Origin of the sequence: Streptomyces sp. CC208A (assembly GCF_030010625.1) — a bacterium.
In the GTDB taxonomy this organism is placed as follows: Bacteria; Actinomycetota; Actinomycetes; order Streptomycetales; family Streptomycetaceae; genus Streptomyces.
Genome location: NZ_JASCXN010000037.1, coordinates 1 through 56,660 on the forward strand (window position 1 = coordinate 1; position 56,660 = coordinate 56,660).

Below are 56,660 nucleotides of genomic sequence, written 5' to 3' on the forward strand. Positions count from 1 at the left end.
CGCATGCCCCGGACATCGGCACGTGGGAGGCCGCCGACCGCGTCGACCGTTCAGCCGGCCGTCACGGCCGCTCCCGGCAGGGCCGCGGTCGCCGGGTGGGTGGGACGGGAGAACAGGCGGTCGGTAGGACCCTGTTCGACGGCGTGGCCTTCCGAGAGGACGAGGAGCGTGTCTGTCCGGTCGGCGACCAGGCGCAGGTCGTGGCTGATGAGGACGAGCGCGGGGTTTCGCCCGGTGCGGAGGTCGTCCAGCAGGTTCATGACGGCTTCGGCGGTGTCCGCGTCGAGGGCGGAGGTCACCTCCTCGCACACCAGAACGTCCGGTTCGGCTGCGAGGGCGCGGGCGACGGAGGCGCGCCGGCGTCGGCCGCCGGGGAGTTCATGGGGGAGCGGGTCGCGAAGTCGGCGGGGAGGCCGACCCGGTCGAGCGGTTCGAGGACGCGCTCGTCCCTCCGGGCACGGGGTGTGCGGTCGTGGAGGGCGAGGGGGACGGCAGATGGTCGCGCCGACGGTGCGGCTGGAGTTGAGGGTGCCCAGGGGATTCTGGGGGACGAGCTGGACGAGACGGCGCTGTTCGCGGGTGCGGCGGGCGGCGATGGCGTGCAGTGCGGTGCCGTCGAGGGTGACGGTGCCGCCGTCGCGCGGTGCAGGCCGACGACCGTGCGCATCAGGGGCGTCTTGCCGGATCCCGAAGCGCCGGCCACGCCGAGGCCACCGCCGGCGGACAGGTCGAAGTCGACGCCGTGCAACGCGGGGATCCGGCGGCCGCGGTGAGTGAAGGCGGCCGCGAGGCCGGTGACAGCAAGTACCGCGGGCCTGCCGGTGGTCTCGGGTGGTGCGGAGCGGCGCGCTGGGACGGACAGCGAGCCTGTGGTGAGACGGGGGCGCGGTTCCACGACGTCGTCGGCGAGCCGACGCACGAGGTCGGCGTCGTGGCAGCACAGGGCGATCACGACGCGGTGTCGTTCGGCCAGGTGGCGAAGGAGTTCGCCGATCTCGTCGCGGACGTTCGCGTCGAGTCCGGCCGGCGGTTCGCCGAAGAGGAGGACGGTGGGGCGGCGGGCCGGCGCGCGGGCGAGGGAGACCCGCCGCCGTCGGCCGCCGGAGAGACCACCGGGGCGGCGGTCGGCGAGGTCTCCGTCGGTGGGGAGCCGTGCCTCGTCGAGGAGCGCGGTGAGCGCCTCCGGGCTGCGGTCCACGGCGACTTCGGCGGGTGGACGGCGGACCTGCATACGGGGGTTGTGAGGCCGGGGCCGGGGTCCTGACCGACGTACGCGAGGCGGTGGCGGCGCGGTGCGCGCAGTTCCGGGTCGGGCAGGGCGAGCGGGTCGCCGCCGAGGACGTCGATCGTGCCCGCCGTGAGCCGTGAGCCGTGAGCCGTGAGCCGTGAGCCGTGAGCCGTGAGCCGTGAGCCGTGAGCCGTGAGCCGCGCGCCCGGCGGCAGGACACCGGCGACGGCCCGCAGCAGCGTCGTCCTTCCGCAGCGCGACGGGCCGGTGAGGGCCGTGACCCGGCCGGTGCGGAGTTCGAGGCCGCCGTTCTCCAGGAGCAGGCGTGACGGTGAGTCAGTCGACGCGTACGACGGTCTCGCCCTCGGGCATCCGCTGGTCCGCGTACCAGCGGGGCATGTGGTTCACAGCGCGGTCACCGCCTTGCGGCCGCCGGGCGGGACGAGCGCCGAGGCGGCCAGGACGGTCCAGGGGTTGAGGAGGATGCCGCCGGCGTTCTCACGGATCATCAGCGCCCAGTCGGTGGCGGGCGGCTGGGGCCCGACCTGAAGGAAGCCGGCCGTGGCGACGACGTACACGGCGGCGACGAACCGCAGTCCGAACAGGGCGAGGAGCGTGGCGCGCAGGTTGGGAAGGACCTCTCTGACCACGAGGTGCCCGACGCGCCCGCCTCCGGCCGCCGCCGCCTCGACGTAGCCGGACGCCACGACGGGCGCGGCCACCAGGCGCACCGCGTACGGCACGTCGAGGACGTACGCGGCGGCGATCAGGGCGAGGCGGCCGCCGGTCGGCCAGGACCGGAGCGCCACCACGGCCGCCGGCATCCGCAAGGCGCACCTCGCGCACGAGGGCGTGGAACTGCTGTCCCGCCCCGAGCTCCCGATCCTGCCCGATGACACCTGTGCCGAGGCCCAGGCCTTCGACGGCCTGCCGCCGAAGGTGCCCGCCCTCTGGGAGTCCGGGAACGGCCTCACCCTGCGCTTCGACCCCGCCTACACGCCGCTCGGCGACGCCACTCCCGAACACCGCGCCGCCTACGGTCGCCTTGAGGACGAACTCGCCCGCGTCTCCGTGGCCGTCAGCCTGGAGCCGGGTGACGTCCTGGTCGTGGACAACGACCTCGTCGTCCACGGCCGGGTGCCTTGCCAAGCGCGCTACGACGGTACCGACCGCCGGCTGAAGCGGGCCTCGGCACGGGCGCCGGGCCGCCGCACCCGGTCCGCCGCCGAGGCGGACGGGGACGGCTACGGCCAGGCCGCGACCCAGGCGTACGCGTGATCCGTCGGCGTCGGACTGCTGCGCGGCCTGGACGACACCAAGGGCGGCTTCCACGTCACCCTCGTCGGCTACTGGCTCATCGGCCTCCCCGCCACCTGGATCCTCGGCCACTTCACCGGCCTCGACAGCACCGGCGTCTGGCTCGGCCTCCTCACCGGCCTCGTCGTCACCGCCCTCCTCCTGCGCCGCTACCACCGCGGCCTCGCAGCCCGCTCCGCCGCCCCGGCCGAGGCGGAGACGGCTGCGGCCTGACGAGGTGTGCGCCGGGCAGCCCGCCCGCGCACCTTCCGGCATGACACGTCTGTGACGTCCCGACCCCCAGGCCTAGATGAACATGAATGTCATCGGCTAATGTGTGCCCGCTCGCGCCGGGCGACCTCCGGGCGGGCATGGTGCGTTCGCCGGACCACGGTGGACCAGGAGCGAGGGGGCGCGGCGTGGTCGAGAGCTCGGCAGGTACGGCGGCGGCATCACCACCACGTCCCGACCTCCCGCACGGGGTGGTCGACTCGGAGCCGCGGCCCAGGGCGAGGACCGGCGTGATCGGGTCGATCCTGGTCGGGGTCGCGTTGGTCATGGTGCCGGTCGGGCCGTGGCTGGAGCGGTTGTTCGGACTCGCGGCGTTCGGAGCGTGGCGGACGCTGCTGGTCGCCATCGTGGTGCAGGGCGTACCGTTTCTGCTGCTCGGCACCGTCGTCTCGGCGGCCATCGGCGCCTTCGTCCCCGCCCGGGTCTTCTCCAAGGTCCTGCCCCGCAACCCCGTCCTCGCCGTGCCGGTCGCGGGTGCCGCCGGGGTGGTGCTCCCCGGCTGTGAATGCGCCTCGGTGCCGGTCGCGGGCAGCCTGATGCGGCGGGGCGTGGCGCCCGCGGCGGCCTTGACGTTCCTGCTTGCCGCGCCCGCCGTCAACCCGGTGGTGCTCGTCTCGACGGCCATCGCGTTCCCCGGCAGCCCGGAGATGGTGGCCGCGCGGTTCGGCGCCTCGCTCGTCACCGCGGTCGTCATGGGCTGGCTGTGGATCAAGCTGGGCCGCGAGGAGTGGCTGCGGCTGCCGGCCGGGCACCCGGAGCACGCGCCCGGATCGAGCCGGCTGGCCGCCTTCCGGCGCGGCCTTCAGCACGACTTCCTGCACGCGGGGGGCTTCCTGGTGGTCGGCGCCATGGCCGCGGCGACCTTCAACATCCTCGTACCGCCGTCCGTCCTCGAGGTGTTCTCCGATTCGCCGTGGCTCGGCGTCCTCGTGGCGGCGCTGCTCGCGGTGCTGCTCTCGGTCTGCTCGGAGGCGGACGCGTTCGTCGCGGCCTCGTTCACGGGCTTCTCGCCCACCGCCCGCCTCGCGTTCATGGTGGTCGGACCGATGGTCGACATGAAGCTCATCGCCCTGCAGTCGGGGGCCTTCGGGCGGGCGTTCGCGGTGCGGTTCTGCGCCGCCACGTTCGTCGTGGCCGTCCTGTGCTGCGTACTCGTCGGAGGCGTACTGCTGTGACCGGACAACCCCCCACCCCCGCGGGAGACCCCCGCTCGCTGAGCGAACTCGGCCTGCCTCTGCTGCTGGTGCTGACCGGCACGGGCCTGCTGCGCGCCACCGTGGGCAGCGACATGTACCTCCGGTACGTGAAGGAAGGGCTGTGGCCCTACCTCGTCGCGTCCGGAGTCCTGCTGGTCCTCCTGGGGCTGGCGGGGATCGGGGCCGAGGTGGCGCGCCGCCTGCGGCAACCGGTGCTGCGGAGGGACGCGTCCGGCCGCAGGTACTGGCACCATCCGGCCGACGGCCACGCGGAAGGACACGACGACCACGGACACGGGCACGGCGGTGCCACCCGCGTCGCCTGGCTCCTGGCCGTACCGGCCCTCACCCTCCTCTTCGTCGCGCCGCCGGCGCTCGGCTCGTACACCGCCTCGCGTGACGGCGCGACGGCCCGCGTCGAGCGGACCGGCTACGAGGAACTGGCGGACGCGCCGACCACACCCATGGCGCTGGAGGAGTTCATCGGCCGGTCGATGTACGACTCGATGAGCCTGCGCGGCCGCAAGATCCGCGTCCTCGGATTCGTCACCGCCGGCAGGACTCCGGACACCTGGTACCTCAACCGCCTGAAGGTCGGCTGCTGTGCGGGCGACGCGCGGACCCTGCGCGTGGAGATGCACGGCTTCAAGGCACCCGCCGACGACACCTGGGTCGAGGTCACCGGCGTGTGGCAGCCCGGCGAGGTCACTCCGGACAAGCCCGTTCCGACCATGGAGGTCGGCGCCCTGAAGTCCGTGGCGCAGCCCCGCAATCCCTACCAGGACGCGCCGCCGACGGACGGCTGAGTCCCGGGCCGGGGCGGCCTCGCTCCACGCCGGCCTCCTCTCCCCGCACGGCCGTCAGGACCACGCTGTGGCCGCACTGCCAGACCGTTCCCACCGCCGGGAAACCGGCCTTGCACAGCAGTTCGGCGTACTCGCGGGCGCCGAGCCCGTTGTCGCCGTCCGGGCCGGTGCCGCGGCGGGCCCGCTCCGCGAGGAGTTCCGCGAACCCCTCGTGGACGGCGGCCACCGCCCACCAGTCGGCCCAGTCCTCCGCGGGCTGTTCGGCCTGCCTGGCCCTGTGCCCGCGCCCGACGGCGGCGGCCAGTCCACGGACGGGCGCGTCGTTCTGGAAGAGGTGGTCTGCGTCGACCGGCACTCCGCCGGGTCGGAGGAGGTCGTGGACCTGTTGGTACACGGTCGCGAGGTCGGCGGGCGGCAGGTCATGCAGGGCGGCCGTGGAGACCACCGCGTCCAGCCGACCGTCCGCGGAGAGCGCCGGGGTCCACGACCCCGGCCCGATACGCGCGTCCACGAAGGTGACGGCGGCCCCGTGCACCGCCTGCCCGAGCGCCAGAAGGAACGGATCGTGATCGACGCCCAGGACGCGGGCGTGCGGCAGTCGGTCGGCCCGTCCGGCGGCCGGCGAGCCGGGGCCGCGGCCGAGGTCCGCGATCACGGGCCGTCGGCTGTCGCGGCAGGCGTGCGCGACCGCGTCGGCGACGACGTCGAGGCGTTCGGTGCGGGCGGTGGCGTAGTGCCGCTGCTGGGGCTCCCGGCGCTCCACCCACGGGGCCGCCTCGGCGGCCGTCAGGGCTTGTGCCATGGTGCCTGTTTCCCTTCGTGGTGCGGGTTTTCCGGGATCGCTGTCGCGCGCCGGAGGCGGCGGCACTGGGGCAACGGGATCTCGAAGTGCACGGTGCCGACGCCGGGACCGTGCTCTCCCGTCGCGCGGGCGTCGAAGACCTCCTTGGCCAGGCCGCGCCAGAACGCCTCCGCGCCCTCGACGTCGACGTTGGTGTGCAGGTAGATGCTGTCGTAGCCGGGGGTCTCGGCGACGAAGGCGCAGGCACGGTCCACGAGGGTGCGGGCCAGGCCGTGCCGTCGGTGCTCCGGGCGTACGTAGACCCGGACGAGCTGCGCGGTGGTGCCCGACGGGTAGCGCTCGGCGAGCCGGCGCGGATGCGGCGGATGGGCCGGTCCTTCCGAGCGGACTCCGGTGGTGGCCACCACCTGGTCGCCGTGCAGGGCGACCAGCAGCAGGTGGCGGGGGTCGTTCAGGTAGGTCTTCTCGATCTCGATGACGTCGCGGTGCCACGCGGGCACGAAGCCGTAGCCGAAGTCCCGGTAGAAGGTGTCGAGCATGACCTGGCGGGCGCCCTCCACGTCGGCCGGGCCGGCGGGGCGGACGGTGTAGGGCGGGTGCGGGTGACGGCTCATCGGGATCTCCTGAAGACGCGCGAGGGGCTCCTCGCGCGGTGTGAGGGCGTACGACGGCAGGCGTGCGTCTCGCATGCGGAGAAGTGCGCCCTGATAGATGACAATGAAAACGATTATCGATAAGGTCCTTCTCGGTCAAGCGAGCGCGCCCGGGCGGCGCGCCGAAGCGACCGGATCACACCTCAACCGTGCTGTGAGAAGGGGAAGTCGTGGCTCATCTGCTGATGGTCGAGAGCTGGGTCGGGTCCATGAGCAGGCTGCTGCCCAGGGCCATTCGCGAGGCAGGTCACGAGTTCACCTTCCTGACCCGTGACCTGCACCACTACCTGCGGTCGGCTCCGGAGGGCACCGCGCACCCCCTCCTCGCGGCCCGCCACGTGCTTACGGCGGACACCAACGACACCGACGCGCTGCTGCCCTTCGTCGAGCGGGCCCACGAACTCCTGCGCTTCGACGGGGTCGTCACCTCCTGCGACTACTACCTCGGGACGGCCGCGCGCGTCGCCGGGCGTCTCGGGCTGCCCGGCCCCACGCCCGAGGCGGTCGAGAACGCGTGCCGCAAGGACGCCACCCGCCGGGTCCTGGCCGAAGCCGGGCTCCCGGGACCGCGGTTCGCCGTGTGCGCGGACTGGGCCGAGGCCGCCACCGCAGCACACGACCTCGGCTATCCGCTGGTGCTCAAGCCCGTGGACCTGTGCGCCGGGATGTTCGTCCGCCGCGTCGACGACGAGGCCGCTCTGGCGGACGCCTTCCGCGCGCTCGCCGCCTTCCCCGTCAACGCCCGCGGACAGCGACGCGACCCCGTCGTGCTGCTCGAAGAGCTCCTCGACGGCCCGGAGGTGAGCGTCGAGACCGTGTCCCACGACGGGGCCGTGCACGTCGTCGGGGTCACCGACAAGAGCGTGGGCGGGGCCCCCGCGTTCATCGAGACCGGTCACATGTTCCCCGCCGCCCTGGATCCGGCGGACACCGAGGCCGCCGCGGAGACCGCACGCCAGGCGCTCAAGGCACTGGGGCTCGACGGGGTCGTCGCCCACACGGAGATCAAGCTGACGGCCGACGGACCGCGCCTGGTCGAGGTCAACCCCCGGCCCGCCGGCAACCGCATCACCGAACTCGTACGTCACGTGACCGGCGTCGACCTCGCCGCCGCCTGCGTGGACGTGGCCCTCGGCCGTGAACCGGACCTGCGCCGCCGCGCCACCGGACTGACCAGCGCCGCGATCGGCTTCCTGGTGCCGGACGAGGACGGAGTGCTGGAAGCCGTCGACGGCGCTGACGTGGTCGGGGCGGCGGACGCCCTGCTGGAACTGCAGCTCGCCGAACCCGGCAGGGCCGTCAAGGCCGCCGGCAGCAACAACGAGTACCTCGGCCACGTCATGGCGGGTGACACGCAGGGCCTGGCCGCCCGGGCCCGCGTCGAATCCCTGCTCGCGCAGCTGAGTCCCCGGGTGGTGACCCGATGAACGCACTCACCGACACGCGCCTCGCGGCCCCCTCGTACGACGACCTCGTCGAGCGCGTGCTGGCCGGCGGCTTCGGCCCCGACCCGCGCGCCCAACGGATCTCGGTGGCCTTCACCACCCGGCAGGCGGTACGCCACGAAGGGCGCGGCTCCGGCTACCGCAACGAAGTCCTCAGCCTGCGTCTCGCCGAGGCCGTGGGCTCCTGCGCGGTCGAGCCGGGCGAACTGCCCGACGGCGCCGTGGAGGACTGCGTCGGCGCGGACGTCGCCTGTCTCCTGGAACACGAGCTGACGCCGGTCCGGGTCGCGGCCCTTGACGCGTACCTCATGTACGCCCTGCCGCACGGTCCGGAGAACGGCGCTCGACCCTGCCCGCTTCCCTCCGGCACGTCACTGGAGAAGTCCCGGGCCAGGGCCAAGGCCGTGGTGGAGCTGGTCGACGTCGCGCCCGGAGCGACCGTGCTCGTCGTCGGCGTGGTCAATTCCCTGCTGGAGGCCCTGCGGGCGCGCGGACTCGCGTACATCCCCTGCGACCTCAAGGGCGGCACGACCGAATGGGGCGAGCCGGTGCGCACCGACGCCCTGGCGGAGCTGGAGCGCTGCGACGCCGTCCTCGCCTCCGGCATGACCCTCGGCAACGGCAGCTTCGAGCCGATGCGCCGGCACGCCCAGCGCCACGGCATCCCCCTGGTGATGTTCGCGCAGACCGGCAGCGCGGTCCTGCCGCGCCTCATCGGCTCCGGCGTCACCGCGGTGTGCGCGGAGCCGTACCCCTTCTTCTGGCTGGACGGCGGCCCGGGGAGCATCCACCGCTACGGAGCCGCCCAGTGACCACCGCCGTCCTCGGCTCCCCGCGCACCACGGGCCGACGGGAGCTCCTCGGCCTGCTCGGCCGTACGCCGCTCGCCCGCGTGACAGCCGACCTGCCCTGCCCCCAGCCCGGCTTCTGGGCCAAGCTCGAAGGGCTCGGCGTCGGCGGCATGAAGGCGCGCGCCGCCGTCTCCATGCTGCTCGGCGCCGAGGAACGCGGCGAACTGCGGCCGGGCGCACCCGTGGTGGAGTCCACCTCGGGGACGCTCGGCATCGGACTGGCCTTCGCCGGACAGGCCCTCGGCCATCCGGTCGTGCTGGTCGGCGACATCGAGCTGGAGCCCTCGATGCGGCAGCTGCTGCACGCCCACGGCGTCCGCCTGGAGCTGGTCGACCGTCCGGCGGCCGAGGGCGGCTGGCAGGCCGCGCGGCTCGCCCGGCTGCGCGAACTGCTCGCGCTGCTTCCGGACGCGTACTGGCCCGACCAGTACAACAACCCGGACAACACGGCGGGTTACGCCTCCCTGGCGGCCGAGCTGGCCGGCCAGCTCGACCATCTCGACGTGCTGGTGTGCAGCGTCGGCACCGGCGGCCACAGCGCCGGGATCATCGGGCCCCTGCGCCGCAACTGGCCCGGCCTGCGGCTGATCGGGGTGGACGCCACCGGTTCCACCATCTTCGGCCAGCCCGCCCGACCGCGCCTCATGCGTGGCCTCGGCAGCAGCATTCACCCGCGCAACGTCGCCTACGACGCCTTCGACGAGGTCCACTGGGTGGGCCCCGCCGAGGCCGCCGACGCGTGCCGCCGGCTGGCCCGCTCCGCCTTCGTCAGCGGAGGCTGGAGCACCGGTGCCGTGGCCCTCGTCGCCGCCTGGGCCGCCCGCGTCCACTCCGGTGCCGTGGTCGCCACCGTGTTCCCCGACGGGCCGCACCGCTATCTCGGCAGCGTCTTCGACGACGACTTCACCTCGGCCCACGGCATCGACCCGTCCACCGCCGCCACCCGCCCCGTCGAGATCCCGCACCCCCGGGCCGTCGAGGCCACTGGCTGGGCCCGCTGCCGCACCGTCACCGACCCGCTCGCGAACCGATCGACCGACACGACCCCGGAAGAGAACACGTGAAGGCCGCCCTGCGTACCGTACGCCTCGAACTCACCGAGCCGCTGCGCATATCCCGTTCGACGATGGCGGCCCGAGAGGCCGTGTGGCTGACCGTCGAGCACGACGGGCAGCGCGGCCACGGAGAGGCCGTCACCAGCGTGTACTACGGACTCGACGCCGACACCCTCGCGCGGCTGCTGCACGCGGAGTCCGAACGACTGGCCCGCTTCGGCGATCCCGAGACCGCTCTGGAAGGCTGCCGCGCCGGTACGAGAAAGGCCACCGTCCCGCCGGCCGTGACCGCGGCCGTGGAATCCGCGCTGCTCGACCTCGTGGGCAAGCGCGCGGGCACCCCGGTCCACCAGCTCGTGGGCGCCCATGGAGCCCCGCCTTCCGCCGCGACCGCCCGCACCATCGGCATCACCGCGCCGGAGCGGGCCGGGGCGCAGGCGGCCCGCCTCGTACGCGACGGATTCTCGGTCCTCAAGCTCAAGGCCGGCGCCCCTGACCCGGCGGACGACCTGGCCCGCGTACAGGCCGTCCGCACCGCCGCCCCGCACGCACGGCTGCTCCTCGACCCCAACGGCGCGTGGACCGTCCACGCGTCGGAGCGGCTGCTGCCGCTCTTCGCGGAGCTGGGCGTCGAGGCCGTCGAGCAGCCCCTGGCCCCCGGCGATCCCGAGGCACTGGCGAAGCTCGCGGAGCGCTCGCCGCTCCCCGTCATCGCAGACGAGGACGCGGTCGACCTGGAGGACGCCCACCGCCTCGCCGGACGGGTCCAGGGCGTCAACGTCAAGCTGGCCAAGTGCGGCGGCGTCAGCGCCGCCCTCCGCATCGCCGACATCATCGCGGACACCGGAACCGAGCTGATGCTCGGCTGCCTGACCGCCAGCACTCTCGGCATCGCCCCGGCCGTCCACCTGGCCGACCGCGCCCGTTGGGTCGACCTCGACGGCCACCTGCTCCTCGCCCACGACCCATGGACGGGCATCGGCGGCACCGACGGCACCGTACGGGCGAGCCGGCACCCGGGCCTGGGCGTACGCGAGCGCGCCACCTCGGGGGCCCGAGCGTGAAGACGTGGCACGAGACACGCGGCTTCCCGCTCGCGATCAGGCTCCTCCTGGTCAACCAGCTCGGCGTCAACACCGGCTTCTACCTGCTCGTCCCGTACCTCGCCCTGCACCTGAGCGAGGACCTGGGAATGTCGGCGGCCGTCGTCGGCATCGTGCTCGGCGTGCGCAACCTCAGCCAGCAAGGGCTGTTCCTCATCGGCGGGACGGCGTCGGACCGGCTCGGAGCGCGCGGCGTCATCATCGCCGGATGCGCCCTGCGCACCGTCGGCTTCGGGCTGTTCGCGCTCGGCGACGGACTGCCCGTACTCCTCGCCGCATCCGTGCTCAGCGGCCTGGCCGGGGCGCTGTTCAACCCGGCCGTGCGGGCCTATGTCGCCCTGGAGGCAGGGGAGCGCAAGGCGGAGGCGTTCGCCCTGTTCAACGTCTTCGCCACCACCGGGGCCCTGATCGGGCCGCTGCTCGGCAGCGTCCTCCTGCTCGTCGACTTCCGTGCCTCGGCGCTCACCGCGGCCGGCATCTTCGCGGTGCTCACCGTCGCCCAGGCCCTGGTCCTGCCGGTCCGCCAGGTCGCGCCGACCGGGAACAGCGTCCTCGCCGACTGGCGCGAGGTGGTCGGCAACCGGGGCTTCCTCGCGTTCGCCCTGGCCATGGTCGGCATGTTCACCCTGGAGAACCAGCTGTACCTGCTGCTGCCCGACGGAGCCCGGCGGGCCACCGGCTGGGAAGGCGCCGCCGGGCTCGTCTTCGTCGTCGGCACCCTCGCCAACCTCTGGCTTCAGCTGCGCATCACCACCGCGCTCAAGGCCCGGGGCAGCAGGGCGCGTTGGATCGGTGCCGGGCTCGCGCTGATGGGACTGTCCTTCGTACCGCCGATGGCCGTGTCGGGGTACGGCGCGGCCCCCGACGGCCTCGCCGAGGCGGCGTTGCGCGTGCTGCCGGTCCTGGGCGGCGCCCTGATGCTCTACCTGGGCGTGATGCTGGCCCAGCCGTTCGTGATGGAGCTGATCCCCGGGTTCGGCCGGACCGAACTGACCGGCACCTATTTCGGCCTGTTCTACGTCGTCTCCGGCCTCGCCGCCGCCGTCGGCAACACGGTCGTCGGCTGGGCCATGGACACCGGTGAGCGCACCGACGCGCTGTGGCTGCCGTGGGCCTGCTGCCTGGCCTTCGGACTCGCCTCCGCCGTCGGCGTCGCCTGGCTCCACCGCCGCCAGGTCCTTCCCGACCGCCCCGCGACCGCCCCGGCGACCGTGTGAGGAGCACGCCACCCATGACCGTCACCACCGCGAACCTGCTCACCGACAACCCCGCGCTGTACGAGGCCCGCTTTCCCGACCCCGACCGGCTCGCCGGACGCTGGACCGAGGACTGCCTGCGCCGCTACGGGGCACCCGGTCCCCGCGTCCTGGACATCGGCTGCGGCACCGGCCGGGACGCAGCGCACCTGCACCGCGCCGGCCGTACGGTGACCGGCGCCGACCTGTCCGACGCGATGCTGGCGTACGCCCGCGTGGAGCACCCCGGCCCCGCGTACGTCCGGGCCGACCTGCACGGATTCGACCTCGGAGAGCGGGCCTTCGACGCGATCGTGTGCCTGGACAGCGCCCTGCTGTACTGCCACACGAACGACCAGCTCGACGGCTTCCTGACGTCCTGCCGCCGATCCCTGGCGCCCGGCGGCCTGCTCATCGCGGAAATGCGCAACGGCGCCTTCTTCCTGGGCCGAACGGAACTCCTGGACACCCCGTCCGTCAACGGCTTCACCTGGCAGGGCACCGTCTACCGCTCCACCACCACCCTGTCCGTGGACAGGACCGCCCAACTGCTGCGCCGCACGCGGGTGTGGGCCGCCGACGACGGTTCCCCTACGGTCGAGCAGCGCTCCGGGTGGCGTCTGCTCTTCCCCCAGGAGCTGCGCCACGTCCTCGCCGCCCACGGCTTCGAGGTGCTCGCCCTGTACGACGGCCCCGGCCCGCGCACCGAACCGCCGTGGCAGGAGGGCGACCTGCCCTGCGTGACGGCCGACGGAGACCGGCTGCACCTGGTCGCCCGCCGCACCCCCACGCCCCACCCCTGACCCCTCACGCGTCCATCCGCTCGCACAGCAGCAAGGAACACCGCCATGAACGACACCCCCGTGAACGACGTCCCCGTGGACGGCCCGCGCTTCCCCGGTCTGCGCCGCCGGGGCTTCCTCGCCGTCGCCGGAGGCGCCGTCGGCCTCGGCGCCCTCGCCCTCACCGGCTGCGCCGGTTCCGAACCGGCCGCCGGCCCCGCCAAGGCCGGCGGCACGCCCCGGCGCGGCGGACGCCTGCGCGCCGCGTTCGCCGGCGGCGGCGCGAGCGAGACGCTCGACCCGCACCTCGCCAACCTCTTCGCGGACGCGGCCCGCGCCAAGGCCCTCTTCGACAAGCTCGCCGACTACGGCCCCGACCTGTCCGCCCGGCCGCGCCTCGCCACCCGGTGGGAGCCCGATGCCGGCCTGGACCGCTGGAGAGTCACGCTGCGCGAGGCCGCCTTCCACAACGGCAAGCCGGTCATCGCCGCCGACGTCCTGTACAGCTACCGGCGCATCACCGACCCGACGAAGGCGTTCCGCGCCAAGGCCTCCCTGGAACCCATCGACCTCAAGGCCAGCCGCGCGCTCGACGAGCGGACCGTCGAGTTCGTCCTCAAGCGCCCCACCGCCGAATTCCCCAACGTGCTCGCCTCGTTCGGCGCGTACATCGTCCCCGAAGGCGAGCAGGACTTCGACAGGAAGCCGGTCGGCAGCGGCCCCTTCCGCTTCGTCTCCTTCGCCCCCGGCAAGTCCGCCGTCTTCCAGCGCAACGAGGACTACTGGGACGGCGCCCCGTACCTGGACGAACTGGAGTTCATCGTCGCCAACGAGGAGTCCGCCCGCGTCAACGCCCTGCTCGGAGGCCAGATCGAATACGCCCACGAGCTGAACCCCACCACCGCTCGCGCCCACGAGGACAAGGGCCGGGTCGAGATCATCCGGCTCCGCAACAGCGCCATGCAGGGCTTCGTCATGAAGACCGACCGCCCGCCCTTCGACGACAAGCGGGTACGGGAGGCGTTCTTCCTGATCGCCGACCGCAAGGAACTGGTCGACGGCGCCCTGTCCGGCGCGGGCGAGATCGGCAACGACCTGTTCGGAAAGGGCTATGAGTACTACGCCGCGAGCCTGCCCCAGCGGGAACAGGACCTCGACCGGGCCAAGGCGCTGCTCAAGCAGGCCGGCGCCGAGGGCCTCAAGGTCGCCCTCGACACCTCGCCCGTCGCCGCCGGATTCACCGAGGCGGCCTCCATCTTCCGCGACCAGGCCGCCAAGGCGGGCGTCACCGTCACCGTCAAGACCGGCAGCAAGGACAGCTACTGGAAGGACATCCTCGACTCCGGCACCTTCGCCTCCTACCGCTCGGGCGCCATGCCCATCGAATCCCACATCTCCCAGCGCCTGCTCACCGGTTCCACCACCAACGCCACCAAGTGGCAGCACAAGGACTTCGACGCCCTGTACCAGCAGGCGCAGTCCACCAAGGACAAGGTCGCCCGCACCGCCGTCTACGAGCGTATGCAGCGCCGCCTGCACGCCGAAGGCGGCTTCCTGATCTGGGGCTTCGCCGACTGGATCCTCGGCACCGCGAAGAACGTCAAGGGCGTCGAGGCCAAGGCACCGGCCAACTCCCTCGACTGGGCGCGCTTCGACAAGGTGTGGCTCGCGTGACCGGACTCCGGTCCTGGATCGCCCGGCGGCTGCTGCTCGGTGCGGCGCAGACGGCAGCCGTCGTGCTGCTCGTCTTCGCCCTCACCGAGGCGCTGCCGGGCGACGCCGCCGTCGCTCTCGCCGGCGACCAGCCCGACCCGGAGCGCATCGCCGCCATCCGCGAGGCGCTGGACCTCGACCGGCCCGCGCACGAGCGTCTGGCCGACTGGGCCGCCGGGCTGCCGCACGGCGACTTCGGCACCTCCCTGGCCTCAGGGCGACCCGTCAGCACGTACATCACCGACGGCTTCGGCCCCACACTGCTGCTCGCCGCCCTGACGATCGCGCTCCTCGTCCCGATCGGCGTCGGCCTCGGTGTGCTCGCCGCCCGGCACGAGGGCCGACTCGTCGACCGGTTGGTCAGCTCGGTGACGCTCGGCGCGTACGCCGTGCCCGAGTTCGCCTTCGGCGTGCTGCTCGTCACGGTCTTCGCCCTGCGCCTGGGCTGGCTCCCTCCGACCGCCGTCGGCTATGGCACCGACCTCCTCGCCCACCCCGCTGCGCTGGTGCTGCCCGTGCTCGTCCTGCTTTCCCGCCCGGTGTGCTCCCTCGCCCGGCTGGTGCGCGCCGGCATGATCGACGCGCTGGCCTCCCCGTACGCGGCACACGCTCGCCGTTACGGCGTCCCGGGCATCCGCATCCGGTACGGACACGCCCTCCCCAACGCCATCGCGCCGGCCACCCAGCAACTGGCCCGCACCGTCGACTGGCTGCTGTGCGGCGTCATCGTCGTGGAGGCGCTGTACGTGATCCCCGGTCTCGGCACCGTCCTGATGAACGCCGTCGCCGAACGCGACGTGCCCGTCGTCCAGGGCCTCGCCGTCGTCTTCGGCGTCACCACCGTCGTGCTCAACCTCGGTGCCGACCTGGTCGTGCGCCGCTTCGCCCCCCGGTCGGAGGTGGCCGCGTGAGATCCCGTGTCGCGCTCGGCGCCGTCATCGTCGGCGTCCCCCTCGCCCTGGCCCTCCTGGGCCCGCTGTTCGCCGGAGAACCCGGCGCGCGCACCGCCTCGTTCACGCTCGGTGGCGGACACTGGCTCGGCACCGACTTCGTCGGCCGGGACGTCTGGCGCCAAGTCCTGCTCGGCGGGTGCTCGGTGGTGCTCGTGGCGCTCGCCGCGACGGCCCTGACCTACCTGGTGGCGCTCCCCGTCGGCCTCGTCAGCGCGCTGACCCACCGCACGTGGTGGGAAGAGCTGCTGATGCGGCCGCTGGACGTGCTGCTCGCCGTGCCGTCGTTGCTGATGATCCTGCTCGTCGCCGCCGTCTTCACCCCGGGGGCCGTCGGCCTCACCCTGCTGGTGACCTTCGTCAACATTCCCGACGCCGCCCGAATCGTCAGGGCAGCGGCGGCCGAAGCCGCGTCGCGCCCGGCGGTCGAAGCGCTGCGCATGCAGGGCGAGAGCTGGTGGCGGACGGCCGTCGGCTACGTCGGCCGGTCCCTCACCCGCACGCTCGCCGCTGACGCGGGCGTACGGCTGACCGGAGTGCTGTACCTCGTCGCCACTGCGGCGTTCCTGGGCGTCGGCGCCGAGCCCGACGCGGCCGACTGGGCGGTGATGGTGGACCGCAACCGCACCGGGCTGTTCGTCCAGCCCTGGGCCGTGGTCGTGCCCGCCCTGCTCATCGTCGCCCTGACCATGGGGACCAACCTGCTCGTCGACGCCCGACTCGAGAAGGGGAAACGGACGTGCACGCCGTGAACGCGGTCGCCGAGATCAAGAACCTGTGCGTGCACGTCGGTGGCCGGGCCATCGTCGACGGGGTGAACCTCCGGGTACTCCCCGGCACGATCACCGCCCTCGTGGGCGCGTCCGGCAGCGGCAAGACCACCACGGGCCTCGCCCTGCTCGGCGAGTACCCGGCAGGCGCACGCGTCACCGGAGACGTACGCGTGCCCGACGGCCTGGTCGGATACGTCCCGCAGCACCCGGGCGCCGTACTCAATCCCGCGCGCCGCATCGGCGCCCTGCTGCAGGACATCGCCCGTACGCAGGTACGGCACCTGCCGCGGCGGGACCGCCGGGCCGCCGTCCACGAGCGGGTCCTGCGGGCGCTGTCGCTGGCCCAGGTGTCCGAGGCCGAGACGATGCTGGGGCGCTATCCCCACCAACTGTCGGGCGGCCAGCAGCAGCGCGTCGTCCTCGCGCAGGCGCTGCTGCTCGGAGCCAAGGTGGTGGTGGCCGACGAGCCGACCACAGGCCAGGACGCGCTGACGAAGCGGAGCGTCGTCGAGCAGCTCGCCGCCGTGTCCCGGGAAGGCATCGCCGTCGTCCTGCTCAGTCACGACCTGGACGTCGTACGCGCACTCGCCGACGAGGTCCTGGTCATGCGCGACGGCCAGGTGGTGGAGTCCGCTCCGGCGGAGCGCCTGTGGCTCGCACCACGGCACCCCTGGTCGGCCGAACTCCTGGCCTCCGAATCCACGACCACCCGCATCGAGCCGGCATCCGAGGACGATGCGGTCCTCCGGACCGGCCCCCTCACCGCCCGCCACGGCCGGACGGCCGTGCTCCGCGTACCCGGACTCGCCCTCCGTGCCGGCGAATGCCTGGCCGTCGTCGGCCGCTCGGGCAGCGGAAAGACCACCCTGGCCCGCTGCCTCGCCGGCCTGCACCGGGATCACGACGGCGAGCTCCTCCTCGACGGCGTCCCTCTCCCACGCAGCCTGAGGAACCGCACACGCCGGCAACTCGCCTCCGTCCAGTACGTCTTCCAGGACGCCAGAGCCGCGTTCGACGAACACCGCCCGGTCCTCCAACAGGTGGCCCGAACGGCGGTACGGCTCCGCGGAGCGGCCGAGCCGGACGCCCTTGCCGAAGCGCTCACAACCCTCGCCGGCCTCGGCCTGTCCGAAGACCTCGTACGCCGTCGCCCCGACCGGCTGTCCGGCGGCGAACTCCAGCGCGCAGCGCTGGCCCGCGCCCTGCTGGCCCGGCCACGCGTGCTGATCTGCGACGAGATCACCTCCGGCCTCGACACGGTCACGCGACGGGGCATCCTCGACACGCTCGCCGGACTCGTGCGCGACCGAGGCGACCTGTCCCTCGTGCTGATCACGCACGACCTGGCCACTGCCGCGCTGGCCACCCGCATCGCCGTACTGGAGGCCGGCGACCTGGTCGAAGAAGGGCCGGCACGGCAGCTCCTCACCGCTCCGCAGCACGCCTTCAGCGTCCGCCTGCTGGAGACCGCTACGCGACTGCCCGCGCGGACGCGCGCATGAGGCATCCGGTGAGCTCGGCTCGGCCGGTCGGCCATCTGGCCGCTGTTGCCTGTCCTCTGGCGAGGACGGGAAGGTGCCGGGTCTGAAGCTGTTCCACACAGCGAGATGCAGGGTCTCGTCGAGGAGAACACGGAGACGCTGCTGGGCGTCCGGTTCCTGGCGAGTGAGTACGGCACGGGACCGGTCCACGGCGGCCGGATCGACTCGCCAGGGCTGGACGAGAACGGATCGCCGGCCATCGTCGAGTACCAGCGCGGGGTCGATGCCGGCACCGTCGACCAGGGGTTGTTCCATCTCAGCTGGTTGGTGGACCACCGGACCGAGTTCGAGCACCTGGTCCGCCACCGGCTCTTCGGCAGCGATCTGCTCGGGCTTGAGACCGTGGCGTCCGCCAGTAGCGGCACGTGGGTGGTCCGCCAGGCTCGTCGGCAGGCGGTCGCCCGGCCGGCAGCCGACGTCCAGGGCAGGTCTACGGCGGAGTCGGCGAGCGCGGTCGATGAGGCGTTGCTCGGTCTCGGGGGATGGCGTGAACCGCGTCGAGCGCAAGATGTACCGGGCGTATCGGCGGCTGCGGAACTTCGCCTGCACGTGTCCGCCGCAGCGGGGCAAGCTCCGGGCCCACCTGAAGGCCGACCCGAAGGACGCCGACCTTGTTCCGGGCTTCACCCGGGACGTGTCCGGTCTCGTCCACCACGGAACGGGCAATCTGGAAGTGCAGCTCTGTACACCACTTCTTCGCGTCGACCGGCCTCTCGAAGGGTGTGCCCGTCTCGGACCCGGCGGAGCGGCTGGGACATCGTGCTTCACCCGGCAGACCGAACTCGCTCCGCCCCTGGAGTGCGACACGCTCGTCGCGGCTGCCTGATCCCAGCCGGCGAGACCTGACACCGTCCTGCGGGGATGCGTCGGCGTCTGCGGAGAGCCCTGTCGGGACCGGCATGGTGATCGCCCGCATCCTCGCCCGGTGAACTATGGTGCGCAACCACATACGCGCGTGACCAGCAGGTTTCTACGGTGTGGCGATACGAAAACGTCCCCCGTCACTCGCTCGGAAGTGGTGCTCATGGCCGCCGCAACACACACTCCCACGTCCCCCGGATCCATCAAGCGCATCGTCGCCGCGAGCCTGATCGGCACCACCATCGAGTGGTACGACTTCTTCCTCTACGGCTCCGCCGCCGCGCTCGTCTTCAACACGCTGTTCTTCCCCACCGCCGACCCCCTGGTGGGCACGCTGATCGCCTTCGTCACGTACGCCATCGGGTTCGCCGCCCGACCGCTCGGCGGCATCGTCTTCGGCCACTTCGGGGACAAGGTCGGACGCAAGAAGCTGCTGGTGCTCAGCCTCCTCATGATGGGCGGCGCCACCTTCGCGATGGGCCTGCTGCCCACGTACGAGACGATCGGCGTCGGCGCGCCGATCCTGCTGACGGTGCTCCGCCTCGTGCAGGGCTTCGCCCTCGGCGGCGAGTGGGGCGGTGCCGTCCTCATCGTCTCCGAGCACGGCGGGGACAAGCACCGCGGCTTCTGGGCCTCGTGGCCGCAGGCCGGCGCCCCCGGCGGCAACCTGCTCGCCACCGGCGTCCTGGCGCTGCTCGCCGCCGTCCAGTCGGACGCCGCCTTCCAGTCCTGGGGCTGGCGCGTCCCGTTCCTGCTCTCCGGACTGCTCGTCGTGATCGGCCTGTGGATCCGCGTCTCGGTCTCCGAGTCCCCGGTCTTCCTGGAGGCGCAGGCCAAGGCCGAGGCGGCCGCCTCGGCGGGCGTCAAGGAGGAGGCCCCAGTGGTGGAGGTCTTCCGGCGCAGCTGGCGCGAGGTGCTGTCCGCCATCGGCACCCGCTTCGGCGAGAACATCTCGTACTACATCCTCACCTCCTTCCTCCTCGTGTACGTCACCACCCACCTGGGCCTGCCGAAGAGCACCGCCCTGAACGCCGTCCTCATCGGCTCGGCCGTCCACTTCGTCACCATCCCGATGTGGGGCGCGCTCTCCGACCGCATCGGCCGCCGCCCCGTCACGCTCATCGGCTCGGCGGGCATGGCGATCTGGGCCTTCGTCTTCTTCGGTCTCGTCGACTCGAAGTCGTTCGTCGTGATCACCCTGGCCGTCACCGCCGGCCTGCTGCTGCACGGGGCGATGTACGGGCCGCAGGCCGCGTTCATCTCCGAGATGTTCGACACCAAGGTCCGTTACTCCGGCGCCTCCATGGGCTCCCAGCTCGCCTCGATCCTCGCCGGCGCCCTCGCCCCGATCATCGCCGTCGAACTCCTCAAGGACTACGGCAGCTCCACGCCCATCAGCGTCTACCTCTGCGCGGCGGCCGTGGTCACCACCCTCACCGTGGCGGTCGCCAAGGAGACCCTCGGCCGCGACCTCACCCACGACAACCGGGCCGAGAAGACCCCGGCGGCCCCCGTGGCCACCGCGGGCGACCCGGCCCAGTAGAGCACCGCACTCGCCGGCCGCCCGGTCCGTCGTCCTCACCCCCGTGAGGACGACGGACCGGGCTCCGCCACCACACGACACCACCCGCCCGTACGGCCGCCAGGAGGCCCCATGACCGCCGGCCGCCGCGCCGATGCCCGGACGCCGTCGCCCGCCGAGGCGGCCGCCCGCCGCATGCTGGACCTTCTCGCCGCCGACGCCCCGGCGCAGGAACTCGCCGCCCAGCCCGCCCGCGCCCGCGCCGACGGGGCAGATCCGGGCGAGGCCGCCCGGATCGAGGAGGCCACCGAGGCCGCCCTGGCGGTGCGGCGGGTCCTCGACCAGCACCGGCGCCGGGAAGCGGAGCTGGTGGCGCTGTTCGACACCGCCGGCGACCTGGCCGGCCTGAGGGACCTCGACGCCGTCCTGCGCGCCATCGTCCGGCGGGCCCGGACGCTGCTCGGCTCGGACGTCGCCTATCTGACGCTCAACGACCCGGCCGCGCACGACACGTTCATGCGGGTCACCGACGGCTCCGTCTCGGCGGCCTTCCAACAGCTGCGCCTGGGCATGGGCGAGGGCCTCGGCGGCCTGGTCGCACAGACCGCCCGCCCGTACGCCAGCACCGACTACCGCACCGACCGCCGCTACCGCCACACCGGCACCATCGACGACGGCGTCGCCGAGGAGGGGCTGCGCGGCATCCTCGGCGTCCCCCTGCGTCTCGGCGAGGAGATCATCGGCGTCCTCTTCGCGGCGGACCGCACCCCGCGCGAGTTCACCCCCGACGCCATCGCTCTGCTCGGCTCGCTCGCCGACCACGCCGCCGTCGCCATCGACAGCGCCCGCCGACTGGACGAGACCCGCACCGCGCTCACCCGCCTCGAAACCGCCAACGCCACCGCCCGCGCCCACAGCGAAGCCCTCCACCAGGCGTCCGACGCCCACGACCGGCTCTCCAAACTGGTGCTGCGCGGCGCCGGCACCGACGAGGTGGCCGCCGAGATCGCGGCGCTGCTCGGCGGGGGAGTGGCCGTCCACGACACCGACGGCAGCGAACTCGCCCGCGTCGGCACCGAACCGGTGACACCCTCCCCCGCCGGCCTGGACGCCTCGCACACCGAGGGCCGCGCGGTCCACGCCGACGGCGTCTGGACCTGCGCCGTCCTCGCCGGCGCCGAACCCCTCGGCAGCATCGTCCTCACCGGACGCGCCGACCTCCCCGAACCCGACCGGCGGCTGTTCGAACGCGCGGCGCTCGTCACCGCCATGCTCCTCCTGATCCGCCGCTCGGTCGCCGAGACCGAGGACCGGGTACGCGGCGAACTCCTCGACGACCTCCTCGCGGGCCCTGCCTCCTCGGCCCACTGGGACGAGGGCAGCCTCACCCTGCGCGCCCGGCGCCTCGGCGTGGACCTCGCCCGCCCCCACGCCGTTGCCGTCCTCGACTGCGAACCCGCCGCGCGCTCCCGGCTCGCCACGGAGACCGCCCGCACCGCCCGCAGACTCGGCGGCCTCGCCGGCACCCGCCACGGCAACACCGTCCTGCTCGCCCCCTGCGAGCAGCCCGGCACCCTCGCCCGCGACCTCGCCGCCGACCTCGCCCGGATCATCGGCACACCCGTCACCGTGGGCGCGGCCGGACCCGGCACAGGGCCGGAGCACCACGCCGCCCTCCACACCGAGGCCCTCCGCTGCCGCACCGCGCTCCACTCCCTGGGCCGCACCGGCGAGGGAGCCGACGTCACCGACCTCGGCTTCATCGGCGTCCTGCTCGGCGACCGCGCCGGCATCGCCCCGTACGTCGAACGCGTCCTCGGCCCCGTCCTCGCCTACGACAGGGAGCGGGGCACCGAACTGGTCCGCACCCTGCACGCCTACTACGACCAGGGGGCGAGCCTGTCCCGCGCCAAGGACGCCCTCCACGTCCACGTGAACACGGTCGTCCAGCGCCTCGACCGCGTCGCCCAACTCCTCGGCCCCGACTGGAACACCCCCGCCAGCGCCCTGGAGCTCCACCTGGCCCTCCGCCTCCACCGGCTGTGCCACGGAACCCGGTAGACCTGACCGTCTCCTCCCTATGGCAAGGCGCGCCACATTCCCACCCGTGGAAATGGTGGGACGACCCGTGGGCCGGGACGGCCCGTTCTCCTCAGGATGACGGCACTTCACCACCTGCCGGGAGGCGCAACATGAAAATCAGACAACTCCTCGTGGCCGTTCTGGCGGCCGTCGGCATTGCCACGACGACCGTCGGCGGCGCGACAGCGGCCGTCCCGGCGCCGACCCCGGGCCCGCTGCAGCGGTACGACATCAGCGCGGCGTACGTGAGCGGGCTCTCGTCCGGCGGGTTCATGGCCAACCAGCTGCACGTCGCCCATTCCGATGTCTTCAAGGGCGCGGGCATCTTCTCGGCCGGCCCCTACGACTGCGCCCAGAACAGCCTCAACACGGCCCTGTACGCCTGCATGGACACCTTCAAGACCCGCAAGACGCCGGCCCAGCTGGAGCAGCTGACCCGCGACCGGGCCGCCGCCGGCAAGGTCGACCCGGTCGCCAACCTGGCGGGCGACAAGGTCTGGCTCTTCCACGGCACCAACGACACGACCGTCAAGGCGCCCGTCAACGACGACCTCGCCACCTACTACCGCGACTTCGGCGCCCAGGTGGTCTACGACAACACGTCCTCCTCCGGCCACGCCTGGGTCAGCCCGATCGGCCCCAACTCCTGCTCCTCCACGAGCTCGCCCTACGTCAACAACTGCGGCGGCGACCCGGTGAAGGACATGCTGACCCACCTGTTCGGCAGCGTGAAGCCCGCCACCTTTTTGGCCCTGACCGGCACCCTCGTCCGGTTCGCCCAGAGCACCTACACCCCGGGCGGCAGCCCGAGCGCGATCAGCATGGGCGACGAGGGCTTCGCCTACGTCCCCCGGTCCTGCCAGACCGGCGCCTCCTGCAAGCTGATGGTCACCCTCCACGGCTGCTACCAGTACTTCGGACTGGTCGGCAACGCCCTCATGGACAAGGGCTACCTCAACGAGTACGCCGACACCAACGACATGATCGTCCTCTACCCGCAGACCACCACCATGACCGGCAACCCGCGCGGCTGCTGGGACTGGTGGGGGTACAAGTCGGCCGACTACGCCCAGAAGAGCGGCCCGCAGATGAAGGCCGTGATGAACATGGTCAAGGCGCTCGGCGCCGACAGCACCACCGGCACCCCGGCCACGCTCCCCGCCCCCACCGGACCGACCGTCACCGCCACGACGGCCACGAGCGCCTCGCTGTCCTGGAACGCCGTCCCGGGCGCGGCGTCGTACGAGGTGTACCGCGACGGCACCAGGATCAACAGCGCCCCGGTGACCGGCACCACGTACACGGACACCGGCCTGACCCCCGGCACGACCTACGGCTACACCGTCGCCGCCGTCGACGCCTCCGGCACGCCCGGCACCAGATCCGGCACGATCACCGCCACCACCACCGGAGCCCCGACCTGCGTGACGGCCGACAACTACGCCCACACCCAGGCCGGCCGGGCCCATCAGTCCGGCGGCTACACCTACGCCAACGGCTCCAACCAGAACCTCGGCCTCTGGAACCTCGCCACCAGCAGCACCATCAAGGAGACCTCTCCGGGCTACTGGGTCACGTGCTGACCCGCGCCGAGCCGCTGACCCGCTGAGACGGTGCCCCGCCCGTGGCTCCCCGGGCAGGGCACCGCCTGTGTGACGAACGTGGCATCGCCGGGTTCTTCGCCCGCCGCGGAGCGGCGGTGCCCCTGACCGGCCGGGCCAGGGCGACGGCCCGCGAGGTCGCCGCAGGCCTGGCCCGCTCCACCGGCGGACGTCTCGTCCTCACCTCCTCCCTCACCCCGGGTGCACCGGCTGGTCGCACTACGGGGCGAGCAAGGCCGGCCGGCTCGGGTTCCCGCGCGGCGCGGCGCTGGAACCGGCCCCGCTGGGCATCACGGTCAACGCCGTGCTCCCCGGGAACGTCCGCACCGAGGGCCTGGGGGAGCCGGGCGAGGGCCACCTGCGGAGGATGACGGCCCCGACCCTGCTGGGCAGGCTGGGGGAGACCGTGGACATCGCCCACGCCGTGGGCTTCCTGGCCTCGGACGAGGCGGCGTTCATCACCGGCCGGACCCTCACCGTCGACGGAGGCCGGACCGGGCCCGAGTCCCTCGACGCCCTCGCCCCCGCCGGAGGCGATCCGTCCCTCTCGACGACCGCCCCCGCCTAGGACCGGCCCGCGGAGCCGCCCAACGTGCGTACGGCCTCCACGATCAGGTCCCAGAACCCTTCCGTGTCGACCTCCATGCCGACGTCGGTCTCGGCGGGCCGACCCGTCACCCCGTACAGGTCCACCACCGTCGCGCCCCGCGTGAGCGTGCCGTTCAGCTCCACTGTCACCGCCGCCCGCACCAGGCTGACCAGCGACGGGTCGATCAGGTGGGCGACGGTGAGCGGATCGTGCAGCGGCGGCGCGTCGAAGCCGTACACCTCGCGGTAGGTGGCCGCGAAGTAGGTGAGCAGGTCGACGCAGAGGCCGCTCAGCGGGGTGCCGAGCGCGGCGATCCGGGCGACGACCTCGGCGGTGGCCCGTACCTGGTGGGTCGCGTTGAGGCCGAACATCGTCACCGGCAGACCGCTGCGGAAGACGATGTCCGCCGCCTCCGGATCGCACAGGATGTTGAACTCGGCCGCGGGCGTGGCGTTGCCGCGCCCCGTGGAGCCGCCCATGAGCACGATCCGCTCGATCCGCCCGGCGAGCTCGGGATGGGCGAGCAGGAAGACCGCGATGTTGGTGAGCGGCCCGGTCGGTACGAGCGTCACCGGCGCCGGGTGCGCGAGCAGGGTGTCCCGGATGAGGGTGAGGGCGTCCCGCGGGTCCTGCGGCACGTCCGGCTCGCCCGCTCCGAAGCCGGGTCCGTCCAGGCCGGACTCGCCGTGGATGTTCTCGGCGATCCGGCGCGGCCCGTGCAGCGGACGGTCCCGGCCCGCGGCGATCGGCACGCCCCGGATGCCGGCCGCCGAACAGACCCGGCGGGCGTTGAGCGTGGTCTTCTCCAGCGTCTGGTTGCCCGCGACGGTGGTGATCGCGAGCAGTTCGACCGCGGGGTGCGCGGCGGCCAGCAGGATGTTGAAGGCGTCGTCGTGACCGGGATCGCAGTCGAGAATCACGGGAACCGGCATGCCCTCACCGTCCCACACCCGGCCCGCCGGACGAAGGAGGCGAGCGCGGGGGACGGTCGGAAGAGCGGAGGACCGGAGCCCGGCCAGGTCCCGCGGCCCACTGCCCGGCTCCGCGTACGGCACCACCACGACCGGCCCGGCCACGAGAACGCCTGCGTGCTCGCCGCCCGCCACACGGCCGAACGGCGTGACGCGGACTCCGTCTCTACCAGGCCAGCGGTTCGCCGTCCCGGAAGAACCCTCCGGTGGGGCCGGAGTCGGGCAGGGTGGCGGCCCAGACGACACCGGCGGCGCCCTGCTCGACGGGCCCGCCGCCCGGACCTCCCATGTCGGTGGCGATCCACCCCGGGCAGACGGCGTTGACCAGGATCCGCTCGGCGCGCAGTTCGTCGGCGAGCTTGCGGGTGAGGGCGTTGAGGGCCGCCTTCGAGACCCCGTAGGCGGGGGTTCCGCCCGTCATGTGCTCCAGGGAGCCCGACTCGCTGGAGACGTTCACCAGACGGGGGTGGGCCGAGCGGCGCAGCAGCGGCAGGAACGCCTGCGCGGTCCGCCAGGCCCCGAAGAGGTTGGTCTCCAGCGTGCGGCCGACCTCGTCGAGGTCGGCGGAGACCGCGCGCCGATCGCTGTCGTAGTCGATGGCGGCGTTGTTGACGAGGACGTCGAGGCGCCCGAACTCCGCCTCCACCTCGCGGGCGAGGACCCGGACGCCGTCGGCGTCGGTCACGTCCAGTCGGCGGGGCAGCAGCGTGCCGGACACGCCGGGAGCCAGACCGGCGACGGCCCGTTCGGCGTCCTCCGGGCGGCGGGCGCACAGCAGCACGGTGTGGCCGAGCGCGGCGAGCTGACGTGCGGTCTCCCGGCCGATTCCCCGGTTGGCGCCCGTGACCAGAGATACCGGCGCGATGGTGTCCATGCTGTCTCTCCTCGACATGGATGATCAAGTTCCGGCAGCAGGTTATGCCCCGCTCCGCCTCCACGGATCAGTCCCGAGCCACAGGCGGACTGCGCCCTTGGGCGTAGTTCTCAAAGCGTCCTAGGGGTGGCGCGGAGCGCGGCCGCTGTCGTCCTTGCCCGGTCGGCACGGACCGCACCCCCACGACCGGCACCCTGCTCGGCACGGGCCTCGGCCAGGGCCCGGTCCCGCTCCTCGCGGCTCGTGTGGCCCTTCACCCGGCGGACGAAGGCGGGCGGACCGGCGCGCCGATGACACGGGCCGGGCCGGACGGTGCCGTGGCTGCGACCACCGTCCGGCCCGGAGTCAGGAGGGGCTGGGATGTCAGGCCGCGTGCTCGTGCTCGCAGGCGTCCTCGATGCCGTACGTCTCCCACGCGGGGAAGTCGTCGTCGGCGGGAACGGCCTCGCCCGGTGTCAGCAGACAGGCGTCGAGGGCCGCACGGAGAGCGTCGGCACGCAGGCCCGTACCGATGAAGACCAGCTCCTGGCCCTGTGCGGTCTCCGGACCGCGGGCGCCGGACGGTTCGAACCGGGCGACGGCGCCGGCCTGGGACCACAGCCCGGTCACCCGGGGCCGGCTGGCGAGCCAGAAGAACCCCTTGGAACGCAGGACGCGCCCGAACGTGCCGCTGTCGAGACCCTTGGTGACGAAGGTCCACAACCGGCCAGGGTGGAAGGGCAGATCGGAACGGAACACCAGCGACGAGATGCCGTACTCCTCGGTCTCCGGCACGTGGTCGCCGTTGAGCTCCCTCACCCAGCCGGGGGCCTGCTGCGCCTTCTCCACGTCGAACAGGCCGGTTCCCAGGACGTGTTCGAGGGGTACCCGCCCGCGTACGGCGGGGACGATCCGCGCCGCCGGGTTGAGCCGGGAGAGCGTGGCGCGCAGCCGCCGGGCCTCCTCGGGCCCGACCAGGTCGAGCTTGTTGAGGACGATGACGTCCGCGAACTCGACCTGGTCCATGAGGAGATCGCTGACGGTGCGCTCGTCGTCCTCGTACTGGTCCAGGCCGCGCGCGACGAGCTCGTCGCCGCCGTCGAGCTCCGGCAGGAAGCCGGCGGCGTCCACGACGGTCACCATCGTGTCCAGGCGGGCGAGGTCGCCGAGCGTGGCCCCGTCGTCCCGGGGGAAGGAGAACGTCGCGGCGACCGGCAGGGGCTCGGAGATGCCGCTGGACTCGATGAGCAGATAGTCGAACCGCCCTTCGCGGGCCAGTCGGTCGACCTCTTCGAGCAGGTCGTCGCGGAGGGTGCAGCAGATGCACCCGTTGGTCAGCTCGACCAGACGCTCCTCGGTGCGGGACAGGGCCGCCTCGCCGCCGCGCACGAGCGCGGCGTCGATGTTGACCTCGCTCATGTCGTTGACGATGACCGCGACCCGCAGCCCTTCGCGATTGCCGAGCACATGGTTGAGCAGCGTGGTCTTCCCGGCCCCGAGGAACCCCGAGAGGACGGTGACGGGCAGCCGGTCGGTGGACGCCATGAGCCGCTCAGCCCTCCGGGCGGATGAGGCCGCGCTCGTACGCCTTCACCAGGCGCTGCGGGACCTGGTGCACCACGCCGTCGACGGTGACCGGCACCAGCTGGGGCGTGGTCGCCTTCCACTGGGCGCGGCGGTGGCGGGTGTTGCTGCGGGACATCTTCCGCTTGGGGACGGCCATCGTGAGACTCCTCGGTCGGTTCTGACACGGAGAAGATACATGAAAATGGATCCCATTTTCAAAACGACTCCGCACGGACCCGGTCCTCGCCCTCCGGAGCGGCCTTCGGGGTGCCCGCGTGCGGCACCCCGGTCCCCCTCGCGGGCCCGGGGTGCCCCACGCGGACAGAGCCGACCTTAAGCGCTCATGGCAACCATTTTCAATGGCGTGGCCACGGCTCGCCCTCCGCCGTCACCCGGCGAGGCCGGGCGTGCGGGGAAGTCGCTCCCTACCAGGACGACTTGGTCACTCCCGGCAGGAACCCGGCATGCGCCTGCTGCCGCGTCCGTACGCGCGAGAGTCCGAACGTGCGCAGATATCCCCGCGGGCGCCCGTCCACGCTGTCGCGGTTGCGTACGCGGGTGGCGCTGGCGTCGCGCGGCTGTCGGCGCAACTCCGCCTGAACGGCCTCGCGTTCGGCCGCGGTGGAGGACGGGCGGCGGATGATCTCCTTCAGTTCGGCCCGCCGGGCGGCGTACCGCTCGACGATTGCCTTGCGCTTCTCGTTCTGCGCGATCTTGCTCTTCTTCGCCATCAGACCTTCACCCCTCGCGCGCGGATCCGGGCCACGGCGGCTTCGATGCCGATCGTGTCCACGGTCTTGATCGCCCTGGCGCTCAGGGTCAGACGGACGTACCGCCCCTCGCTGGGCAGCCAGTAGCGCTTGCGCTGGATGTTCGGGTCGAAGCGGCGCGAGGTGCGCCGGTGCGAGTGGGAGATGTTGTTGCCGAAACCGGGCTTGGCGCCGGTCAGTTGGCAGTGGGCTGACACGGGGGCAGCCGCCTTTCCCGCCCCAGGGGCGTGTTGGTAATGGAAATCGTTCCCATATGCTAGCCGCCATGGCACGCAACGAGATCCGTCCGGTCATCAAGCTCCGCTCCACGGCGGGCACCGGCTTCACCTATGTCACCCGCAAGAACCGGCGCAACGACCCCGACCGCCTGGTGCTGCGCAAGTACGACCCCGTCGTCGGCCGGCACGTGGACTTCCGCGAAGAGCGCTGATCCCGCACCCCACTCCCGTACACACACCGCCGAAAGGTCCTTCTGTGAAGCCCGGAATCCACCCCGCCTACGAGCCCGTCGTCTTCCGCGACTCCGCCTCCGGAACCGCCTTCCTCACCCGGTCGACGATGACCAGCGACAAGACGGTCGAATGGGAGGACGGCAACACCTACCCCGTCGTCGACGTGGAGATCTCCTCCGCCAGCCACCCCTTCTACACGGGCACCGCGCGCGTCCTCGACACCGCCGGGCGCGTCGAGAAGTTCCAGCGCCGCTACGGAGCCCGGTGATGCGTCACGAGCACCAGCTCCCCGTCGTCATCGTCGCCGGCCTGCACGCCGAGGCCAGGACCGAGGTCGTCGACCGCCTCCTGAAGGCCGTCCCCGGCAGCGTCGCCCTGCACCACGACCTGACGGGGGCACCCGACGGCAGCGTCCTCCGGCTGATCCGCGACGCCGCCGGCACCCTCTCCCGGGGCGAGGCGCCCCTGGTCAACGACTGCGCCTGCTGCGCCCTGCGCGAGGACCTCGTCCCCGAACTCGAGCGGATGGCCGACGACGGCTCGACCCGTCTCGCCGTGGTCGAACTGTGGGACTCGGTCGAGCCCAAGGCCATGGCCGAGGTGATCGCAGGACACGGCGGAGACCGTCTGGTCCTGACGAACGTGATCACCGCCGTGGACCCCGCCCTCGTCCTGCCCTGCCTCGCCAACGGCGACGACCTGTCGGAAGCCGGCCTCGCGGCCGCCGCCACCGACCGGCGGACCGTCGGCGACACCTGGGCCCGCCAGCTGGAGTACGCCCCCGTCCTCGCCGTCGTCGACAACGACGAGGCCGACGACGAGGACCGCGCCCTCCTCGCCCAGCTGCACCCCACCGCCCTCCGGGTACCGGCGACCTCCGCCGAACTCGCCCGGATCGCCCTCGCCGGCTTCGATGTCGAGGCCGCGGCGGCCGCCCAGCACCCCGCGTGCGCGCTGCTGCCCCAGGAGGCGGACGAGGCGGGGGTCGCCACCTTCGTCTGGCGTCGGCACCGCCCGTTCCACCCGGAACGGCTCTACCAGGCGCTGGAGGACCTGTGCTGTGCCGCCGCCCGCAGCCGCGGCCGGTTCTGGCTCGCCGACCGCCCCGACACCCTGCTCGCCTGGGACGCCGCCGGCGGAGCGCTGTGCGTGGAGAACGCCGGTCCCTGGCTGGCGTCCCTGCCCGACGCGGCCTGGGAGATGGTTCCCGCCGTGCGCCGCGCGGCGGCCGCGCTCGACTGGCACCCCGAGCACGGCGACTGCTGCCAGCACCTCGTCTTCACCTCGCCAGGACTCGACCGCGACGGCCTGGAACGGCTCCTGGACTCCTGCCTCCTGACGGACGCGGAGTACGCCTCGGGGCCCGAGGCGTGGAAGCACCTGCCCGCCGCCTTCGACGCCCTCCTCGACGCCGCCTGACCACCCCCGAGAAACACCCCACCCAAGGAGACCCCGCGATGGCCCGACGTCCCGACCCCCGCAAGCCCGTCAAGTCCCGCCCCAACCCCCTCGACGCGGCCGGCATCACCTACATCGACTACAAGGACACCGACCTGCTGCGCAAGTTCATCTCCGACCGGGGCAAGATCCGCAGCCGCCGCGTCACCCGCGTGACCGCCCAGCAGCAGCGCGCCCTCGCCACCGCCATCAAGAACGCCCGCGAGATGGCCCTCCTGCCCTACGCCAGCCGCTGACGACAACCGAACAGCCCCTCCTCCCACAGAACTCGGCGCCTCGATCCGGGGAGCCGGCCGACCGGCCGGCTCCCCGCCGATCCTCACCCCGGCGACTGAACGTAGAAAAGATCTCACTGTGCCCCAGCTGCCCCCACCCCGCCGCATATCCCGCCGCTCTCTCCACCGCGCGTTCGCCGCGACGGCGTTCGCCACCGCGACGGCGGTCCTGGCGTCCGGCTGCTTCGCAGGCCCGGCCACCGGCCCGGCCGCCGGGACCGCGAAGGACGGGTCGGCGCGCGACGGCCGCGTACGGGTCGCGATGATGCAGCCGCCGCGCTCCGGGCTCTCGCCGCTCTCCGACGACGCCTTCAAGCTCTCCCGGTGGTCCACGGCGGAGACCCTGATCAGGCTCGACGCGAACGGCGACGCCGTCCCCTCGCTCGCCACCGCCTGGCACCGGTCCGGCCGCACCTGGACCCTCACCCTCCGCGACGGCGTCACCTTCCACGACGGCACCCCCCTGACCGCCGAGGCCGCCGCCCGCTCCCTCACCGCCGCCGCCCAGGCCTCGCCCAAGCCCCGCATCCTCGACGGCGTCACCCTCACGGCCCACGCCACCGGCCCCCGCACCCTCACCGTGACCACGGCGGACACCGACCCGCTCCTGCCCCAGAGACTGAGCTCGCCACAGCTGTCGATCCTCGCCGCCAAGGCGTACCGGGACGGCCGGGTGAACCCCGTCGGCGCCGGCACCGGCCCCTTCGTGCTCGTCCGGGCCGACGGCACCGCCTCCGCCACCCTCGACCGGTACGACGGCTACTGGGGCGACCGGGCGAAGGCCGCCGGCATCGACGTGCGGTACGTCCCCGACGGCACCGCCCGGGCGGCGGCCCTGCGCAGCGGCGAGGCCGACATCGTCGAGGCCGTCCCCGTCTCCCAGGCGAGCCTCCTCGATCCGGAACGGATCGCCGAGGTCGCCATGCCGCGGACGAACACCCTGTACCTCAACACCAGCCGCGGCCCGTTCAAGGACCCGGCCCTGCGCGCCGCCGCCCGCACGGCCGTCGACGCCCGCGCCCTGGTCGCCGGCGTGTACGAGGGCCGGGCCGACCTCGCCACCGGCCTCCTCGGCCCGGCGCTGCCCTGGGCGGCGAAGCTGCGCGAGCCGATCCGGAAGACCGCCGGCGCCACCGTGCCCCCGGGCACCACCCTCACCCTCGGCACCTTCACCGACCGGGCCGAACTGCCCGAGGTCGCCCAGCTCCTCCAACAGCAGCTCCAGAAGGCCGGGTTCACGGTACGGCTGGACATCCGCGAGTACGCCATGATCGAAGCCGACGCGCTGGCAGGGAAGTTCGACGCCTTCGTCCTCTCCCGGGCCACCGTCCTCGACTCCGGCGACCCCGCCGCGTACCTCTACAGCGACTTCGCCGCCGACGGCTCCTTCAACATCGCCCAGCTCGCGGACCCGGCCGTCGACCGGGCCCTCGACAAGGCCGCCGCGATCGCCCCCGGAGAGGCCCGCCGCCGGGCACTGATCGACGCGGAGGCCGCCGTACTCGCCTCGGACGCGGCCGTCCCGCTGCTGCACGAACGCGTCATCCAGGGCGAGGCGCCCGGCGTCGTGGGAGCAGCCCGCGACCCGCGCGAACGCGAACTCGTGACCGCCGCCACCCACGTCCGATGAACCGACCGACACCCGCCGCCGATCGGACGGACCGGTCGAAGCGGACCACCGGCCCCGGTCCACGCGGGCGGACAGCCGGCGCGGCCGTCCTCGGACGCGCGGCCGCCCTCGGCGGTCTCGTCACCGTCCTCGGACTGCTGCCCTGGCTGTCCGGGAAGGACCCGGCCCTCGCCCTGCTCCGCGCCCGGTCGGCGGAGCAGGAGCCCACCCCCGAGGCACTGGCCGCGATCCGGGCCGACCTCGGTCTGGACGCGGGGCCGCTCGGCCTCCTGGGCGACTGGGCCGGCGGAGTGCTCCGCGGAGACCTCGGCACCTCCTGGGTCTCCGGGGCCGAGGTGCTGCCGGCCGTCCTTTCGGGCCTCGGCGCCTCCCTGACCCTCATGGGCGCGGCCCTCGCCGTCGCCCTCGCCCTCGCCGCGGTCCTCGCCGCACCGGTCTGCCTCCGCGGCAGGGCGACCGCCGGGACGGCCGCCGCGGTCCTCGCCTCGCTGCCCGAGTTCCTGCTCTCCCTCGTCCTCCTGATCGTCGCCGGCGTGTGGCTCGGTCTCGCGCCGACCTCCGGCTGGGCAGGACCGGCCCATCTGGTGCTGCCCGCGCTCGCCCTCGGCCTGCCCGGCGGCGCGCTCCTCGGACGGCTCGTCGCCGACGCGCTCCCCGCCGTCCTGGCGGAGCGCTGGGCCGAGCTGTGGCGCGGCGCCGGCGTCGGCAGGGCCAGGATCGTCCGGGCCGCGCTCCGCCGCGCGCTGCCCTCGCTGCTGCCCCAGTTCGGGATGGTCGCCGTCGGACTGACCGGCGGCGCCGTGGCCGTCGAGACGGTCTTCGCCGTCCCCGGCATCGGCCGGACGGCACTCGGCGCCGCGAAGGCCCAGGACCTCCCGCTGCTCCAGGGCTGCGTGCTCGCGCTCCTCGCCCTCGGCCTCCTGGCCGGCGGCGCGGCCGCCGCCGTGCGGCGCGGGCTCCTCGGACCGGCGCTGCGCGAGGCGGCCCTGAGCCTTCCCGCACCGCTGCCGCACCGCGGATCCCCCGCCGTCCTCCTGGCCCTCGCCGGCCTGCTCGCCGCCGTCGTCACATGGGGGCTGCTCCGTGACCCGTACGCGGTGGACCTCACGGCCCGCCTCGCCGGGCCGTCGGCCGCGCACCCGCTCGGCGCGGACGCACTCGGCCGGGACGTCCTGGCCCGCCTCGGGCACGGCGCCGCCACCACCGTCGGCACGGCCGCCGCCGTGACCGGCCTGAGCTGGCTGACCGCCCTCGCCCTCGGCTTCCTGCCGGGCACCGCGGCCGGCCTCGCGGAGGTCGCCAACGCCCTGCCACCGGTGATCGTGGGGATGGTCGTCGCGGCCGTGACCGGCCCTGGCACGGCCGCCGCGGCCCTCGCCGTGACACTGGTCTCCTGGCCGCCGCTCGCCGCGCACGCCGCGGCACTCGCCCAGGAACTGCGCGCCTCCCGCTTCCTCCAGGCCCAACGCGCCCTCGGCGCGAGCCCGTTCTGGATCGCGACCCGGCACGTCCTGCCCGCCGTGGCGGGCCCGGTCGCCCGCCACGCGATGCTACGGCTCCCCGGCGTCGCCCTCGCCCTCGCCTCGCTCGGCTTCCTCGGCCTCGGCGCCCAGCCGCCCTCACCGGAATGGGGCCTGCTCCTCGACGAGTCGGCCGACTACGTCGAACGGGCCCCCGTCGCCGCACTCGCACCGGTGGTGGCCCTCGGCCTCCTCACCGTACTCGCCGTCCGGCTCTCGCACACCGCCGTACGACTCCGTCCCGCCCGCCCCGCCCCCACCTCTGTCCACACCGAAGGAAAGACCCCCCTTGCCACCCCCGCCCAGTGAACCGCTCCTCACCGTCGACTCCCTGCGCGTCTCCTTCCCCGGAACCGAGGCCGTGCGCGGTGTCTCCCTGGAGGTGTACGCGGGCGAAGTACTGGCCCTGGTCGGCGAGTCCGGCGCCGGGAAGTCCCTCGTCGCCCGCTCCCTGCTCGCTCTGGTACCGGCCGACGCCGCCGTCACCGGCCGCGTCCTGCTGCGCGGCGCACCGGTCACGCCCACCGACCTCGGCCGCGTCCTCGCCTGGATCCCCCAGGACTCCCTGTCCGCCCTTTCACCGGTCCACCGCGTGGAGGACCAGCTCGCCGCCGCGGTCCGATCCGTGCGGGGCGCGGACCGTGCCGAGGCCCGGACGGCCGCGCGGCGTGCGCTGGCGGCCGTCGGCCTCCCGCCGGAAGCGGCCGCCTCGTACCCGCACATGCTGTCGGGCGGCATGCGGCAGCGGGCCGTGATCGCGACGGCACTTGTCAACGGCCCCCGGCTCGTCGTGGCCGACGAGCCGACCACGGCACTCGACCCGGACCGGCGGGAGCAGGTCCTCGCCCTCCTGCGCGAGCGATGCGCGGCGGCGGGGGCGGCGCTCCTCCTCGTCAGCCACGATCTGGAGTCCGTACGGTGCCACGCCGACCGGGTGGCCGTGATGCATGCCGGCCGCATCGCCGAACTCGGCCCCGCGGAACGCGTCCTGAGCCGCCCCGCCGCCCCGTACACCCGGGCCCTCCTCGCCTCGCTGCCCACCCCCGACCTGCCCCACCGCTCCCGCCTCCCCGCCCTCGACCTCACCGGCACACCCGGGCAGGGCTGCGCCTTCGCCCCGCACTGCCCCGCCGCCACCGACCGCTGCCGGACCGAGGAACCCCTCCTCCGAAGCGTCGACGGCCTGCGGGTCGCCTGTCACCACCCCGTACAGGAGACGGCATGACCACCCTCCCCCTCCTCCACGTACGCGACCTCGTCGTGCGGTTCGGGGAACGGACGGCCGTCGACCGGATCGGCTTCGACGTCGCGGCCGGCGAGACCGTCGGCCTCGTGGGCCCGTCCGGCTGCGGGAAGACGACCACGGCCGCCGCCGTCCTGCGGCTGCTGCGTCCCGCAGCGGGATCCGTGCGCTTCGACGGCATCGAGCTGACCACCCTGCGCGAGCGGGAACTGCGCCCGCTACGGGCCAGGTTCCAGCCGGTCTTCCAGGACCCGTACGGCGCCCTCAGCCCCCGGCGGCGCGTCCGCGACCAGATCGCCGAGCCGCTCCGGCTCCACGGCCTCTGGACGGCGGAGACGGGCCCGGCCAGGGTGGCGGAACTCCTGTCCGCGGTAGGCCTGGACGCCTCCCACGGCGCCAGGCGGCCGTACGAACTCTCGGGCGGCCAGTGCCAGCGCGTCGGCATCGCACGGGCCCTCGCCACCCGCCCGGAGCTCCTCGTGCTCGACGAACCGACCTCCGCCCTCGATCCCTCCCGGCGGGCCGCGGTCCTCAACCTCCTGATGGACCTTCAGGACGAACTGGGCCTCGCCCTCCTGTTCATCTCGCACGACAGGACCGCCGTCCGGCACCTCTGCCACCGCGTCCTGACCATGGCCGACGGAAAGCTCTCCGCGTGACCCTTCACCGCTCCTGGCCGGGCGCGGCCGCCGACCGGTTCATGGTGAACGTGAGGTGGGAGAAGTCCCGGCCCTGAACCACGGTGCTGTCCTTCACGTCACCGCTGACGCTGTTGTGGACGGTGCAGCCCTGCGCCGTCTGCACCTGCCCCCACCACTCGTCGAGGCACGCCCGGAACTCGCCGTCCAGAGCGGCGCGTACGCCCAGGGCCGTGGCGAGTGCCTGGGCCCGGACATCATCGGCGGGCGCGTCCTCCAGAGCCGTGAGCTCCGCCTCGCCCGAACTGATCGACGGGACTTGCTCGTCTTCGGCTCCCTGTGCGGACCCGCGGCGGAAAGGCCGCCGGACCAGGGCCGTGAGCCCGAGCCACGCGTTGCGTCCCGCCTCGGAACCGATGCTGCCCGCCAGTGCCGCCAGCGCGGCCGCCGTGATCGGATCCACGTCCGTCCCCCTCGGTCTGTGTCGCGGATCCCCAGTTTAGAGCGGTGAACGGCTGCCCCGGGGGCGATTCCTCGCCAAGGCCGACAGCACCCGTCGGTCCGTCAGCTCGCCTCGTACGCCCTACTGTTGTCGCATGGCGGAGGAGACGCGCAACAGTCTGGACGGACGTGCCGAGGTCGTCGTACAGGCCGGCCGCATAGGGGAACTGCACCAGCACCTGCACGGCGTGGAGCTGTCGCAGGCGCCACCCGTCCCGCTCCAACTCCCCCCGGCGCTCCGCTGGTTCGAGAACCGGCACGACGAACAGGGGCGCATCACCCGGGCGATCGAGGACCACGCCACCGGCACCGGTCCTCTCGTCGTCGCGCTCACCGGCATGGGCGGGGTGGGGAAGACGGCCCTCGGATTCCACGTGGCACGCGGACTGGCGGACCGTTACAAGGACGGGGTGCTCTACCTGGACCTGGACGACCTCCGGCGGGACGGCTCCGTCGAAGTCGCCGACGCCGTCGGCGAACTGCTGACGGGGCTCGGCCACTCCCCGGAGCGGCTGGAGCGTTCCTTCGCCGGCCGCACGAAGCAGTGGTGGAGCCGCACACGGGACAAGCGCCTGCTCGTGGTCGTGGACAACGCCAGATCCGGCAGCGAGGTGACACCGCTCCTTCCCGCGTCCGACCGGAGCATGCTCCTCGTCACCAGCCAGGGCGCCCTGTACGACCTCGACGGCACCGCCGCCGTCGAGGTCACGGTCGACCCGCTCCACCCGGACGACGCGGCGCGCCTGCTGACGCACCTGGTGGACGACCCCCGCCTCACGGGTGAACCGGAGGCCGCCGCCCGACTCGCCGAAGGGTGCGGCGGCCTGCCGGCCGCGCTGCAGGTGGCCGGCCAGTGGGTGCGCAAGTACCGCAGACGGAGCCTGTCCCGGCTGGTCGACGAGCTCACGGCGGAACTGCACACGAAGGGCATCCCCATGGTCGAGGCCGTCTGGGACGCCGCGTACGAGGGCCTCACCGCGGAAGCCGCCCGCCTGTACCGGCTGCTGCCGGAGCTGCCGGGACCCAGGATCGAGGAACTGCCCGCCGCGGCCCTGCTCGCCCGCGGCCCCGACGAGGCGGCCGACACCCTGGAAGAGCTCGAATCCGCCGCCCTGCTGGACAGCAGGGGAGAGGGCGGATGGCGGATGCACGACCTCCTGCGGGGGCACGCCGAGCGCCGCGCGCGACGGCACGACCCGGAAGGGGAGGAGCGCGCGCGGGCCCGCCGCCGCGTCATCACGTGGTACCGGCGCCAGGCCGCCCGGGCGGATCTGCTCGCGGCGGGCCCGCGCATGACCTTCGCCGGGACGCCCGACGCGGCCGGGGAAGACGTCCCCGACGTCGTGTTCCGCGGCAAGCCGGAGGCGCTGCGGTGGCTGGAGTCGCAGCGCCTCGCCCTGTACGGGAGCGTCACCCTGGCCTTCGAAGCGGGGCTGGACGAGGACGCCTGGGCGCTGTGCGAGCCACTGTGGACCCACTTCCTCGACCACCCGCACTACGCGGACACCATCGACGCCTTCCGGACCGGCGTGGAGGCGGCCGACCAGGCCGAACACCTGCCCGCCATGATCAGGATGCGGTGCCAGCTGGCCCGTCCGCTGTGGGAACAGGGACGGTACGAGGACGCCGCCGAGCAGCTGCGGCACGCCCTGCGCGCGGCCGAGTCCCTGGGGGAGTCCCTCGCGGAGCGGAAACTCAGGGCTTCGACCATCGAGTTCCGCGGCCTCCTGCGGGCGGAGACCGAGGACTGGACCGGCGCCGCCGCCGACTTCACGACGGCGAGGGACGCGCACCGGGAGATCGGCAACACGTACGGCGTGCTGCTCCAGACCTACCTGCTGGGACGGACCGCCCTGCGGAGCGGCGCCCCCCACGAGGCGATCGCCCACCTCGAAGAGGCGTACACGAGCGCGGTCGAGCAGCAGCGCGAACGGATGACCTCGCGCGCCGGGTTCGAGCTGGGGCGCGCTCTGCGGCTCGCGGGCAGGCCGGGGGAGGCCCACCCCCTGGTGAGCGCCGCCCTCGACGGCGCCCGCCGCCGCGGTTCGCGTACGGACGAGATCCGCGTCCTGGAGGAGCTGGCGCTCCTGGCGGAGGCGAACGGTGACCCCGCGGACGCCGAAGCGCACCGCGCGGCGGCACGCCGCCTCACCGCCGAGGCCGACGGAGCCCCCGCCGACGGCGCTCAGAGCTCGTAGAGCAGGTCGTCCGCGTGCGCCGTGTCCAGGTGTACGCGGACGGCCACGGGCCCGGTGTCGCACACCAGCGTCATGCCGGGCACCGGGCCCGTCCGCGCGTCGCCCAGCCGGGCGTGGACCGCCGAGACCACGGCCGACGGGTCGGGGTACGAGGCACGGCCACCGCTCCGGTCCGGTTCCACCCGGGCGGTGAACACCCCCGCCGACCGGTGCCGGACCAGGATGCGCCTCCGGTCGAGAACAGCCGCCGCCGTACGGCAGCCGGGGTACTCCTCCAGGGCCCGTTCCGTCCAGCCCTCCGCGGTCCACGCGGCGAGGGGACCCGACGCGGTGTCCGTCCCCGCCCGGCGCCAGAGCACGCCGGCGCTCTGCAGATGACGCGGGCCCGCGGCGGGGAACTCCGCGCAGAGGTGGTGGAACGCCTCGCGCGTGCGGGCCGGGACACGCGTCACGGAGACCGTGTCACCCGCCACGCGGATCCGCACGGCGAAGGCCGGCGGCCGACGGGACGGCGCCGAAGGCCGGGGGAACGCCCGGGCGTCCGGGCCGTCCTCCGAAAGGGGGCTCAGCCCGAGCAGGCGGTAGAGGTGCGCGCGCAGCCGCGCCAGCGCCTGCCCCTGCGGGGTGAACGCCCGCGCCGCGTGAGGACGGGTGTCGACGGACGACGCGGCGTCGAGAGCGGCCTCCAGGCGGGCGGCGGCCGTCAGCCTCGGAGCGGCGTCCAGAAGCCGCGCCCCCGGACTGCCGGGCAGGACCTCCCCGCCGCCGTCGTAGGCGTTGACCACCGGCGTTCCCAGCGCCGCGGCGTAGAGAGCGGCGGAGCCGTGGTCGGTCACCACGGCGTCGGCGGCGACCAGGACGGCCGCCCACTCCTCGTACGGCCCGGCGAGAATCAGCCCTGCCGAGAGGGCGGGCGCGAGTCGGCCCGAGAGGTCGAACGAGCCGATCCTGCTGTGCTCGTTGGGGTGCAGGGCGAGGGCGAACTGGTACGCGTCGTACGGCAGGAGCGCCGTGAGCTCGGCGGCGAGCCCCGGGCGGCGGACGAGAAGCGACTCCCGGCCCCAGGTGGAGGCCAGGACCACGAGTCGGCGAGCGCCGGTCCCCAGAGCCGTCCGGTACTCCTCGCGGTACGGGACCGAGGCCAGGAAGCGGTCCAGGGTGGGGTCGCCCACGACGACGCCCCGGCTCGCCGCCAGGCGACTCCGGCTCTCCAGGCGGGCGACCTGGTCCCCGTGGGCCAGGGCGTGGAGATCGGCCCAGGGCGTGCCGTCGGCGAGCAGGTAGGAGGGGTCGAGACCGGACGGCACCCCCGGCGCACCGTCGTCGACCGACTTGTTGAAACCGGCCCCATGGGGCAGCAGGACGCGGCGGCCGGAGAGACGGTGGAGACCGCCCTTGGGGCTGGCGGCGAGAACCAGGTCGTGCCGGGCGTGGAGGGCCTCCTCCCACGGCAGGGTCCGAACGCCCGCCCGCTCCAGCGCCGCGAGGGCGTCGACGCCGAAGTCCGAACCGGGCATCAGGGTGAAGCGGGTGACGATCCGGTGGTCACCGTGGAAGACGGGCAGGACGTCGAGGAGCCGGTGCAGCGCCACGGCGGAACGCACGGCGACCAGCACGACCCGCTGCCCGCTGCCCGCTGCCCGCTGCCCGCTGCCCGCTGCCCGCTGCCCGCTGCCCGCTGCCCGCTGCCCGCTGCCCGCTGCCCGCTGCCCGCTGCCCGCTGCCCGTTCAAGTGTTCGATTCTATCCGGTGGGCGGGGCGAAAGGGGAGTGGGGTCGTACGAGGACGCCTGATGCGGCATGGCCCCGATGGTACCGATCGTGTAATCCGCTCATCCTCGGGCGGGGTCCAGTACGGTGGCCCGTGTCCGGCGAACCGAGAGGTGGTGGTCCTTGAGCGCGCACGACGGACCGGAGCGTCCCGTGACGTCCGGGATCACGAACCACCTCGCCGGGAACGTCGACGGACAACTGGCTCAGGTGGGCGTCGTACACGGACCCATCACCTTCAACTACCACGCGGTCCAAGGCGTGCCGACGCCCGGAGGCCGCCGTCCCAACCAGGTGCCGAGACCCCCGCGCCGCTTCGTCGACCGCCACCGGACCTTCGCCGAACTTGACGAAGTCCTCGCCGTCACCGATTCCCCCGGCTGCCCGATCGGAGTCCTCAACGGACTTCCCGGCATCGGCAAGCGGGCCGCCGCGAGCCAGTGGGCCCACAGCAACCACCGGCGCTTCCCCGGCGGACAGCTCTTCGCCGACTTCGCCCGCCTGCGGGCAGGCGCCGGCGGGGACGTCTCGGAGGCGCTCGCCGGCTTCCTCCGGGCGCTCGGCGTCCACGAGCCGCACCTCCCCACGGGGTTCGCGGACCGGACCGCTCTCTACCGGGACCTCTCGGCCGAGCGGGGCGGCATGCTGGTCGTCCTGGACGGCGTGACGCGCCCCGCCCAGGTCACCGCCCTCCTGCCGCAAGGGGAGGGCAGCGCTCTGCTGGCGACGAGCACGCGGCGGCTCGGCGAACTCGCCCTCGACGGCGCGGCACTGCTCCAGCTCGACGTCCTCGACCCGGACAGTGCCCTGGAACTGCTGTCGGCCGTGTGCGGCCCCCGGCGGATCGCGGACGAACCCGAGGCGGCCAGGCGCCTGGTCGAACTGTGCGGCGGCCTGCCGATCGCGGTGTGCCTGTGCGGTGCCCGGCTGCTGACCCACCGGCGCCTGACCGTCGGCGAACTGGTCGCCGAACTCACCGACGAGCAGAGCCGCCTGAGCCGTATCGCCGTGTCCTCCGACCACGAGGAGCGCACCGTGTCCGCCGTTCTCGAACTGGCCTACCGCGACCTCCCCGCCACCGCCGCCCGCGTGTACCGGGCGCTCGGCCACCTGCCCGGCCTCAGCTTCGACACGGCCGTGGCGGCGGTCGCCGCGGGCCTCGGAGCGACGGAGGAGGCCCAGGAAGCCCTGGACGTGCTGGAAAGGGCCAGCCTGCTCTCCGTCCTGGAGGACCGCAGGTACGCCCTGCACGAACTCGTACGGCTCCACGCCCGGCAGGCATCCCTGGCCGAGGACCCGCCCGGCACGGACCGGGAGACCGTGGGCCGGGTGCTCGGCCACTACCGCCTGCTGACGGTCCTGGCGGACCTGGCCGTCCGCGCCGACCGGCTCAGGATCACCGACCCGGCCGAGGCCGCCGGTGCCACCGGGACCCTCGCGGCCTCCGGAGCGGAAGGAGGTGGTCCGAGCCCCTTCGCCGCCGCCGACGATCCCCGCCACGACGCGCTCTGCTGGCTGGAGGCCGAGCGCTCCAACATCCTCGCCGTGCTCCGTACCGCTATCGCACCGGACTTCGCCCGCCCCGTCTGGCAGACGGCAGAGTCGTTCACCGTGCTCTTCCTCCACCACCGCCATCTCGCGGACTGGCGCGAGTCGCTGGAACTCGGCATCGAGGCGGCCCGACGGGACGGCGCGGTGGCGGCGGAGGCCAGGCTGCGCAGCCTGCTGTCCAGGCCGCTCCTCGACCTGGAGCAGGACGAGCGGGCCAGGGAACACCTGGACACCGCGGAGCGGCTCGCCGTGGAATCCGGGCACCTCGCCCTCCAGGCCTCCGTGCAGGAGTTCCTCGGCCGCTACTGGGACCGGCACGACCCGGCCCGCGCGGCGGACGCCTACCGGGCGTCGCTCGCCCTCAACGCCGAGGCCGGGGAGCGGCGCGGCGAGGCGCTCGCCCGCTACTTCCTGGGCTGCGCGCAGAGCGCGACGGGCGACCACCGGGCCGCTCTCGCGACGCTCGACGAGGCGCGTGCGGACCTCCTCGCCCTCGACGACCACCGCATGGCGGCGCGGGCCCTCGCCGACATCGGCAGGACGAAGGCGCGGCTGGGCGATGCCGACGGGGCGGTCACCGCCCTCGTACAGGCGGCCGACGACCTGAAGAAGGGCGAGGCGTTCCACTACGAGGCGCAGGCCCGGGAAGACCTCGCCGAGCTCCTGACCGACCCCGAAGAAGCCAGGGCGTCCCTGCGCCGCGCCCTCACGATCTACGAGGAGGGCGGCAGCCCCCGGGCGGCGGCCGTCCTGGCCCGCCTGACCGCGGACTGATCGCGGGACGGATCCGGAGCCCGCAGCGCGAGACGCCGGCGGCGCGGACCGTGCCACAGCGTCAGCGTCGTGCCGTGGAGGGGCAGTCCGGCGCGCAACGAGGCGTACACCGCCGCGGCCGCGGTACCGGCGTCCAGGGGCGTGCGGTCGAGGGCCGTGACGTGGACGGTCCGCCCGTCGCGCAGCCCCACCAGGCAGCCGTCCTCCTGGGGGAAGGCGGCGATCCGCGCCCCGGGCCAGTCGGCCAGCAGACGGCCGACGCCCTCGCCCGCCGCCTCGGGGGAGTGGAATCCCGTGGTGACGCAGACGACCGAGGCGCTCTCCACCAGCCGGGTGTCCGGCTCGTCGATGTCGCAGGCCAGGTGCCAGAAGGCGGAATCGCCCTCGGCCGACTCCTCGGCCGCCCCGGCCGGGAACCGGCGCACGCGTACGTCCACGTCGCCCGCCGCGTCCCGTACGACCTCCGTGCGCACCAGGAAAGACCGGGCGCGCGCGGTGGCGGGCGGCGGAAGCGGATAGGCCCGGGGGCCGCGGGACGGGACGGGCTTCTGCGGGAGGAGGTCCAGGAGTTCGTACACGAGCTCGCGGAGACGGGACAGAGCGGCGTCGGGCTCCGCGAAAGCGCCCGCGGCGATCGCGGCGAACCGATCGGGGCGGTGCCCGGACAGGGCCGCCTCCACCTGCCCGCCCAGCGGCCGGTCCGCGGCCACCCACGGCGCGGTGGTACGCAGCGCGTACCCGGCCGTCCCCGGCACCGCCTCGGAGCCGAACGCGCCGAGGAGGACGGGCCGGCCGATCGCCGCCCCGTACAACGTCACCGAACCGTGGTCACCGATCACCGCGTCGGACGCGACCAGGGCCTGCTGCCAGCCGTCCGTGGGATCGACGGCGATCAGCCCCGCCTCCAGGGCGGTCCGCTGTACGGTCCGCACCTGCCAGGAGCCGTGCGCGGACCAGACGTTCGGATGCAGGACGAGCGCCACCCGGAACTCGTCGGCGGGCAGCTGGGCCAGCAGCTCGGCGGGCAGTTCGGGCCGGGTGCCGATCAGTGACTCGGCCCCCCACGTCGAACTGACGAGCACCAGCCGCTGACCGGGCAGCAGACCGAGCGCGGCCCGGTACCGCTCGCGCCAACGGGCGCTGGCCCGCAACCGGTCGAGACACGGATCGCCGACGAGCACGGTCCGCCCCGCGGTGCCCGGATGAGCCGCCGCGAGCTGCGCGGCCTGGTCGGGGTGGGACACCGCCAGCCAGGCCCGCCGGGCGGTGAGCAGCTCCTCCGGGACCAGCCCCGACAGCCGTGTGCCGGTCCCGGCGGAGTCGGGTACCAGCTTCTGGAACCCGACGCCGTGCGGAAGCACCAGGACCGGGTAGTCACCGGGCGGGACCGTGATGTTCTCGGAGGCCGAGACCAGCAGGTCCGGCGAGATGTCCGCGAGCTGGGACCAGGGGAGCGTGCGACAGCCCGAGGCGCGCAGCAGATCGAGGACCCCGTCGTTGAAGGCCGAGGTCGGATCGTAGGCGAAGACCACGGTGACGCGGGGGTCGTCATGGACGATCTCCGGTACGACCTCCAGGACCCGGACGAGCGAGGTGACCGTCCGCGCCGCCACCACCAGCGTCCGCTCGCCACCGAAAGTGCGCCAACGTCCGGCGTCGGGCCCCACCGGGACCAGGATGCGTCCGTCGGACTCCATCGCGCACCTCCGCCTCACGGCAGGATCGCACACCCGCGCATCATCGGCTCCCGGCTCCCTAGCATAGTTGTGGGTACTCAGCAACCGACCCTTCGCTTTCTCTCCCGAGAAGGCTACTCGGTGAGGCGCTGCGGGATCGAGGCCCCGCCGGCAGGTTGCCTGGTGAGGAGCCGGAAACGGCGGTTTCGGCTGACATCGCTTCGGCTGGCATAACATCGTCGAATGAACGAAACCCTTCCCCCCTGCCCCGAGTGCTCCGGCACCTACACCTACGAGATGGGCGCCCTCCTCGTCTGCCCCGAGTGCGGTCACGAGTGGGCGGCCTCGTCCCAGGCCGCCGGTGAGGACACCCCGTCCGCCGAGAAGGTGATCAAGGACTCGGTCGGCAACGTCCTCTCCGACGGCGACACGGTCACCGTCGTCAAGACCCTCAAGGTCAAGGGCAGCCCCACCGGCATCAAGGCCGGCACCAAGGTCCGCAACATCCGGCTCGTCGACGGCGTCGACGGCCATGACATCGACTGCAAGGTGGACGGCTTCGGCCCCATGCAGCTCAAGTCGAGCGTGGTCAAGAAGGCCTGACCGCGCCTCCACCGCCCCCTCCTCGCACCCGGCCACCCATCTCTATGAATTGCATAATTTGGCAATTAGCTACATGATGTGTTTGCTGTGCCCGTAAGTAGCCGCGGGCACAGCGCTGAGCAAGAGCCTTCGCGCCGCCGCGCGAGGCGGCGAGGAGAGGGCGGGAGCGTGTCGGTTCCGCTGTACCAGGCCAAGGCCGAGTTCTTCCGGATGCTGGGGCACCCCGTCCGCATCCGCGTCCTGGAGCTGCTCCAGGACGGCCCGATGGCCGTACGGGATCTGCTGGCGGAGATCGAGGTGGAGCCGCCGGCACTGTCGCAGCAGCTGGCGGTTCTGCGCCGGTCCGGGATCGTGACGTCGACCCGGGACGGCGCGACCGTCGTCTACACGCTCGCCGGCGGCGACGTCGCGGAACTGATGCAGGCCGCGCGGCGCATCCTGACCGAGATGCTGTCCGGACGGAACGAGCTCCTCGCCGAGCTCCGGGAGACCCAGGCCGGGGCCCGGTGATCACGGTTCTGAGCAGGCTGCGTTCCCTGCTGCCCGTGCGCGCGGACTTCGCCGCCATGGGCCGCGATCCCCGCCGGGACCTGCTCGCGGGACTCACGGTGGCCATCGTCGCGCTGCCGCTCGCGCTCGGCTTCGGCGTCTCCTCCGGCCTCGGCGCCGAGGCCGGTCTCGCGACCGCCGTGGTGGCCGGAGCGGTCGCCGCCCTGTTCGGCGGCTCGAACCTGCAGGTGTCCGGGCCGACCGGGGCGATGACCGTCGTCCTGGTCCCCATCGTGGCGCGGTACGGACCGAGCGGGGTCCTCACGGTCGGCCTGATCGCCGGTGTGATCGTGATCGGCCTCGCCGTGGCCAGGGCCGGCCGGTACATGGCGTACATCCCGGCCTCGGTGGTGGAGGGCTTCACCCTCGGCATCGCGCTCGTCATCGGCCTCCAGCAGATCCCCCACGCCCTCGGTGTCCCCAAACCCGAGGGCGAGCGGGTGCTGGAGGTGACGTGGCGCGCCGTCGGGGAGTTCGTCCAGGCCCCGAACTGGACCGCCCTCGGCCTGGCGCTTGGCGTGGCCGCCCTCATGCTGGGCGGTGCCCGATGGCGGCCCGCCATCCCCTTCTCGATCGTCGCCGTGATCGCGGCCACCGTCGTCGCTCAGCTCTTCCACCTCGACGCGGCCACCCCGATCGGCGAGCTCCCGGCGGGACTCCCCGTCCCCTCCCTCGGCTTCGTCGACCTCTCGCAGCTGGGATCGCTCATCGCCCCGGCGATGGCCGTCGCCGCGCTCGCGGCCCTGGAGTCCCTGCTGTCGGCGCAGGTCGCCGACGGCATGACCGTGGGGCAGAAGCACGACCCCGACCGGGAGCTGTTCGGCCAGGGCCTCGCGAACCTGGCCGCGCCCCTGTTCGGCGGCGTGCCGGCGACCGGCGCCATCGCCCGTACGGCGGTCAACGTCCGCACCGGCGCCACCTCCCGGCTCGCGGCACTGACCCACGCCGCCGTCCTCGCCGCGATCGTCTTCGCCGCCTCCCCGCTGGTGTCGAAGATCCCGCTGGCCGCCCTCGCCGGGGTGCTGCTCGCCACCGCCGTCCGCATGGTCGAGGTCGGCTCGCTGCGGGCCATGGCGAAGGCCACCCGCTCCGACGCCCTCGTCCTCGTCCTGACCGCCGTCACCACCCTCGCCCTGGACCTCGTGTACGCGGTGATCATCGGCTTCGTCGTCGCCGGCGCCCTCGCCCTGCGCGCCGTGGCCCGACAGGCACGGCTCGCCGAGGTCGACCTCAAGGCGGACCTGCCGGGCGACCACAGCGCGGAGGAACACGCGCTGCTCGCCGAGCACATCGTGGCGTACCGGATCGACGGCCCCCTCTTCTTCGCCGCCGCCCACCGCTTCCTCCTCGAACTGTCCGAAGTGGCCGACGTCCGCGTCGTCATCCTGCGCATGTCCCGCGTGACGACCGTCGACGCCACCGGCGCGCTCGTGCTCAAGGACGTCGTCGAGAAACTCAACCGGCGTGGCATCGCCGTCATGACCTCCGGGATACGCCCCGGCCAGCGGCAGGCCCTCGACTCCGTCGGCGCCCTGGACCTGCTGCGTCTCCACGGACGGGAGTTCGCCACCACACCCGAGGCGATCGCCGGCGCCCGCGCCCACCTCCAGGGCACGGGGGTACTGACCGCCGCCCCCGCCCAGCAGCCCCGCACCACTGCCGAGGAGCCCGTCCGATGACAGCCGCCACGACCCGCCGCATGGTCGACGTCTCCGGCGCGGAGGCGCTGTGGCTCCTCCAGGGCACGGCCCGGGGACGCCTGGTCCACCTGAGGCGCGAGGTGCCGGTCGTCCGCCCCGCCGTCCACGTCCTGGAGTACGGCCGGCTCGTCGTCCGCTGCCCCGTGCAGGCCGACGCGCTCGCCGGAAGACCGGTCCTCACCTACCAGGCCGAGGAGATCCGGAGCGAGGCCGGCACGGGATGGAGCGTCACGGTGTCGGGCCCCGCGGAACCCGTCACGGACGCCGCCGAGGCCGCCCACTACGCCCGTACCCTGCCCGGCTGGGCGTACGGGCCGCACGACACGCTGCTGCGGATCACCCCGCAGACCGTGACCGGGCACCGGCTGGGCACGGTGAACCCCGCGTGACGGCAGGCGACGAGACCCCTCCGCATCGGCACGCGCCGACGCCGCCCCTGTGAAGACGAAGGCGAAGACGATGACCATCGAATGGCGCTACACCACCCACCCCGGCCTCGGCGTGCTGTCCCTGTCCGGCTACCTCGGCGCGGACGCGGTCGGCCGGTTCAGCGGTGCCGTCGGCTGGGCACTGGCACGGGGGACGGGCCCGGTCGTCCTCGACCTCACCGGCCTCCGCGGCTGGTCGGCCGGCGGCCAGCTCGCCGTCGCGGAGGCGGCCCGCCGCCTCGCGACGGAGGGACGCGGCCTGGAACTCGCCGCGATCCCCGCCGACGGCTCCCTGGTCCCCACCGGCGACACCCCTCCGATCCCGGTCCACTGCGACCTGGAGGCCGCGCTGGCCGCGCACCACGGCGGCGGCGAGGAACAGCGGGAGTGGCGCAGCGACGACTGGCCCGGCCCGCGCACCACGGCGGCCCCGGCCGGAAGCTGACCGGGGGAGACCGCACACCCCTCCTTGATCGCCACGACGGTGCGGAGCGGGAGGATGGTCCCCATGACGAAGAGTTCTGGACGGTCACGACGGACACCGCGGGCACGGCGACGACCGCACGGCACCCCGGAGGGTTTCCGGAGGCTGGGGCTGGGGCGGTGGACACGGTGAAGGCGCCGCTGTACCAACTGAAGGCGGAGTTCTTCAAGACGCTCGGCCATCCCGTACGCATCCGTGTGCTGGAGCTGCTGAGCGAGCGGGAGCACGCGGTCTCGGAGATGCTGGCCGAGACGGACGTCGAGGCGGCGCACCTGTCGCAGCAGCTCGCCGTGTTGCGCCGGTCGAACCTGGTCGTCGCGCGACGCGAGGGCTCGACGGTGCACTACTCACTGACCAGCCCCCAGGTGGCCGACCTGCTCGCGGTCGCACGGTCGATCCTCTCCGGCGTGCTCGCCGGGCAGGCCGAGCTCCTCGCCGACCTCCACGCCGCCGCCCCGCGCACACCGCCACCCCCGTGACGGCGGCTTCGAGACCGGCGGCCGCCCCTGCCGCGGATGGACAGCACCCCGCGCGGCAGGGGCAGCCGCCTTCCCCTTCGTACGGGTTACGGGAACGCGGGCCCGGCATGACCCGGAAGGCGCGGCCTAGGAGACGGTGAGCACGATCTTGCCGGTGGTGCGGCCCGTCTCGCCCAAGGCATGCGCCTTGGCCGCGTCCGTGAGCGGGAAGACGGCCTCGACGTGGGCGCGCAGGGCCCCGGAGGCTGCCAGGTCGGCGACGGCGTTCATGCCGGCGTGGTCGGCCTCGACGAGGAGGGTCGCGACACGGACCCCGCGGGCGGCGGCCTTCGCGGCCTCGTCGGGGTCGGTGCCCGGCAGGATCGACACGAGGACGCCGCCCGGCCGCAGGACGTCGAGGGAACGGGTGCGGGTGTCGCCGGACAGGGGGTCGAGCACCATGTCGACGTCCTGGACGGCGTCACGGAAGTCGGCGGTGCGGTAGTCGACGACCTCGTCCGCGCCGAGGGAGCGCACGAAGTCGTGCTTGGGCGCGCTGGCGGTGCCGATGACGTACGCGCCGCGGGACTTGGCGATCTGGACGGCGAGATGGCCGACCCCGCCGGCGGCCGCGTGGATCAGGACGCGCTGTCCGGCACGGACCGCGGCGGTGTCGACGACCGCCTGGTGGGCGGTGAGGGCGGCGAGCGGCAGGGCACCGGCCTGGACGTGGTCGATGGCGGCGGGCTTGCGCGCGAAGGCGCGGGCGGGACCCGTCACGTACTCGGCGTGGGAGCCGACGCCGTGCGGGTAGGGCAGCATCCCGAAGACCTCGTCACCGGGCTCGAACAGGGTGACGCCGAAACCGACGGCCTCGACGACCCCGGACGCGTCCCAGCCGAGGACGAGCGGCAGACGGTTCAGGAAGAGACCGGCGGCGCGGTGCTTCCAGTCGGACGGGTTCACCCCGGCGGCGCGGACCGCGACGAGGATCTGGCCCGGACCGGGCGCGGGCCGCGGCAGCACGACCTCCTTCAGCACCTCGGGGGTGCCGTGGGCGTCCTGGCCGATGGCCCGCATGGTGGCGCGGCTCGCCGCGTGATTCGTCGCATGGTTCGTGGCGTGGTTCGTCATGCGTTCCAGCCTCGCCGGAGCCCCCGGGGCCGTACCATGGCATGAATGCCATCTTCCGACGGGATCCTGCCATGGCCGTCCATCGTGTCGCCGTCCTCGCCCTGGACGGGGTGTACCCCTTCGAACTCGGCATCCCGAGCCGGGTCTTCGGCGCGCTCCAGGACCGCTACACAGTCCTGACCTGCTCCGTCGACGGCGGACCCGTCGTCACCAACGCCGACTTCTCGGTCACGGTGGCACACGGCCCCGACGTGCTCTCGACGGCGGACACGGTGCTGCTGCCGCCCTTCGACCTCTCCCGCATCTCGCGCACGCTCCCGCCGGGGGTGGACGAGGCGCTCGCGGCGGTACGTCCCGGGGCGCGGATCGTGTCGATCTGCACGGGCGCCTTCGTACTGGCGGCCGCGGGGCTGCTCGACGGCAGGCCCGCCACCACCCACTGGGCCGTCGCCGACGTCTTCCGGTCCTGGTATCCGAAGGTGGCGCTGGACCCGGACGTGCTGTTCGTGGACGACGGCGACGTACTGACCTCGGCCGGCGCCGCCTCCGGCGTCGACGTCTGCCTCCACCTCGTACGCCGGGACCACGGAGCCGCCGTCGCCAACCACGTGGCCCGCGTCTGCGTCGTACCGCCGTGGAGGGACGGAGGCCAGGCCCAGTACATCGAGCACCCCGTGCCCCCGGCGTCCGCGAACGGCACGTCGGCCACCCGCCAGTGGGCGCTGGAGAACCTGCACGAGCCCCTGACGCTGACGGAGCTCGCGGCGCACGCCCGGATGAGCCTGCGCACCTTCGCGCGCCGCTTCAACGACGAGGTCGGAACAAGCCCCGGCCGCTGGCTGATCCAGCAGCGCGTCGCGCGGGCCCGGCACCTCCTGGAGACCACCGACCTGGCCGTCGACGACATCGCAGGCCAGGTCGGCTTCGCCACCGGCACCTCGCTGCGCGAACACCTCCACGCCGCCATCGGCGTCTCACCGATGGCGTACCGCCGCACCTTCAGGGGCACCGGTACGCCGACGGCCTGAGCACCGCCTCGGCGGCAGGGCCCGGACCGGCCGCGCGGCACAGGGCGGCCGGTTGGCGGGGAAGGGGCGGAGGTGGCCGGTCCTGTACGCGTGTTCTACCGTGGTCCGCCTGAGAAGTGGACCTGGGGGAGGGCGTGTTGGGGCGCAGAGGTGGTTCGCCCGCAGGCATGGGATGCCTGGCGATGGGGCTGTTCATGGTGTGGGGCTTCGTGGGGTACTTCCTCGCGGTGCCGGCCACGTTCGCGGCGGTGCTCGACGCCCAGAGCCCGCCGCAGAAGGTCGAGGGCTTCGCCCAGCACGCTTTCCTGTACGGGATGGTGGTGTCGGTGGCCTTCGTCGTGGCCTGGGTGGCCAGTCGGGGGCGCGCCTTCGTCTGGTGGCTGGTGGGAGCGAGGGCGGTCGCCCTCGTGGCCGTCGCCACGCTGGTGGTGGGCTGGGTCGAGCCGCGTGTCGCGGAGGCTTCCCCGAACGCCCGTGGTCTGGCGGCGGCGCTGGCCGCCGGCGCCGCCGGATTCGTCTTCTGGGCCGTGGTGCGCTGGTGGGACCGCAACCGCCGTCACCGGCCCGTCGCCGGCCAGATCTGGCTGGCCAGGGTGCCCTTCCGGGAAGGCGGGGGAGCGCTGCCGCACTACTGCGTCGTCCTGCGGGCCCGGTGGCGGTACGCGGAGGTCCTCCAGATCACGACGAAGAACAAGGACCACCGGGACGACCACATCCGCATTCCCAACCAGGGCTGGGACCACGTCTCCGGCAGGGACCACTGGGTGGAGATCGGACTGCCCCCTCGCCTCGTCGCGTACCAGGACTTCGAGAAGGCCCGCCCCCCAGGGCCGTTGCCCCCGCGACACCTGGCGCCTCCTCCGCGCCGCACGGCCTTCCTGACGAGCTCGTGGACGACAGACGATGACAGGCGGTGAGACACCGGGCCGGACCCCGCAGTCCACGCGGCCCTCCAGGACGGCTTCGCGTACGCAGCCGTAGGCGGTCCCCTGACCGGCGGTGACCAGGCAATGGGTGTCCATTCCCAGAGCGACCTCTTGGGCGTCGGGATCTTCTTCGCCCGCCATGAACAGCAAGACGAAGCCGCTGCCATCCTCGCGCTCGGCGAGGCCGGCGGCACGGGCCGTGAATCTGTACGTCATGACGCGGTTCCATCAACGCGCTCAGGCGGAGCCCGAGGCAGTGGCACCGACGTTCGAGCTCCACACGGACATCTTCATGCCTGACGCCCCCCCCGGCAGGCAGGTGGGGCCACTCCAGACCGTTCCTGCCCGGGGCCAAATCGCGGGTCTGGCCCAACTTGTGTGACGCGGTCACTCCCTGTGGCAGCCGAGAGCGGGTCGGGGACCTGGCAGGCGTCTTGATACCGCTCCTGGTCGCGTGTGTACCGTCGAGCGCTTGACCTGCGCTGTTACCGGGCAATCAGACCGGCTGCGGTCTCCTTGAAGCCGCAGGCGCCGAAATAGAACGGACGCAGGTGCTCCTCGAAGTCGACATGAAGCCATGCGCACTTCGCGGCACGGGCTTCACGCGCTGCCGCTGCGACCAGCGCGGCCCCGACTCCTTGCGCCCGGTGCTGCTGGGCGACCACCGTGTCCAGGATGAAAGCGTGGGCTCCACCGTCCCAGACGACGTTGACGAAGCCGATCAGGGAGTCTTCTTCCCACGCGCAGACCCAGCCCAAGCTGTGGCGCTCAAGCCGTGTTCGCCAGTCGGTCTGAGCGACCGGGTGGCCGAAGCCCTCGGCGTGTAGCGCGTTGAGGGCAGCGTTGTTGAAGCTGCCCCGCCACTGGTAAGTGATCGTCACGTCTCGATCGTAAGGTCCGCCCCGCGTCGGGTGACCTGATCATGAAGCGAGAAGAACTCGCTTGCGGAGAAGCTGGAAGCCTGCGCGGTCGAACATCTGACGCTTGAGCATCTTGATCCGGTTGACATGTCCTTCGACCGGACCCGGGCTCCAGGGCAGGGTGAGGCCGGCGGTGACGGCGTCGCGATCGCGGTCGATGCCGCGGCGAGGGTGTGGAGGCTGGGCAGATCGTCTTGCCGGACGGCGTCAAGCCAGTCCGGGAGCCGCTCGCCCTGACGCTCGGTGAGCATGGTCGAGAAGGAGCGGACGTGCCGGGTGAGGGCGTCCAGTTCGGCACAGGCGGGTCCGGACGTGCTTGAGCCGGAGCTGTTCGGCCTCGGAGAGGGCGTCCGGGTGACGAAGGATCCATCCGGCGATGGCGCGGGGCGAGGGCGGCCGTGCGGTCACGGGATGCGGTGACGCGCGTTTCTGGTGCAGGTAGGCGCGGACGCGCTGGTAGCTCCCCTTGCAGCCGAGCGGCACGATCTCCTCCCAGAGCTTCCAGGCATGGGTACAGCCGTCGTTCCACCGGTCATCGAGGTAGGACTTGTACTCGTCGAGGACGGAGGCTCGGTTCTGCCACTGGCCGGTGAAGAGGTCCTCCGGCTGGGCGGCGTCGGCGTACTTCTTGACGGTGCGGCTGGTCATGCGGAGTTGCCGCTGGATGGCGCGGCGGCTGTGTCCCGTTTTGAGCAGTGCGTGGACGGTGGCGTGTGTGGTGCGGGTGCGGTCGGCGAACCGGTGGCCGGTCGGCCACGGCGAGCCGGACGTTTCTTCCTCCGGGACCGGTGTGGGCTCGGGTTCGGGTGCTTCAGGGAGCAGAACGCGCAGGCAGCGGCGGTGCTGGGCGACGGTCCGCCCGGTGGCCTCTCTGAGGTTGTGCCACAGGCGCCACCGGTCCGCGACCTGGACGGCTTGCGGTGCCCCGGCGGCGGCGCCTTCGGCGAAGAACGGCGCGCGGTCGCGGCAGACGACTTCGATGCCGGGCCGCTGGGCCAGCCACGCGGCCGGCGTCGATGCCTCCCGGTCGGGCAGCAGGCCGACCGGGCGCCGCGTCCCGATGTCGACGAGGATCGTGCCGTAGCGGCGGCCCTTGCGGGTCGCGTACTCGTCGACGCCGACCACCCTCGGGGCCGGAGGCTCCGGCTCGGGAAGCGCGTCGACCAGCCGCAGGACCGTGCTGCGGCTGACGGTCACCCCGAACACGCGGGCCATCCGAGCGCCTGCCCGCCCCGCCAGCGCGAGGCCGACCGCGGCCAGGGTGGAACGCAGCCGCTCGGTCCGCCGGCCATGACGGCGGGCCAAGCCCGGTATCTGCTCGACGAACGTCCGCCGCCCGCACGCCGGGCTTGCGCACAGGAAGCGGCGGACCTGAAGCACCATCTCCGCTGAACCGGCCCGTCACGTCGCAGGTTCCGCGATGCGCCCGCCCGATGGGAAGCCGCTCGGCCGCCGGCTCGACCTCGTACGGCCCTCCCGCCCGGAACCCGCCGAGCGTGCTCCGGGTCGTGGCGAGCACGTGACCCTCGCGCCACCGTTCCTCTTCGAAGGCCAACCCGACTGCTTTCTCGCCGACCCGGAAGGCCAGGGTGACGCCGACCACCGCTCCTGCGGGAAGGTCCATGGTTTCCCGTACGTCCGTGTCCGACGGAACGGTGATCCGGCCCAGTTCGTCCGACACCAAGGCGATGCCCATCAGCTCGAAGACCGCCATGCCGGACCCACGACCTCCTGCTCTGAGCCCACGGTGGGGATGACGTCCGTCGCCTCGCCGTTCCTGCCGGCCCGCGCCGTCCACCGTACGCGGTGGTGGGGACGGGCTTCGGTGTCCTGGGGGCCACCACACGGCCAACACCACCAGGTACCCATGACCGTCTCTCCCTCCGACGGGCGCGCGTGGATGATGTCGGCAGCCGGCCACCCGTGCGCTGCCCCCGGACGCGGCGGAACCGGACCGGGAGGTGTCCCACATGGTGAGGCGTCTTCGGTCGCTCCTGCTGGGCGTGGGTGCGATGAACTCGCCACGCTTCGCACCGGCCGGCCTGGCGACTCGGCGCCGGCCGAGGCTCCGATCAGTGCCTTCGCCGGATCGCTCCGGACCACATGCTCCGCGCTCGGACCCCCGTCACCGACCTGGGCGAGCACGGTCCGGATCTCTTCCGAGAGGGCCTTCCGGGCCTCGTCCTCGTCGAAGGGCGGCCACCGGCGGCGCGGAGCCTCGTACGGCGCCCGGTACGTCGTAGGCCGCCACCACGTCCACCGTCGCCCCGGCCAGCCGCGCGTGCCGCACGGCCCGGCGCAACGCCTCGTACGACGCCGGAGAGCCGCCGACCCCCACCACCACGTGGGAGTTCCCGTCCGTGGTGTTCATGGCTCGGTCCCTCCCTCTTCAGCCCGAGGCCGGTGGTCCGGGCTTGGGCGCCGGTCGAGGTGCCGGCTCAGGCGTGGGCTGTGGCGTGGGCTTCGGCGCCTGTGGATCGACGGGGAACGGACGAGTGGGAGGCGCGGGACGCGGGTCAGGTCCCTGAGGGAACGGACGGGTGGGTGACCCCGTCTGCGGGTTCGTCATCGTGCACCACTCCTTACGCACGCGGCCCCAGTCCTCCACCGGATTCCGGCGCCGTCTCCGGATCCTTCTCGACCGCCAGGTCGCCGAGCGTGACGATGCCGACGAGCCGGCCGTCCGCGACGGTCGACCGTCGCACTGCGTGCTGCCGCATGAGTTCGACAGCATGGTCGAGAACGTCATCGGGCCGAACGGTCACCGGTTCGGTGCTGCATCCCGCATGGACCGCGGTGTCTGCGGGCTCTTTGCCCTCCGCCATGGCACGCACGACGAGACCGCGGTCGGTTAGGTTCCGACAAGGAGGTCAGCGTGCCCACGGCCACCGGGTGATCGGTCACGACGCCGTGAACAGACCGGGTCATGTCCACGCCTCCACCCCGATAGGGAGCCATGCTGGGCGCCTACCCGAGCCCCCGAGTACTACGCACCCACTGCTCGGGCACTGGTCGCCTCCCACGGGCAAAGCGGGTGGAACAGGGCCGCTTGGTTGCGATGACGCTCCGGGAGGCCCAGAGGCCGTCGCCCGCTGCTACTCGGCGTCGATGCGCGAACCCGTTGGGTGGGGTAGCGCACCGTCCGGCCTTTGGCCAGATGACCGCATCGGCACACAATGGATGTGCGCAGGTGATCCATCACGGGAAGCAGTTCCGCCCGGCGGAAGGACCGCCATGATGACCAAGAACGATCACCCGGCTCCGGACGTACGCCGCCCCTTCCCCCGTCGCAGGCCCGGGGGTCCGCCAGGCACCGGCCGGCGCCACCTGGGCGGTCCGGGAGCCGTCCGCCGAACCGGGCATCGTGATGCTGTCCGCCACCGGTGAGTTCGACGTGGACACCATGCCCTGCCGGCACGAGGCGCTCGCCGCCGCCCGCTTCAGCCACCACCGGCTCGTCCTCGCCGGCCCGATCACCCCACCAGCTGCGCCGGCTGTTCGTCCTGACCGGAGCCCTCCGGCTGTTCCGCACCACCAGGAGCCGGAGAAGCGTCGGACTCGCCTGACCACGCACACCGGACCAGGCGGCTCTCGGCTGGTCGCCGCTCTGATCGGTAGCGGGCGCGGTGCTTCGCCGCCGACGCCGCGGTCCGTAGTTCCCGGCGCTCCCGCAGGTGGGCCCTCGGGCACCGGCCCGGCAGCGCTCTGAGCAGGCGGTCACCGTACCGGTCCGGTCACCGGAAGTGCCTCGCGGGCCTGCCGGCTCGGGCGGAGGGCGGCCTGCTTCAACCAATGGGAGACGGAGATGAACGGCTCGGTACGGATCGGACGGGTTCTCGGCGTACCGCTGCGCATCCACTGGACCGTGCCCCTGCTCGTGCTCCTCTTCGGGTACAGCCTGGGAGCGCAGACGCTCCCCGCCTGGCTCCCGGACCGGTCGAACGCCGTGTACACGATCGCCGGGCTGGTGGGGTCCCTGCTGCTCATCGGCAGTCTCCTGGCCCATGAGGCCGCGCACGCGGCCATCGCCAGGAGGAAGGACATCCCCGTCCAGGACGTCACGCTCTGGGCACTGGGCGGGATGACCCAGATGGGCAAGCCGCGCACGGCCGGCGCGGCCTTCCTGGTGGCCGTGGGCGGGCCGGTCACCAGCCTCGTCGTCGGCGGGGTGGCGCTCGGTGCGGGCCTCGGGCTGAACGCGCTGTTCGGC

General features: G+C 73.3%; 52 protein-coding genes and 6 pseudogenes (1 of these 58 running past the window's edge). 39 read left to right on the forward strand and 19 right to left on the reverse strand.

Annotation, left to right across the window (positions count from 1 at the left end):
- Positions 1–50: 50 nt before the first annotated feature.
- Both QK442_RS30195 and QK442_RS30200 read right to left on the reverse strand, forming a co-directional pair.
- Positions 51–299, reverse strand: coding sequence for a hypothetical protein (locus tag QK442_RS30195; protein ID WP_282697275.1), 249 nt, complete (start codon positions 297–299; stop codon positions 51–53).
- Entirely contained in the window at positions 296–1,231 is a 936-nt protein-coding gene (locus QK442_RS30200; RefSeq protein ID WP_282697276.1) for an ATP-binding cassette domain-containing protein, read from the reverse strand. Before QK442_RS30200 ends, QK442_RS30195 begins: the two co-directional genes overlap by 4 nt.
- 182 nt (positions 1,232–1,413) lie before the next feature.
- Between QK442_RS30200 and QK442_RS30205 the strand changes: the two genes are divergently transcribed.
- The gene (locus tag QK442_RS30205) at positions 1,414–1,557 is read left to right on the forward strand and encodes a hypothetical protein (protein WP_282697277.1); all 144 of its coding nucleotides are present in this window, start codon (positions 1,414–1,416) and stop codon (positions 1,555–1,557) included.
- A gap of 75 nt (positions 1,558–1,632) precedes the next feature.
- Here the strand turns inward: QK442_RS30205 and QK442_RS30210 are convergent.
- Positions 1,633–2,025, reverse strand: a pseudogene (locus QK442_RS30210) (ABC transporter permease subunit); the annotation flags it as partial.
- Positions 2,026–2,167: 142 nt separating this feature from the next.
- Between QK442_RS30210 and QK442_RS30215 the strand changes: the two are divergent.
- The 4 genes and pseudogenes from QK442_RS30215 to QK442_RS30230 all read left to right on the forward strand — a co-directional run.
- Positions 2,168–2,404 (forward strand): annotated as a pseudogene (locus QK442_RS30215) (TauD/TfdA family dioxygenase); the annotation flags it as partial.
- Positions 2,405–2,500: 96 nt separating this feature from the next.
- Positions 2,501–2,758 (forward strand): annotated as a pseudogene (locus QK442_RS30220) (MATE family efflux transporter); the annotation flags it as partial.
- Positions 2,759–3,081: 323 nt separating this feature from the next.
- On the forward strand, positions 3,082–3,990 hold the full coding sequence (locus QK442_RS30225; RefSeq protein WP_349239693.1) for a permease: 909 nt from the start codon (positions 3,082–3,084) through the stop codon (positions 3,988–3,990).
- Positions 3,987–4,817, forward strand: coding sequence for a TIGR03943 family protein (locus QK442_RS30230; RefSeq protein ID WP_282697279.1), 831 nt, complete (start codon positions 3,987–3,989; stop codon positions 4,815–4,817). Before QK442_RS30225 ends, QK442_RS30230 begins: the two co-directional genes overlap by 4 nt.
- Here the strand turns inward: QK442_RS30230 and QK442_RS30235 are convergent.
- Both QK442_RS30235 and QK442_RS30240 read right to left on the reverse strand, forming a co-directional pair.
- Positions 4,717–5,619 (reverse strand): class I SAM-dependent methyltransferase, encoded by a 903-nt coding sequence (locus QK442_RS30235; protein WP_282697280.1) that lies wholly within the window; start codon positions 5,617–5,619, stop codon positions 4,717–4,719. The genes QK442_RS30230 and QK442_RS30235 overlap by 101 nt on opposite strands.
- A complete protein-coding gene (locus QK442_RS30240; RefSeq protein WP_282697324.1) occupies positions 5,604–6,233 on the reverse strand; it encodes a GNAT family N-acetyltransferase in 630 nt (209 codons plus the stop codon). The genes QK442_RS30235 and QK442_RS30240 overlap by 16 nt, the downstream gene beginning before the upstream one ends.
- 209 nt (positions 6,234–6,442) lie before the next feature.
- On the opposite strand from QK442_RS30240, the gene QK442_RS30245 reads away from it, so the two are divergent.
- The 15 genes and pseudogenes from QK442_RS30245 to QK442_RS30315 all read left to right on the forward strand — a co-directional run.
- The gene (locus QK442_RS30245; RefSeq protein ID WP_282697281.1) at positions 6,443–7,699 is read left to right on the forward strand and encodes an ATP-grasp domain-containing protein; all 1,257 of its coding nucleotides are present in this window, start codon (positions 6,443–6,445) and stop codon (positions 7,697–7,699) included.
- On the forward strand, positions 7,696–8,529 hold the full coding sequence (locus QK442_RS30250) for a DUF364 domain-containing protein (RefSeq protein WP_282697282.1): 834 nt from the start codon (positions 7,696–7,698) through the stop codon (positions 8,527–8,529). Before QK442_RS30245 ends, QK442_RS30250 begins: the two co-directional genes overlap by 4 nt.
- Complete coding sequence (locus QK442_RS30255) at positions 8,526–9,632, forward strand: pyridoxal-phosphate dependent enzyme (RefSeq protein ID WP_282697283.1); 1,107 nt, start codon at positions 8,526–8,528, stop codon at positions 9,630–9,632. The genes QK442_RS30250 and QK442_RS30255 overlap by 4 nt, the downstream gene beginning before the upstream one ends.
- The gene (locus QK442_RS30260; RefSeq protein WP_282697284.1) at positions 9,629–10,687 is read left to right on the forward strand and encodes a dipeptide epimerase; all 1,059 of its coding nucleotides are present in this window, start codon (positions 9,629–9,631) and stop codon (positions 10,685–10,687) included. The genes QK442_RS30255 and QK442_RS30260 overlap by 4 nt, the downstream gene beginning before the upstream one ends.
- A complete protein-coding gene (locus tag QK442_RS30265; protein WP_282697285.1) occupies positions 10,684–11,943 on the forward strand; it encodes an MFS transporter in 1,260 nt (419 codons plus the stop codon). Before QK442_RS30260 ends, QK442_RS30265 begins: the two co-directional genes overlap by 4 nt.
- A gap of 14 nt (positions 11,944–11,957) precedes the next feature.
- Entirely contained in the window at positions 11,958–12,764 is an 807-nt protein-coding gene (locus QK442_RS30270) for a class I SAM-dependent methyltransferase (protein ID WP_282697286.1), read from the forward strand.
- Between the two features lie 45 nt (positions 12,765–12,809).
- Positions 12,810–14,417, forward strand: coding sequence for an ABC transporter substrate-binding protein (locus QK442_RS30275; RefSeq protein WP_282697287.1), 1,608 nt, complete (start codon positions 12,810–12,812; stop codon positions 14,415–14,417).
- Positions 14,414–15,367 (forward strand): ABC transporter permease, encoded by a 954-nt coding sequence (locus tag QK442_RS30280; protein ID WP_282697288.1) that lies wholly within the window; start codon positions 14,414–14,416, stop codon positions 15,365–15,367. Before QK442_RS30275 ends, QK442_RS30280 begins: the two co-directional genes overlap by 4 nt.
- A complete protein-coding gene (locus tag QK442_RS30285; RefSeq protein WP_282697289.1) occupies positions 15,364–16,158 on the forward strand; it encodes an ABC transporter permease subunit in 795 nt (264 codons plus the stop codon). Before QK442_RS30280 ends, QK442_RS30285 begins: the two co-directional genes overlap by 4 nt.
- Entirely contained in the window at positions 16,155–17,681 is a 1,527-nt protein-coding gene (locus QK442_RS30290; RefSeq protein WP_282697325.1) for an ATP-binding cassette domain-containing protein, read from the forward strand. Before QK442_RS30285 ends, QK442_RS30290 begins: the two co-directional genes overlap by 4 nt.
- A 105-nt stretch (positions 17,682–17,786) precedes the next feature.
- A pseudogene (locus tag QK442_RS30295) lies at positions 17,787–18,411 on the forward strand (transporter); the annotation flags it as partial.
- Between the two features lie 333 nt (positions 18,412–18,744).
- Entirely contained in the window at positions 18,745–20,124 is a 1,380-nt protein-coding gene (locus QK442_RS30300) for an MFS transporter (RefSeq protein ID WP_282697290.1), read from the forward strand.
- Between the two features lie 111 nt (positions 20,125–20,235).
- Positions 20,236–22,164 carry a GAF domain-containing protein gene (locus tag QK442_RS30305; protein ID WP_282697291.1) on the forward strand — a complete coding sequence of 643 codons (1,929 nt, stop codon included), beginning with the start codon at positions 20,236–20,238 and terminating at the stop codon, positions 22,162–22,164.
- A 131-nt stretch (positions 22,165–22,295) separates the two neighbouring features.
- On the forward strand, positions 22,296–23,768 hold the full coding sequence (locus QK442_RS30310) for a PHB depolymerase family esterase (RefSeq protein WP_282697292.1): 1,473 nt from the start codon (positions 22,296–22,298) through the stop codon (positions 23,766–23,768).
- Between the two features lie 280 nt (positions 23,769–24,048).
- Positions 24,049–24,354: pseudogene (locus QK442_RS30315) on the forward strand (SDR family oxidoreductase); the annotation flags it as partial.
- Here the strand turns inward: QK442_RS30315 and QK442_RS30320 are convergent.
- The 6 genes from QK442_RS30320 to rpmB form a co-directional block, all read right to left on the reverse strand.
- On the reverse strand, positions 24,351–25,307 hold the full coding sequence (locus tag QK442_RS30320) for a nucleoside hydrolase (protein WP_282697293.1): 957 nt from the start codon (positions 25,305–25,307) through the stop codon (positions 24,351–24,353). The pseudogene QK442_RS30315 and the gene QK442_RS30320 sit on opposite strands and share 4 nt — an antisense overlap.
- A gap of 205 nt (positions 25,308–25,512) precedes the next feature.
- Positions 25,513–26,220, reverse strand: coding sequence for an SDR family oxidoreductase (locus QK442_RS30325; RefSeq protein WP_282697294.1), 708 nt, complete (start codon positions 26,218–26,220; stop codon positions 25,513–25,515).
- 363 nt (positions 26,221–26,583) lie between these two features.
- Complete coding sequence (locus QK442_RS30330; RefSeq protein WP_282697295.1) at positions 26,584–27,744, reverse strand: GTP-binding protein; 1,161 nt, start codon at positions 27,742–27,744, stop codon at positions 26,584–26,586.
- A 7-nt stretch (positions 27,745–27,751) separates the two neighbouring features.
- Positions 27,752–27,922, reverse strand: coding sequence for a 50S ribosomal protein L32 (gene rpmF, locus QK442_RS30335; RefSeq protein ID WP_282697296.1), 171 nt, complete (start codon positions 27,920–27,922; stop codon positions 27,752–27,754).
- A 268-nt stretch (positions 27,923–28,190) separates the two neighbouring features.
- Positions 28,191–28,496: a 30S ribosomal protein S14 gene (gene rpsN, locus QK442_RS30340; RefSeq protein ID WP_282697297.1), complete on the reverse strand. Its 306-nt coding sequence runs from the start codon at positions 28,494–28,496 to the stop codon at positions 28,191–28,193.
- Positions 28,496–28,732, reverse strand: a complete 237-nt coding sequence (gene rpmB, locus QK442_RS30345; RefSeq protein ID WP_282697298.1) for a 50S ribosomal protein L28 — start codon at positions 28,730–28,732, stop codon at positions 28,496–28,498. The genes rpsN and rpmB overlap by 1 nt, the downstream gene beginning before the upstream one ends.
- Positions 28,733–28,800: 68 nt before the next feature.
- On the opposite strand from rpmB, the gene rpmG reads away from it, so the two are divergent.
- The 8 genes from rpmG to QK442_RS30385 all read left to right on the forward strand — a co-directional run bounded on the left by rpmG (position 28,801) and on the right by QK442_RS30385 (position 35,772).
- On the forward strand, positions 28,801–28,965 hold the full coding sequence (gene rpmG, locus QK442_RS30350) for a 50S ribosomal protein L33 (protein ID WP_099198435.1): 165 nt from the start codon (positions 28,801–28,803) through the stop codon (positions 28,963–28,965).
- A 44-nt stretch (positions 28,966–29,009) separates the two neighbouring features.
- Entirely contained in the window at positions 29,010–29,255 is a 246-nt protein-coding gene (locus QK442_RS30355) for a type B 50S ribosomal protein L31 (RefSeq protein WP_041132231.1), read from the forward strand.
- Positions 29,255–30,406, forward strand: a complete 1,152-nt coding sequence (locus QK442_RS30360; RefSeq protein WP_282697299.1) for a GTP-binding protein — start codon at positions 29,255–29,257, stop codon at positions 30,404–30,406. Before QK442_RS30355 ends, QK442_RS30360 begins: the two co-directional genes overlap by 1 nt.
- 38 nt (positions 30,407–30,444) lie before the next feature.
- Positions 30,445–30,681: a 30S ribosomal protein S18 gene (gene rpsR / locus QK442_RS30365; protein WP_041132233.1), complete on the forward strand. Its 237-nt coding sequence runs from the start codon at positions 30,445–30,447 to the stop codon at positions 30,679–30,681.
- 127 nt (positions 30,682–30,808) lie between these two features.
- Complete coding sequence (locus QK442_RS30370; RefSeq protein WP_282697326.1) at positions 30,809–32,350, forward strand: ABC transporter substrate-binding protein; 1,542 nt, start codon at positions 30,809–30,811, stop codon at positions 32,348–32,350.
- A complete protein-coding gene (locus QK442_RS30375; RefSeq protein WP_282697300.1) occupies positions 32,347–34,179 on the forward strand; it encodes an ABC transporter permease subunit in 1,833 nt (610 codons plus the stop codon). The genes QK442_RS30370 and QK442_RS30375 overlap by 4 nt, the downstream gene beginning before the upstream one ends.
- Positions 34,160–35,095 (forward strand): ABC transporter ATP-binding protein, encoded by a 936-nt coding sequence (locus QK442_RS30380; RefSeq protein WP_282697301.1) that lies wholly within the window; start codon positions 34,160–34,162, stop codon positions 35,093–35,095. Before QK442_RS30375 ends, QK442_RS30380 begins: the two co-directional genes overlap by 20 nt.
- Positions 35,092–35,772 (forward strand): dipeptide/oligopeptide/nickel ABC transporter ATP-binding protein, encoded by a 681-nt coding sequence (locus QK442_RS30385; RefSeq protein ID WP_282697302.1) that lies wholly within the window; start codon positions 35,092–35,094, stop codon positions 35,770–35,772. Before QK442_RS30380 ends, QK442_RS30385 begins: the two co-directional genes overlap by 4 nt.
- Positions 35,773–35,776: 4 nt before the next feature.
- On the opposite strand, the gene QK442_RS30390 is transcribed toward QK442_RS30385, so the two are convergent.
- The gene (locus QK442_RS30390) at positions 35,777–36,214 is read right to left on the reverse strand and encodes a hypothetical protein (RefSeq protein ID WP_282697303.1); all 438 of its coding nucleotides are present in this window, start codon (positions 36,212–36,214) and stop codon (positions 35,777–35,779) included.
- Between the two features lie 133 nt (positions 36,215–36,347).
- Between QK442_RS30390 and QK442_RS30395 the strand changes: the two genes are divergently transcribed.
- Positions 36,348–38,450, forward strand: coding sequence for an NB-ARC domain-containing protein (locus QK442_RS30395; protein WP_282697304.1), 2,103 nt, complete (start codon positions 36,348–36,350; stop codon positions 38,448–38,450).
- Here QK442_RS30395 and QK442_RS30400 read toward each other — a convergent pair.
- Positions 38,438–40,066, reverse strand: coding sequence for a translation initiation factor 2 (locus QK442_RS30400; RefSeq protein WP_282697305.1), 1,629 nt, complete (start codon positions 40,064–40,066; stop codon positions 38,438–38,440). The genes QK442_RS30395 and QK442_RS30400 overlap by 13 nt on opposite strands.
- A 276-nt stretch (positions 40,067–40,342) precedes the next feature.
- On the opposite strand from QK442_RS30400, the gene QK442_RS30405 reads away from it, so the two are divergent.
- Positions 40,343–42,544 carry a tetratricopeptide repeat protein gene (locus tag QK442_RS30405; protein WP_282697306.1) on the forward strand — a complete coding sequence of 734 codons (2,202 nt, stop codon included), beginning with the start codon at positions 40,343–40,345 and terminating at the stop codon, positions 42,542–42,544.
- On the opposite strand, the gene QK442_RS30410 is transcribed toward QK442_RS30405, so the two are convergent.
- A complete protein-coding gene (locus QK442_RS30410) occupies positions 42,484–44,241 on the reverse strand; it encodes a CDP-glycerol glycerophosphotransferase family protein (RefSeq protein ID WP_282697307.1) in 1,758 nt (585 codons plus the stop codon). The two genes, QK442_RS30405 and QK442_RS30410, sit on opposite strands and share 61 nt — an antisense overlap.
- A 222-nt stretch (positions 44,242–44,463) precedes the next feature.
- Here QK442_RS30410 and QK442_RS30415 point away from each other — a divergent pair, with 222 nt between their 5' ends.
- From QK442_RS30415 to QK442_RS30440, 6 genes are all read left to right on the forward strand, one after another.
- Entirely contained in the window at positions 44,464–44,823 is a 360-nt protein-coding gene (locus QK442_RS30415) for a zinc ribbon domain-containing protein YjdM (RefSeq protein ID WP_282697308.1), read from the forward strand.
- 168 nt (positions 44,824–44,991) lie between these two features.
- The gene (locus tag QK442_RS30420; protein ID WP_282697309.1) at positions 44,992–45,333 is read left to right on the forward strand and encodes a metalloregulator ArsR/SmtB family transcription factor; all 342 of its coding nucleotides are present in this window, start codon (positions 44,992–44,994) and stop codon (positions 45,331–45,333) included.
- Positions 45,334–45,389: 56 nt separating this feature from the next.
- Positions 45,390–47,051, forward strand: a complete 1,662-nt coding sequence (locus QK442_RS30425) for a SulP family inorganic anion transporter (RefSeq protein WP_282697327.1) — start codon at positions 45,390–45,392, stop codon at positions 47,049–47,051.
- Positions 47,048–47,461 (forward strand): pyridoxamine 5'-phosphate oxidase family protein, encoded by a 414-nt coding sequence (locus QK442_RS30430; RefSeq protein ID WP_282697310.1) that lies wholly within the window; start codon positions 47,048–47,050, stop codon positions 47,459–47,461. The genes QK442_RS30425 and QK442_RS30430 overlap by 4 nt, the downstream gene beginning before the upstream one ends.
- 70 nt (positions 47,462–47,531) lie before the next feature.
- Positions 47,532–47,945 (forward strand): STAS domain-containing protein, encoded by a 414-nt coding sequence (locus QK442_RS30435; RefSeq protein ID WP_282697311.1) that lies wholly within the window; start codon positions 47,532–47,534, stop codon positions 47,943–47,945.
- Positions 47,946–48,112: 167 nt separating this feature from the next.
- A complete protein-coding gene (locus QK442_RS30440; RefSeq protein ID WP_282697328.1) occupies positions 48,113–48,463 on the forward strand; it encodes a metalloregulator ArsR/SmtB family transcription factor in 351 nt (116 codons plus the stop codon).
- Between the two features lie 126 nt (positions 48,464–48,589).
- Here QK442_RS30440 and QK442_RS30445 read toward each other — a convergent pair whose 3' ends face one another.
- Positions 48,590–49,522: an NADP-dependent oxidoreductase gene (locus tag QK442_RS30445; RefSeq protein ID WP_282697329.1), complete on the reverse strand. Its 933-nt coding sequence runs from the start codon at positions 49,520–49,522 to the stop codon at positions 48,590–48,592.
- Positions 49,523–49,647: 125 nt separating this feature from the next.
- On the opposite strand from QK442_RS30445, the gene QK442_RS30450 reads away from it, so the two are divergent.
- Both QK442_RS30450 and QK442_RS30455 read left to right on the forward strand, forming a co-directional pair.
- Positions 49,648–50,604: a helix-turn-helix domain-containing protein gene (locus tag QK442_RS30450; protein ID WP_282697312.1), complete on the forward strand. Its 957-nt coding sequence runs from the start codon at positions 49,648–49,650 to the stop codon at positions 50,602–50,604.
- A gap of 182 nt (positions 50,605–50,786) precedes the next feature.
- On the forward strand, positions 50,787–51,521 hold the full coding sequence (locus QK442_RS30455) for a hypothetical protein (RefSeq protein ID WP_282697330.1): 735 nt from the start codon (positions 50,787–50,789) through the stop codon (positions 51,519–51,521).
- Between the two features lie 30 nt (positions 51,522–51,551).
- Here QK442_RS30455 and QK442_RS30460 read toward each other — a convergent pair.
- From QK442_RS30460 to QK442_RS30475, 4 genes and pseudogenes are all read right to left on the reverse strand, one after another.
- A pseudogene (locus QK442_RS30460) lies at positions 51,552–51,746 on the reverse strand (hypothetical protein); the annotation flags it as partial.
- 269 nt (positions 51,747–52,015) lie between these two features.
- Positions 52,016–52,411, reverse strand: coding sequence for a GNAT family N-acetyltransferase (locus tag QK442_RS30465; protein ID WP_282697313.1), 396 nt, complete (start codon positions 52,409–52,411; stop codon positions 52,016–52,018).
- A gap of 246 nt (positions 52,412–52,657) precedes the next feature.
- The gene (locus QK442_RS30470; RefSeq protein WP_282697314.1) at positions 52,658–53,833 is read right to left on the reverse strand and encodes an ISL3 family transposase; all 1,176 of its coding nucleotides are present in this window, start codon (positions 53,831–53,833) and stop codon (positions 52,658–52,660) included.
- A 1,199-nt stretch (positions 53,834–55,032) separates the two neighbouring features.
- The gene (locus QK442_RS30475) at positions 55,033–55,275 is read right to left on the reverse strand and encodes a CBS domain-containing protein (protein ID WP_349239692.1); all 243 of its coding nucleotides are present in this window, start codon (positions 55,273–55,275) and stop codon (positions 55,033–55,035) included.
- 980 nt (positions 55,276–56,255) lie between these two features.
- Here QK442_RS30475 and QK442_RS30480 point away from each other — a divergent pair.
- Positions 56,256–56,660, forward strand: the start of a protein-coding gene (locus tag QK442_RS30480; protein ID WP_282697315.1) for a site-2 protease family protein. It continues 750 nt past the right edge of the window; 405 of the gene's 1,155 nt are visible here — the first part of the coding sequence; the start codon lies at positions 56,256–56,258; its stop codon lies off the right edge, out of view.

Bases quoted from the DNA above. Each gene is read 5' to 3' on its own strand.
- QK442_RS30200 (WP_282697276.1), bottom strand. From the start codon at position 1,231: ATGCAGGTCCGCCGTCCACCCGCCGAAGTCGCCGTGGACCGCAGCCCG.
- QK442_RS30225 (WP_349239693.1), top strand. From the start codon at position 3,082: ATGGTGCCGGTCGGGCCGTGGCTGGAGCGGTTGTTCGGACTCGCGGCG.
- QK442_RS30235 (WP_282697280.1), bottom strand. From the start codon at position 5,619: ATGGCACAAGCCCTGACGGCCGCCGAGGCGGCCCCGTGGGTGGAGCGC.
- QK442_RS30240 (WP_282697324.1), bottom strand. From the start codon at position 6,233: ATGAGCCGTCACCCGCACCCGCCCTACACCGTCCGCCCCGCCGGCCCG.
- QK442_RS30250 (WP_282697282.1), top strand. From the start codon at position 7,696: ATGAACGCACTCACCGACACGCGCCTCGCGGCCCCCTCGTACGACGAC.
- QK442_RS30270 (WP_282697286.1), top strand. From the start codon at position 11,958: ATGACCGTCACCACCGCGAACCTGCTCACCGACAACCCCGCGCTGTAC.
- QK442_RS30275 (WP_282697287.1), top strand. From the start codon at position 12,810: ATGAACGACACCCCCGTGAACGACGTCCCCGTGGACGGCCCGCGCTTC.
- QK442_RS30300 (WP_282697290.1), top strand. From the start codon at position 18,745: ATGGCCGCCGCAACACACACTCCCACGTCCCCCGGATCCATCAAGCGC.
- QK442_RS30305 (WP_282697291.1), top strand. From the start codon at position 20,236: ATGACCGCCGGCCGCCGCGCCGATGCCCGGACGCCGTCGCCCGCCGAG.
- QK442_RS30310 (WP_282697292.1), top strand. From the start codon at position 22,296: ATGAAAATCAGACAACTCCTCGTGGCCGTTCTGGCGGCCGTCGGCATT.
- QK442_RS30320 (WP_282697293.1), bottom strand. From the start codon at position 25,307: ATGCCGGTTCCCGTGATTCTCGACTGCGATCCCGGTCACGACGACGCC.
- QK442_RS30325 (WP_282697294.1), bottom strand. From the start codon at position 26,220: ATGGACACCATCGCGCCGGTATCTCTGGTCACGGGCGCCAACCGGGGA.
- QK442_RS30330 (WP_282697295.1), bottom strand. From the start codon at position 27,744: ATGGCGTCCACCGACCGGCTGCCCGTCACCGTCCTCTCGGGGTTCCTC.
- rpmF (WP_282697296.1), bottom strand. From the start codon at position 27,922: ATGGCCGTCCCCAAGCGGAAGATGTCCCGCAGCAACACCCGCCACCGC.
- rpsN (WP_282697297.1), bottom strand. From the start codon at position 28,496: ATGGCGAAGAAGAGCAAGATCGCGCAGAACGAGAAGCGCAAGGCAATC.
- rpmG (WP_099198435.1), top strand. From the start codon at position 28,801: ATGGCACGCAACGAGATCCGTCCGGTCATCAAGCTCCGCTCCACGGCG.
- QK442_RS30360 (WP_282697299.1), top strand. From the start codon at position 29,255: ATGCGTCACGAGCACCAGCTCCCCGTCGTCATCGTCGCCGGCCTGCAC.
- rpsR (WP_041132233.1), top strand. From the start codon at position 30,445: ATGGCCCGACGTCCCGACCCCCGCAAGCCCGTCAAGTCCCGCCCCAAC.
- QK442_RS30375 (WP_282697300.1), top strand. From the start codon at position 32,347: ATGAACCGACCGACACCCGCCGCCGATCGGACGGACCGGTCGAAGCGG.
- QK442_RS30385 (WP_282697302.1), top strand. From the start codon at position 35,092: ATGACCACCCTCCCCCTCCTCCACGTACGCGACCTCGTCGTGCGGTTC.
- QK442_RS30395 (WP_282697304.1), top strand. From the start codon at position 36,348: ATGGCGGAGGAGACGCGCAACAGTCTGGACGGACGTGCCGAGGTCGTC.
- QK442_RS30410 (WP_282697307.1), bottom strand. From the start codon at position 44,241: ATGGAGTCCGACGGACGCATCCTGGTCCCGGTGGGGCCCGACGCCGGA.
- QK442_RS30415 (WP_282697308.1), top strand. From the start codon at position 44,464: ATGAACGAAACCCTTCCCCCCTGCCCCGAGTGCTCCGGCACCTACACC.
- QK442_RS30425 (WP_282697327.1), top strand. From the start codon at position 45,390: ATGGGCCGCGATCCCCGCCGGGACCTGCTCGCGGGACTCACGGTGGCC.
- QK442_RS30430 (WP_282697310.1), top strand. From the start codon at position 47,048: ATGACAGCCGCCACGACCCGCCGCATGGTCGACGTCTCCGGCGCGGAG.
- QK442_RS30435 (WP_282697311.1), top strand. From the start codon at position 47,532: ATGACCATCGAATGGCGCTACACCACCCACCCCGGCCTCGGCGTGCTG.
- QK442_RS30445 (WP_282697329.1), bottom strand. From the start codon at position 49,522: ATGCGGGCCATCGGCCAGGACGCCCACGGCACCCCCGAGGTGCTGAAG.
- QK442_RS30450 (WP_282697312.1), top strand. From the start codon at position 49,648: ATGGCCGTCCATCGTGTCGCCGTCCTCGCCCTGGACGGGGTGTACCCC.
- QK442_RS30455 (WP_282697330.1), top strand. From the start codon at position 50,787: ATGGGGCTGTTCATGGTGTGGGGCTTCGTGGGGTACTTCCTCGCGGTG.
- QK442_RS30470 (WP_282697314.1), bottom strand. From the start codon at position 53,833: ATGGTGCTTCAGGTCCGCCGCTTCCTGTGCGCAAGCCCGGCGTGCGGG.
- QK442_RS30475 (WP_349239692.1), bottom strand. From the start codon at position 55,275: ATGGCGGAGGGCAAAGAGCCCGCAGACACCGCGGTCCATGCGGGATGC.